The 57,671-nt window shown below is 35.8% G+C and carries 53 protein-coding genes (2 of these 53 cut by a window edge); 38 read left to right on the top strand and 15 right to left on the bottom strand.

Going from position 1 to position 57,671, the window contains the following annotated elements; genetic code table 11:
• Positions 1-551 carry the 5' end (the start) of a glutamyl-tRNA reductase gene (gene hemA / locus V7S76_RS04430; RefSeq protein ID WP_459508842.1) on the bottom strand. The gene continues 736 nt to the left of window position 1, outside the view, so the window shows 551 of its 1,287 coding nt (coding positions 1-551); the start codon lies at positions 549-551; its stop codon lies off the left edge, out of view.
• Between the two features lie 109 nt (positions 552-660).
• On the opposite strand from hemA, the gene V7S76_RS04425 reads away from it, so the two are divergent.
• From V7S76_RS04425 to V7S76_RS04395, 7 genes are read left to right on the top strand one after another with little or no spacing between them, the layout of a single operon-like run.
• Positions 661-1,485 (top strand): SDR family oxidoreductase, encoded by an 825-nt coding sequence (locus V7S76_RS04425; RefSeq protein ID WP_459508841.1) that lies wholly within the window; start codon positions 661-663, stop codon positions 1,483-1,485.
• A 5-nt stretch (positions 1,486-1,490) separates the two neighbouring features.
• Complete coding sequence (locus tag V7S76_RS04420; protein WP_459508840.1) at positions 1,491-2,462, top strand: YheT family hydrolase; 972 nt, start codon at positions 1,491-1,493, stop codon at positions 2,460-2,462.
• 17 nt (positions 2,463-2,479) lie between these two features.
• Complete coding sequence (gene serA, locus V7S76_RS04415) at positions 2,480-4,387, top strand: phosphoglycerate dehydrogenase (protein WP_459508839.1); 1,908 nt, start codon at positions 2,480-2,482, stop codon at positions 4,385-4,387.
• Position 4,388: 1 nt separating this feature from the next.
• Positions 4,389-5,477, top strand: coding sequence for an aminotransferase class V-fold PLP-dependent enzyme (locus tag V7S76_RS04410; protein ID WP_459508838.1), 1,089 nt, complete (start codon positions 4,389-4,391; stop codon positions 5,475-5,477).
• A gap of 12 nt (positions 5,478-5,489) precedes the next feature.
• Complete coding sequence (locus V7S76_RS04405) at positions 5,490-6,482, top strand: Gfo/Idh/MocA family protein (protein WP_459508837.1); 993 nt, start codon at positions 5,490-5,492, stop codon at positions 6,480-6,482.
• A gap of 13 nt (positions 6,483-6,495) precedes the next feature.
• Positions 6,496-7,152: a GDSL-type esterase/lipase family protein gene (locus V7S76_RS04400; protein ID WP_459508836.1), complete on the top strand. Its 657-nt coding sequence runs from the start codon at positions 6,496-6,498 to the stop codon at positions 7,150-7,152.
• 2 nt (positions 7,153-7,154) lie between these two features.
• Positions 7,155-7,865, top strand: coding sequence for an NUDIX hydrolase (locus V7S76_RS04395; RefSeq protein WP_459508835.1), 711 nt, complete (start codon positions 7,155-7,157; stop codon positions 7,863-7,865).
• 86 nt (positions 7,866-7,951) lie between these two features.
• On the opposite strand, the gene V7S76_RS04390 is transcribed toward V7S76_RS04395, so the two are convergent.
• A complete protein-coding gene (locus V7S76_RS04390) occupies positions 7,952-8,668 on the bottom strand; it encodes a YebC/PmpR family DNA-binding transcriptional regulator (protein WP_459508834.1) in 717 nt (238 codons plus the stop codon).
• A 199-nt stretch (positions 8,669-8,867) separates the two neighbouring features.
• On the opposite strand from V7S76_RS04390, the gene V7S76_RS04385 reads away from it, so the two are divergent.
• The 11 genes from V7S76_RS04385 (at position 8,868) to accD (ending at position 22,620) form a co-directional block, all read left to right on the top strand.
• Positions 8,868-9,146 (top strand): helix-turn-helix domain-containing protein, encoded by a 279-nt coding sequence (locus V7S76_RS04385; protein WP_459508833.1) that lies wholly within the window; start codon positions 8,868-8,870, stop codon positions 9,144-9,146.
• Positions 9,143-10,369, top strand: a complete 1,227-nt coding sequence (locus tag V7S76_RS04380; protein ID WP_459508832.1) for a type II toxin-antitoxin system HipA family toxin — start codon at positions 9,143-9,145, stop codon at positions 10,367-10,369. Before V7S76_RS04385 ends, V7S76_RS04380 begins: the two co-directional genes overlap by 4 nt.
• A gap of 218 nt (positions 10,370-10,587) precedes the next feature.
• Positions 10,588-11,937, top strand: coding sequence for a hypothetical protein (locus tag V7S76_RS04375; protein WP_459508831.1), 1,350 nt, complete (start codon positions 10,588-10,590; stop codon positions 11,935-11,937).
• 200 nt (positions 11,938-12,137) lie between these two features.
• Positions 12,138-13,433: a LamG-like jellyroll fold domain-containing protein gene (locus V7S76_RS04370; RefSeq protein WP_459508830.1), complete on the top strand. Its 1,296-nt coding sequence runs from the start codon at positions 12,138-12,140 to the stop codon at positions 13,431-13,433.
• An 870-nt stretch (positions 13,434-14,303) separates the two neighbouring features.
• The gene (locus V7S76_RS04365) at positions 14,304-16,550 is read left to right on the top strand and encodes a DUF5916 domain-containing protein (protein ID WP_459508828.1); all 2,247 of its coding nucleotides are present in this window, start codon (positions 14,304-14,306) and stop codon (positions 16,548-16,550) included.
• Between the two features lie 24 nt (positions 16,551-16,574).
• The gene (locus V7S76_RS04360; protein WP_459508827.1) at positions 16,575-17,090 is read left to right on the top strand and encodes a DUF2911 domain-containing protein; all 516 of its coding nucleotides are present in this window, start codon (positions 16,575-16,577) and stop codon (positions 17,088-17,090) included.
• A 139-nt stretch (positions 17,091-17,229) separates the two neighbouring features.
• The gene (locus tag V7S76_RS04355; protein ID WP_459508826.1) at positions 17,230-17,598 is read left to right on the top strand and encodes a response regulator; all 369 of its coding nucleotides are present in this window, start codon (positions 17,230-17,232) and stop codon (positions 17,596-17,598) included.
• Between the two features lie 13 nt (positions 17,599-17,611).
• The gene (locus tag V7S76_RS04350; RefSeq protein ID WP_459508825.1) at positions 17,612-18,373 is read left to right on the top strand and encodes an MBL fold metallo-hydrolase; all 762 of its coding nucleotides are present in this window, start codon (positions 17,612-17,614) and stop codon (positions 18,371-18,373) included.
• Complete coding sequence (locus V7S76_RS04345) at positions 18,370-19,029, top strand: HAD family hydrolase (RefSeq protein WP_459508824.1); 660 nt, start codon at positions 18,370-18,372, stop codon at positions 19,027-19,029. The genes V7S76_RS04350 and V7S76_RS04345 overlap by 4 nt, the downstream gene beginning before the upstream one ends.
• A gap of 15 nt (positions 19,030-19,044) precedes the next feature.
• Complete coding sequence (locus tag V7S76_RS04340; protein ID WP_459508823.1) at positions 19,045-21,693, top strand: T9SS type A sorting domain-containing protein; 2,649 nt, start codon at positions 19,045-19,047, stop codon at positions 21,691-21,693.
• Between the two features lie 84 nt (positions 21,694-21,777).
• Positions 21,778-22,620: an acetyl-CoA carboxylase, carboxyltransferase subunit beta gene (gene accD / locus V7S76_RS04335; RefSeq protein WP_459508822.1), complete on the top strand. Its 843-nt coding sequence runs from the start codon at positions 21,778-21,780 to the stop codon at positions 22,618-22,620.
• A 277-nt stretch (positions 22,621-22,897) separates the two neighbouring features.
• Here the strand turns inward: accD and V7S76_RS04330 are convergent, their stop codons facing one another.
• Positions 22,898-23,731: a zinc ribbon domain-containing protein gene (locus V7S76_RS04330; RefSeq protein ID WP_459508821.1), complete on the bottom strand. Its 834-nt coding sequence runs from the start codon at positions 23,729-23,731 to the stop codon at positions 22,898-22,900.
• A 40-nt stretch (positions 23,732-23,771) separates the two neighbouring features.
• Positions 23,772-24,866, bottom strand: coding sequence for a Nif3-like dinuclear metal center hexameric protein (locus tag V7S76_RS04325; protein ID WP_459508820.1), 1,095 nt, complete (start codon positions 24,864-24,866; stop codon positions 23,772-23,774).
• A 127-nt stretch (positions 24,867-24,993) separates the two neighbouring features.
• Here V7S76_RS04325 and V7S76_RS04320 point away from each other — a divergent pair, with 127 nt between their 5' ends.
• On the top strand, positions 24,994-25,434 hold the full coding sequence (locus tag V7S76_RS04320; RefSeq protein WP_459508819.1) for an NUDIX domain-containing protein: 441 nt from the start codon (positions 24,994-24,996) through the stop codon (positions 25,432-25,434).
• Positions 25,435-25,944: 510 nt separating this feature from the next.
• On the opposite strand, the gene V7S76_RS04315 is transcribed toward V7S76_RS04320, so the two are convergent.
• The gene (locus V7S76_RS04315) at positions 25,945-27,321 is read right to left on the bottom strand and encodes a high affinity choline transporter 1 (RefSeq protein ID WP_459508818.1); all 1,377 of its coding nucleotides are present in this window, start codon (positions 27,319-27,321) and stop codon (positions 25,945-25,947) included.
• A gap of 77 nt (positions 27,322-27,398) precedes the next feature.
• Between V7S76_RS04315 and V7S76_RS04310 the strand changes: the two genes are divergently transcribed.
• The gene (locus tag V7S76_RS04310; RefSeq protein WP_459508817.1) at positions 27,399-28,667 is read left to right on the top strand and encodes a D-alanyl-D-alanine carboxypeptidase; all 1,269 of its coding nucleotides are present in this window, start codon (positions 27,399-27,401) and stop codon (positions 28,665-28,667) included.
• 714 nt (positions 28,668-29,381) lie between these two features.
• On the opposite strand, the gene V7S76_RS04305 is transcribed toward V7S76_RS04310, so the two are convergent.
• Both V7S76_RS04305 and V7S76_RS04300 read right to left on the bottom strand, forming a co-directional pair.
• Positions 29,382-30,692, bottom strand: coding sequence for an APC family permease (locus V7S76_RS04305; RefSeq protein ID WP_459508815.1), 1,311 nt, complete (start codon positions 30,690-30,692; stop codon positions 29,382-29,384).
• 15 nt (positions 30,693-30,707) lie between these two features.
• The gene (locus tag V7S76_RS04300) at positions 30,708-31,823 is read right to left on the bottom strand and encodes an endonuclease/exonuclease/phosphatase family protein (protein WP_459508814.1); all 1,116 of its coding nucleotides are present in this window, start codon (positions 31,821-31,823) and stop codon (positions 30,708-30,710) included.
• 194 nt (positions 31,824-32,017) lie between these two features.
• Between V7S76_RS04300 and rpmB the strand changes: the two genes are divergently transcribed.
• Together rpmB and V7S76_RS04290 are read left to right on the top strand one after the other, a co-directional pair.
• Positions 32,018-32,257, top strand: a complete 240-nt coding sequence (gene rpmB, locus V7S76_RS04295; RefSeq protein ID WP_459508813.1) for a 50S ribosomal protein L28 — start codon at positions 32,018-32,020, stop codon at positions 32,255-32,257.
• 29 nt (positions 32,258-32,286) lie between these two features.
• Positions 32,287-33,423 (top strand): ThiF family adenylyltransferase, encoded by a 1,137-nt coding sequence (locus tag V7S76_RS04290; protein WP_459508812.1) that lies wholly within the window; start codon positions 32,287-32,289, stop codon positions 33,421-33,423.
• Positions 33,424-33,507: 84 nt separating this feature from the next.
• Here V7S76_RS04290 and rimO read toward each other — a convergent pair whose 3' ends face one another.
• Complete coding sequence (rimO, locus tag V7S76_RS04285) at positions 33,508-34,830, bottom strand: 30S ribosomal protein S12 methylthiotransferase RimO (RefSeq protein ID WP_459508811.1); 1,323 nt, start codon at positions 34,828-34,830, stop codon at positions 33,508-33,510.
• A gap of 165 nt (positions 34,831-34,995) precedes the next feature.
• On the opposite strand from rimO, the gene V7S76_RS04280 reads away from it, so the two are divergent.
• Positions 34,996-35,703, top strand: a complete 708-nt coding sequence (locus tag V7S76_RS04280; protein ID WP_459508810.1) for a 3-keto-disaccharide hydrolase — start codon at positions 34,996-34,998, stop codon at positions 35,701-35,703.
• Positions 35,704-36,021: 318 nt separating this feature from the next.
• On the opposite strand, the gene V7S76_RS04275 is transcribed toward V7S76_RS04280, so the two are convergent.
• From V7S76_RS04275 to V7S76_RS04265, 3 genes are read right to left on the bottom strand one after another with little or no spacing between them, the layout of a single operon-like run.
• Positions 36,022-37,059, bottom strand: coding sequence for an SMP-30/gluconolactonase/LRE family protein (locus tag V7S76_RS04275; RefSeq protein WP_459508809.1), 1,038 nt, complete (start codon positions 37,057-37,059; stop codon positions 36,022-36,024).
• A gap of 45 nt (positions 37,060-37,104) precedes the next feature.
• Positions 37,105-38,817 carry a GMC oxidoreductase gene (locus tag V7S76_RS04270; protein ID WP_459508808.1) on the bottom strand — a complete coding sequence of 571 codons (1,713 nt, stop codon included), beginning with the start codon at positions 38,815-38,817 and terminating at the stop codon, positions 37,105-37,107.
• A gap of 18 nt (positions 38,818-38,835) precedes the next feature.
• Positions 38,836-39,405: a gluconate 2-dehydrogenase subunit 3 family protein gene (locus tag V7S76_RS04265; RefSeq protein ID WP_459508807.1), complete on the bottom strand. Its 570-nt coding sequence runs from the start codon at positions 39,403-39,405 to the stop codon at positions 38,836-38,838.
• Between the two features lie 160 nt (positions 39,406-39,565).
• Between V7S76_RS04265 and prmC the strand changes: the two genes are divergently transcribed.
• Positions 39,566-40,414: a peptide chain release factor N(5)-glutamine methyltransferase gene (gene prmC, locus V7S76_RS04260; RefSeq protein ID WP_459508806.1), complete on the top strand. Its 849-nt coding sequence runs from the start codon at positions 39,566-39,568 to the stop codon at positions 40,412-40,414.
• A 7-nt stretch (positions 40,415-40,421) separates the two neighbouring features.
• Here prmC and V7S76_RS04255 read toward each other — a convergent pair whose 3' ends face one another.
• The 4 genes from V7S76_RS04255 to recN are packed head-to-tail and all read right to left on the bottom strand — an operon-like array spanning position 40,422 to position 43,504.
• Entirely contained in the window at positions 40,422-40,835 is a 414-nt protein-coding gene (locus V7S76_RS04255) for a c-type cytochrome (RefSeq protein WP_459508805.1), read from the bottom strand.
• Positions 40,836-41,378, bottom strand: a complete 543-nt coding sequence (locus tag V7S76_RS04250) for an SCO family protein (protein ID WP_459508804.1) — start codon at positions 41,376-41,378, stop codon at positions 40,836-40,838.
• A 55-nt stretch (positions 41,379-41,433) separates the two neighbouring features.
• Positions 41,434-41,835 (bottom strand): hypothetical protein, encoded by a 402-nt coding sequence (locus tag V7S76_RS04245; RefSeq protein WP_459508803.1) that lies wholly within the window; start codon positions 41,833-41,835, stop codon positions 41,434-41,436.
• Between the two features lies 1 nt (position 41,836).
• Entirely contained in the window at positions 41,837-43,504 is a 1,668-nt protein-coding gene (recN, locus tag V7S76_RS04240) for a DNA repair protein RecN (protein ID WP_459508802.1), read from the bottom strand.
• A 147-nt stretch (positions 43,505-43,651) separates the two neighbouring features.
• Between recN and sucD the strand changes: the two genes are divergently transcribed.
• From sucD to V7S76_RS04170, 14 genes are all read left to right on the top strand, one after another.
• The gene (gene sucD / locus V7S76_RS04235) at positions 43,652-44,530 is read left to right on the top strand and encodes a succinate--CoA ligase subunit alpha (protein ID WP_459508801.1); all 879 of its coding nucleotides are present in this window, start codon (positions 43,652-43,654) and stop codon (positions 44,528-44,530) included.
• Between the two features lie 241 nt (positions 44,531-44,771).
• On the top strand, positions 44,772-45,731 hold the full coding sequence (locus V7S76_RS04230; protein ID WP_459508800.1) for a hypothetical protein: 960 nt from the start codon (positions 44,772-44,774) through the stop codon (positions 45,729-45,731).
• A 91-nt stretch (positions 45,732-45,822) separates the two neighbouring features.
• The gene (locus tag V7S76_RS04225; protein WP_459508799.1) at positions 45,823-46,611 is read left to right on the top strand and encodes a uroporphyrinogen-III synthase; all 789 of its coding nucleotides are present in this window, start codon (positions 45,823-45,825) and stop codon (positions 46,609-46,611) included.
• A gap of 109 nt (positions 46,612-46,720) precedes the next feature.
• Positions 46,721-47,713, top strand: coding sequence for a PorP/SprF family type IX secretion system membrane protein (locus tag V7S76_RS04220; protein ID WP_459508798.1), 993 nt, complete (start codon positions 46,721-46,723; stop codon positions 47,711-47,713).
• A 155-nt stretch (positions 47,714-47,868) separates the two neighbouring features.
• A complete protein-coding gene (gene porK / locus V7S76_RS04215; protein ID WP_459508797.1) occupies positions 47,869-48,990 on the top strand; it encodes a T9SS ring complex lipoprotein PorK/GldK in 1,122 nt (373 codons plus the stop codon).
• Positions 48,991-49,016: 26 nt separating this feature from the next.
• Complete coding sequence (gene porL / locus V7S76_RS04210; RefSeq protein ID WP_459508796.1) at positions 49,017-49,769, top strand: type IX secretion system motor protein PorL/GldL; 753 nt, start codon at positions 49,017-49,019, stop codon at positions 49,767-49,769.
• Between the two features lie 28 nt (positions 49,770-49,797).
• Positions 49,798-51,387: a type IX secretion system motor protein PorM/GldM gene (porM, locus tag V7S76_RS04205; protein WP_459508795.1), complete on the top strand. Its 1,590-nt coding sequence runs from the start codon at positions 49,798-49,800 to the stop codon at positions 51,385-51,387.
• Positions 51,388-51,407: 20 nt separating this feature from the next.
• On the top strand, positions 51,408-52,319 hold the full coding sequence (gene porN / locus V7S76_RS04200; protein ID WP_459508794.1) for a type IX secretion system ring subunit PorN/GldN: 912 nt from the start codon (positions 51,408-51,410) through the stop codon (positions 52,317-52,319).
• Between the two features lie 207 nt (positions 52,320-52,526).
• A complete protein-coding gene (gene pyk / locus V7S76_RS04195) occupies positions 52,527-54,002 on the top strand; it encodes a pyruvate kinase (RefSeq protein WP_459508793.1) in 1,476 nt (491 codons plus the stop codon).
• Between the two features lie 30 nt (positions 54,003-54,032).
• Positions 54,033-54,800: a lysophospholipid acyltransferase family protein gene (locus V7S76_RS04190; RefSeq protein ID WP_459508792.1), complete on the top strand. Its 768-nt coding sequence runs from the start codon at positions 54,033-54,035 to the stop codon at positions 54,798-54,800.
• Positions 54,801-54,814: 14 nt separating this feature from the next.
• Positions 54,815-55,405: a gliding motility lipoprotein GldD gene (gldD, locus tag V7S76_RS04185; protein WP_459508791.1), complete on the top strand. Its 591-nt coding sequence runs from the start codon at positions 54,815-54,817 to the stop codon at positions 55,403-55,405.
• An 83-nt stretch (positions 55,406-55,488) separates the two neighbouring features.
• Entirely contained in the window at positions 55,489-56,400 is a 912-nt protein-coding gene (locus V7S76_RS04180) for a glycosyltransferase family 2 protein (protein WP_459508790.1), read from the top strand.
• A 6-nt stretch (positions 56,401-56,406) separates the two neighbouring features.
• Complete coding sequence (locus tag V7S76_RS04175; protein WP_459508789.1) at positions 56,407-57,567, top strand: glycosyltransferase; 1,161 nt, start codon at positions 56,407-56,409, stop codon at positions 57,565-57,567.
• A gap of 82 nt (positions 57,568-57,649) precedes the next feature.
• Positions 57,650-57,671 carry the 5' end (the start) of an SGNH/GDSL hydrolase family protein gene (locus V7S76_RS04170; protein ID WP_459508788.1) on the top strand. Its footprint extends 797 nt past the window's final position, so the window shows 22 of its 819 coding nt (coding positions 1-22); its start codon is at positions 57,650-57,652; its stop codon lies off the right edge, out of view.

The following is a 57,671-nucleotide window of genomic DNA, read 5'->3' as shown; positions in this document are numbered from 1 at the left end:
GCCGCAATCGATTGAGATAATTCTTCAGCTAAGGCTACAGTTGCATAAGAAACAGATGCAGCTCCATCTCTGAAAGATGTTTCTTGGGCTACACGTTTGTTGGCATAAAAAATGGTATGCATCAAACGATGTAAATAAGGGCCTGCTAAATTTAAATCGGCCGATTGTTGGTAGGCCTTTTTAATTTGATTAGGGATTTGTAAATCACCTACTACTTTGGATTGCAAGCCGGTTGCTACTTCAAATAAATGTTGCAAAGATTCATCAGTTTCATTGGCTACATGGAAATGATCCGCGTATTCCGTTTGATCGGAAAGGCCTTTTTCCTGTAACAAATGGTTGACTAAATCCTTGGAAACATCCTTATGAGAGGTATAATACATTTCTGTCCGATTACATGTGGATATAATCAATAATTCGTTCAAGCCGAATCGCTCTCTACATTTTAACGCGAAAACTTTGCTTTCTTCCTCATTCAACGCTACCTGCTCACGAATGGTGAGTGGGGCAGTGCGATGGGAAATACTGACAGATTTTAACGGAATGCTCATTCTTTTTTTTTCGACAGAAAATAATTCACAAAAGTACTACGCAATTCTTTATTTTTACACTGTCTTGAAAAGAAAATCGTAATTTAGACCAAGTTTAAATTGAATAGTTATGCAGTTTCAGAATAAAACAATATTTATCAGCGGTGGATCCCGTGGAATCGGTTTAGAAATCGCTAAAAAATTAGCCTCTCAAGGTGCTAATATCGTTATTGCAGCGAAAACTGCAGAGCCACATCCAAAATTACCTGGGACTGTTTACACAGCTGCAGCAGAGATAGAAGCTTTGGGCGGAAAAGCCTTGGCTTGTGTGGTGGATATTCGTGATGAGGAACAAGTGAAATCGGCCGTTCAATTGGCTGTTGAAAAATTTGGTGGAATAGACGTTTTGATTAACAATGCTTCGGCTATTCAATTGACGGGAACTTTAGAAACTTCCATGAAAAAGTATGATTTAATGAATCAAGTCAATGTTCGAGGAACGTATTTGTGTTCTCAGGCTTGTTTGCCTTATTTATTGAAATCTGAAAATCCACATGTATTAACACTTTCTCCTCCGCTGAATTTTGAATCAAGATGGTTCAAAAATCATACAGCTTATTCCATTGCTAAATTTGGGATGTCATTATGTACCTTGGGAATGGCTGCGGAATTCAAAGGGAAAGTAGCATTCAATTCATTATGGCCCAAAACCATTATCGCTACCTCAGCCATTGAATTTGCGATTGGTAGTGCAGAGATATTTAATCAAGCCAGAAATGCTAAAATTATGGCAGATGCGGCATTTGAAATTTTGTCAGAAGATCATCGGGAAGTGACAGGTCATTATTTTATTGATGAAGTTGTCTTGAGAGAAAAGGGTTATACGGATTTTGAGATCTATAAAATGAATCCTGCAACGAAAGATGAAGAATTAATTCCCGACTTTTTTATCTAACATCTGTGCCTGTACTTTCAAATATAAATACGATTCAATCGCCATTTTGGTTAAAAGGCGCACATGCTCAAAGTATATTTCCAGCACTTTTTCGAAAAGTGGAATTATATGCTCCATCGGAGGAGCGTGTCATCTTGCCTGATGGAGATTTTTTGGATTTGGACTGGTATCAAGAAGGCAATTCATTGGAGCAAAAGCCTTTACTTATTGTTTCGCATGGATTGGAAGGCAATAGTAAAAGACAATATGTGACTGGTTTAGTGAAGGCATTTGTTCATCAAGGAGGAAATGCCATGGCTTGGAACTATCGATCTTGTTCAGGAGAACCCAATAAAGCCTTGCGATTCTATCATTCGGGTGCTACGGATGATTTGGATTTTGTTATTCAACACGCCATTCAAAAGGGTGCAAAAGAAATTTATTTGGCAGGTTTCAGCTTGGGAGGCAACATGACCTTGAAATGGCTCGGAGAAAAAGGACAAAATCCTCCCATTTCTATTCGAAAAGCTGTGGCATTTTCCGTACCTTTGCATCTTTCTAGCAGTAGCCGAACGTTGGCTCGCTGGGATAATGGAATTTATACCTCACGTTTTTTAAAAACACTCATCGAAAAAGTTAAAGAAAAGTCTGCAAGATATCCTCAAGATATTACGCCGACTATGATTAACGGTATTCGAACTTTGTTTGATTTTGATAACGTGATAACTGGTCCATTGCATGGGTTCAAGGATGCCGAAGATTATTATCAGCAATCGAGTTCTTTGTATTTTTTAGATAAAATTCAAATTCCTACCCTCATAATAAACGCTAAAAACGATCCGTTTTTGTCGCCAGAATGTTTTCCTGTGGATCTCGTGTCTACACTGAAACATGTTTTTCTGGAAATTCCGGAAGAAGGTGGACATTGTGGATTTTATCCTCGTTCCTATCAAGGACAATTGTGGTCGGAAATGCGTGCTCTAAATTGGTTGATGTAAGTATTGAATAGAAGATTATGCCTAATAAAACAGAAATTTTGAATATCGTCATTGATTTTGACAGTACCTTCACGAAAGTGGAAGGTTTAGATGAATTAGCTAGAATTGCCCTTCAAGGAAGTCCTAAACAAGCGGAAATTGTAGGAAAAATTCATGATATCACAGAAAAAGGAATGGCAGGCTCCATTTCATTTGCCGATTCTTTGAAGGAAAGAGTTGCCTTACTTTCAGCCAATAAAGCCCATGTGGAAGAGTTGGTGGTTTTTTTAAAGGGGAAAATTTCTGATTCCTTCAATAGAAATAAAGAGTTTATTCAAGAACATGCTGACCAAATTTACATCGTGTCTAGCGGTTTCAAAGATTTTATCGTACCTGTCGTAAATGAATTAGGCATTTCTGCTGAAAATGTATTCGCCAATACGTTTATTTATGATGCAGACGGAAATATTACAGGTTATGATCAGGATAATTTATTGTCGAAAGACAAAGGGAAAGTAAGTTTGTTGCAATCGCTTTCTTTGGAAGGGGAAATATTTGTGATCGGTGATGGCTATACGGATTATGAACTGCGCGAAGCGGGTTTAGCCAATAAATTTTTTGCCTTTACAGAAAATGTCTCTAGGAAATCCGTAACTGATAAAGCAGATTTTATTGTGCCTTCTTTGGATGAGTTTTTATATATCAATGGTTTGAGTCGTGCTCAATCCTATCCCAAATCCAGAATCAAGGTTTTATTATTGGAAAACGTTCATCCAAATGCGGTGAATGCTTTCAAAAAAGAAGGGTTTCAAGTAGAATTATTGAAAGGTGCATTGGATGAGGCAGAATTGATTGAGAAAATCAAAGATGTGTCTATTCTAGGATTGCGTTCCAAAACGAATTTGACGAAAAAAGTGTTAGAGCATCCCAACGCTTCTCGTTTGATGTGCGTGGGTGCGTTTTGCATAGGTACCAACCAAGTCGATTTAGGTGAATGTGAGAAAAGAGGTATCGCCGTTTTCAATGCCCCTTATTCCAATACCCGAAGTGTGGTAGAACTTTCCATCGGTTTAATGGTGATGTTGACCCGTGATATTTTTGAGAAATCGAATAAAATGCATGCGGGAGTTTGGGACAAATCGGCTACGAATTCCTACGAAATTCGTGGGAAGAAATTGGGATTAGTGGGTTATGGAAGTATTGGTACTCAGATTTCTGTTATCGCAGAAGCTTTGGGGATGGAAGTATATTTCTATGATTCAGTGGATAAATTGGCTTTGGGGAATGCCAAAAAATGCAATACCTTGAAAGAATTATTGTCCATCGCTGATTTTGTTAGTTTGCATGTGGATGGACGTAAAGTCAATACGAATATTATAGGCAAAGAACAGTTTTCTTGGATGAAAGACAATGTGATTTTCTTGAATTTATCAAGAGGCCATGTGGTTGAAATTCCTGCTTTGGTGGAGGCTTTGAAATCTGGTAAAGTGTGGGGCGCAGCGGTGGATGTGTTTCCATATGAACCCAAAACGAATGATGAGGAATTCATTAATGAGTTAAGAGGATTAAAAAATGTCATTTTAACACCTCATATTGGTGGATCAACCGAAGAAGCTCAAGCAAATATTGGGGAATATGTTCCATCTAAATTATTGCAATTTATGAATAACGGAAGCACCTATGGTTCGGTTAATTTCCCTGAATTGCAATTGCCACCTTTGGAAGATGCTCACCGTTTATTGCACATTCATCAAAATATGCCTGGAATTTTGGCACAAATCAACAATGTTTTTGCTAAATACCAAGTCAATATCATTGGCCAATATTTGAAAACAACGGAAAAGACAGGTTATGTTATTACGGATGTTGCCAAAGAATATTCGGAAGAAATAATCAATGAGTTAAAATTGATTGATAATACCATCAAATTCAGAATGTTATATTAATATGAATTCAAAAGCGCCTGTTTTTTTTACTCCGGGTCCTGCTGCTTTATACCCAACTGTTCAAGGGCATTATGAAGAGGCATTTCGCCAGCATTTAGGATCGATATCTCACCGCTCTGCGGCTTTTCGTAAAATTTATCAGCATACGGATGAGCAATTACGTGAGTTATTCAAATTACCAAAAGAACATGCGATATTATTTACCGGCTCTGCGACGGAGGTTTGGGAGCGAGTAATTATGAACACAGTGGAGCATGAAAGTTTTCATTTGGTGAATGGTTCGTTTTCGAGTAAATTTTTCAGTTTTGCCCAAGAATTACACAAGTTTGCACATTCCCTTCAAAAGCCCTTTGGAGAAGGATTTGATGCAGCTGAAATTCAAGTACCGGAATACGCAGAATTGATTTGTTGCACCACCAATGAAACAAGCTCAGGCGTACAAATGCCAGCCAAAGAAATTCATAAATTAAAAAAAGCGAATAAAGATAAATTGGTGGTGGTTGATATGGTGTCATCTGCACCTTACACCAATTTGGATTATAATTTAGTTGATTCTGCCTTTTTCTCTGTCCAAAAAGCCTTTGGTATGCCTGCTGGTTTAGGTTGTTGGATGGCCAATGAAGCCATGTTGGAGAAATCGGAAAGAATGAAAAAGCATGAAGGAGTAATTGGAACTTATCATTCATTACCTAGCCTTTGGCAGAATTATAAGAATTTCGAAACGCCAGAAACCCCGAATGTGATGGGAATTTATGTGCTTGGGAAAGTGGCAGAAGATTTCAACAAAATAGGAGTGGATGTGATTCGAAAAGAGACAGATAAAAAGGCAAAGGCATTGTATGATTTTGCTCAAAAATCTTCTCAATATGATATATTTGTTGAAAATGAATCACATCGTTCAGCGACAGTAGTAGTGTTGAATTGTAAAGAGGCAGCAAGTACGGTGATCCAAAAAGTGAAAGAGAAATCGGGAATGGTAATTGGTTCAGGTTATGGGAAAATGAAAGAATCGCAGATTCGGATTGCCAATTTTCCTGCGGTTAATTTTGAACAAGTTCAACAATTGATAAACGAGTTAAACACTATTTAAATATAAAAACCTATGGAAATGACTTCTCCTATTCGTTGGGGTATTTTGGCATGCGGTGGAATTGCCCGCAAATTTGCTGATGATTTAGCATTTGTAAAAGATGGATATTTAGCTGCGGTTTCTTCGCGTGATTTAGGTCGTGCTAAGGAATTTGCTTCCCATTATGGAGAAGATGTGAAAGCGTATGGTTCTTATGAAGAAATGTTGGCTAGTGGGGAAATCGACGTAGTCTATATTGCTTCACCTCATGGGTTACACCATGAACACACTCTGATGTGCTTAGAAGTTGGACTTCCTGTTTTATGTGAAAAGGCTTTTGCGATTAATTCCAAACAAGTTCGCGAGATGGTGGAAATGGCACAAGCAAAAAAAATCTATCTAATGGAGGCGCTTTGGACCAGATTTCATCCATCGATTGCTAAGGTATTAGACATTTTACAAAGTGGTGTCATTGGTGATGTGGTTCATTTGGTGGCTGATTTTGGTTTTAAAGCGGATTATAATCCGGAAGCTAGATGGTTTAGTCCTGAGTTAACGGGTGGATCTTTGTTAGATATAGGAATCTATCCTTTATTTATTTCCAAATTAGTATTGGGATTACCTCAAGAATTGAAAGCAACAGGTGTTTTTGCGCCGACAGGAGTGGACATGAATTGTTCAATTTCGGCCAAATATGCGTCGGGTGCTACATCCAGTTTGTTCTCAACATTTGCTACTCAAACCGATACAACTTGTACCATTTATGGCACACTAGGAAAAATCTTCATGCATTCTCGCTTTCATGAAACCAAAGGCTTGACTTTAGAGGTATATGGACAAGAGCCTGTCGTGATGGAAACAGAGCGATTGGGATGGGGTTATAGCTATGAGGCGGAGGCTGTTCAGGCCGATTTGCGTGCTGGAAAATTACAAAACGACTGGATTTCGCATCAATACAGTTTAGAAATGATGGGGCTTTTAGATGAAATTAGAAGTCAAATTGGTTTAATTTATCCAAACGAATAAACGAGTAAAAACGATGAAAAATGTTCTATTGATTGCCTTATTGTTTTTGGGTCAAATAGCCTTGGCTCAAAATAAATTTGAAGCGGAAATCAAGGCTTATGAAAAGCAAGATTCCGTTGCGATGCCCAAAACTAAGCAAATATTATTTTTGGGAAGTTCAAGTTTTCGTTTGTGGAAAACCTTTGATCAAGATTTAAAAGGATTACCTGTTTTTAATCGAGGATTTGGTGGATCCACTTTGGAGGATGCGTTGTATTATTTTGATCGGATGGTGGTGAAATATCAACCTTCTTGGATTTTCCTTTATGAAGGTGATAATGATTTGGCTAAGGGTCAAAGTCCGGAATTTATCGAAAAGGAATTTGTAGAGTTTTCGGAAAGATTATCTAAGAAATTGCCTAAAACTAAGTTGGTTTTTGTGGCAGCTAGACCTAGTTTGGCTCGAGTGGGCATGGTGGACAATCAAAAAGACTTAAATAAACGGATTGAACAATTGGTTAGTGGAAAGAAGAATTTATATTATTTGGATATGCATTCTCCCTTTTATTTGGCTGATGGAACATTGATGCAAGACATTTTTGTAGCTGATAAATTACATTTGAACGAAAAAGGATATCAAATTTTTGCTTCCAAGATACGTACATTTATCGAAACGATAATTATAAAATAGAGATGTCAAAAAGCTCACATTCATATGCTCATTGTTTACCCAACATATCTGTGGATGGTGTAATATTTGGTTTTCAACAAAATCAATTGAAAGTATTGTTGTTGAAATTTAAGAATACGAATGTGTGGAGTCTTTCTGGTGGATTTGTTGGGGAAAATGAAAATTTAGATAATGCGGCAGAACGAATTCTCAAAGAGCGGACAGGTTTAGATGACCTCTACTTGGAGCAGTTTTATGTCTTTGGTGATGTCAAAAGGAGTGATGGGGCCTTAAAGGAACATTCTGTGGTCAATCAGGCATTGGGCAAGAGTCAAGAGGATTTAGATTTTTTATCCAAACGCTATTTAACTGTTGGCTATTTTGCTTTGGTGTATATTTGCCAAGTAAATGTGACTCCAGGTGAAATGTCGGATGAAGCTAGATGGTTTGATATTCATGAAATCCCTGCCTTGTTTTTGGATCATAATAGCATCATTCAAAAAGCTTTAGAAAGATTAAGGGCCACACTAGATGATAAATTGTTGGCTTTTAATCTATTGGCGGAAACATTCACAATGTCTGAATTACAAGTCGTTTATGAAACTATATTGGATAAAAAATTGGTTCGGACCAATTTTCAGCGAAAAATATTGAGTCTAGATATTCTGGATCGTTTGGAGAAAAAATATTCAGGTGGCGCACATAAAGCACCGTATGTTTATCGGTTGAAATAGGAATTTACCTATTACCTAATACCTTTTACCAATTACCTATTACCTTTTACCTAATACCTTTTACCTAATACCTATTACCTAAACAATCACCCCATATTATGGTAAACATTCTGCACATCGTCGTCTTCTTCTAGGCGTTCGATTAATTTTTCTACATCGGCTGCTTGTTCTTCGCTTAATTCTTTAGTTTCATCTGGAATTCTTTCGAAATCTGCTCCTAAAAGCTCAAAACCCTTTTCTTCCAAGAATTTTTGGATTCCTCCGAAAGCCGTAAATTCACCATAGATGTTGATTTGATTGGTTTCTTCATCCAAAAAAACTTCATCCACACCTAAGTCTATTAATTCAAATTCCAATTCTTCTAAATCGATTTCTGGTTTTGCTGCGATTTTAAAAACAGATTTGCGGGTGAAAATAAAATCCAACATTCCTTGCGTACCTAAACTACCACCGCATTTGTTAAATGCAAGACGTATATTGGCAACCGTTCTGTTGATGTTATCTGTTGTTGTTTCTACCAAAATGGCGATACCATGTTGTGCGTATCCTTCGTAAACGATTTCTTTGTAATCTTCTTGATCTTTGGAAACTGCTCTTTTAATGGCTCTTTCCACGTTTTCTTTTGGCATGTTAACTGCCTTGGCATTCTGAATAATGGCACGTAAGCGAGAATTACCTACGGGATCAGAACCACCAGCTTTCACAGCAATGACAATATCTTTTCCGATTTTGGTAAATGTTTTAGCCATTTGGCCCCAACGCTTAAACTTTCTTGCTTTTCTAAATTCAAATGCTCTTCCCATATGTTAATTGGATAATATTTTAGACTGCAAAAATAAAACAAGCAAATGACATTTCTATAAAAATGTTTCGAGGATGTATCAGGAATAGTTGATGGCCGAGGTTCTCGAATCCATAGATTTCTTTTTTATTTTATAAAAGGCTAATATATTAACCATAATAATTTATATTTTGTATATTTGTTTAATATATTAGCTATTTATGAGGTTATATAGTATAGATAAAACATTTAATGATGTTTTATTGGAGACTGCTGGCAAAGTTAAAAGCCTTCGCAAGCAATCACATTTCACACAAAAGGAATTTGCAGAGCGTTCAGGAGTTTCCCTGGGAAGTCTAAAGCGTTTTGAAAATACCGGGCAAATTTCATTTGAATCACTTTTAAAATTAGTCAATGTGCTTCACCGATTGGAGGATTTTGATAACATTTTAAATATGAACCAAGATCTTAAACGATTGGAAAAAATGTTTAGCAAATGATTTCAACTATTCAAAAGTTACAAGTTTCAATTGATTTTGGAACTAAGCTAATAGACCTTGGAGAATTGATTTTGGACAACAAAAAGATTTATTTCAAGTATTTCGACCGTTTTTTGGATGAAAAATTAAATATTTCGCCTTTTAAATTACAGTTAAATAATTCCATACAAAGTTGCGAAACAAGCATTTTTGATGGGCTCTTTGGAGTTTTTGGCGATTCCTTACCAGATGGTTGGGGTCGACTTTTAGTTGACCGAAAATTAATAAATTCGGGAATTAATCCCTACAATTCCAATGCACTAGACAGACTAGCATTAGTTGGTAGAAATGGACCAGGGGCATTAATTTATCAACCAGTTATGGAGGACGAAATAACAATGACTGAAAACAGTATTTCAGGATTGGACGAAATTTCACTGGAGATCAGTAATATCCTCAATGACGAATCAACAAGAATTTTGGATGAATTATTTTTATTAGGGGGTAGTAGTGGTGGGGCAAGACCAAAGGTGAACTTATTTTACCATCCCAAAAACGAAAAGTTTTCCTTTTCAGGAATTTTACAACCTGATTTTGAACATTGGATTGTGAAATTCCCTTCAAGCTATGACCCAAAGGATATTGCTAATATCGAATATGCATATTATCTGATGGCGATTGATGCTGGGATAAAAATGAGTGATTCTAAATTATTTAAAACACCTGCGGGTAATTATTACTTCGGAACAAAACGTTTTGACCGAAATGTTAATGAGCGATTCCATCTTCATTCTGCGGCAGGTATGTTACATGATAATTTCCGACTGAGTAATCTTGATTATGGTCATTTAATGGATTGTGCCTTTAAATTAGAAAGCAATGTATCGGCTTATGAAAACATACTAAAGCTAGCTGCATTTAATGTTTTTTCTCACAACAAAGACGATCATAGCAAGAATGTTTCTTTTATCATGAATTCAGATGGAAATTGGGCTTTAGCTCCAGCCTACGATTTAACATTTTCTACTTCTTCGCATGGGTACCATAGTACTTCCATAGCAGGAGAAGGTCAAAATCCAGGAGTTACTCATTTGAACAAACTGGCCGAAACATTTGGGATGAAGAATGCCTTTCAAATAATAGAGCAAGTTCAATCTTCCATATGTAAATGGGAATACTTTGCTGATGAGGCTAAGGTTACAAAAGCCAGCAAGCAAATGATCGCCAAAATGATTCATAGATAATTTCCTGTCGGCACCGCAGCTTACTTGCATTTAGATGAAATAAATTCCTAGGAAAATATGTTAATCATTGATTAAACGGTAATCGCTACTAATAAGACTAAAAAAGTATTTTATGTAAAAAAATAGCACTATTAATCGCGTGTATATTTTTTAAAGTTGCTGAAATTTGCTAGATAATCAAATAGTGTTCGATACAAAATCATTTTCCACTTTAAATTTTGAATAAGATACTTCTAATTATTTTTTTATTGTTGTCAAAAGTGACTTTTAGCTTTTGCCAATCTCCTCTGGAATGGTTTGATATTGAAAAAAAACTAATTGAGCGGATAGATATAAAAAATGAAAAATATGAAACCATCTATCCAAACACATCCAATTCAAACAAAATATCTAAAAAGCTGAAATTTATTGGAATTAAAAAAGAGGATATTCCAACTAATTTTGTTGTAAATGCCTTTAATTTATCTTCAAAAAAAATATTAACCATTCCTGGTACTGGTCAAGTGTATTCACTTGATATCAATAATGATTCGTTTATTCGTTTAGATAAGACGTTTTATAGGGGATATAATTTTAAAGCAATTCAATTCATCCATAACGATACCTTATTTAGTTTAGGCGGAACTGGTTTCTGGCAATATAATAATATTTTAAGTTATTATGATCCGAATTTTTCTGAATGGGAAGCAATTGATACTCACGGAGAAAGACCTCAAGGTATCTACCTTAACTCTAGCGGAGCAAGTCTTGGAAAGGTTTTCGCCATTGATAAATTAAGAGAATTAGATAGCAAAGACATAAAAAAGAAATCACAAATATTTGAACTTGATATTAAATCAAAAACATGGCAACATTTGGGGGAATTGAACATTCCAATGTTAACTGAATATGAAATTAATGGTACAGATTTTCAGTGGTCCTCAAATCATGTATTTTTTCTCCATTCCAAAGAGCCAGTTTTTGCTGATGTATTAAATAATAAAGTTTATCAGTACAATGCTTCTCGGAATGGAATTTTGAGTAGTAAAGGAAAAATATTTATATCTAAAGGCTGGGTATATACGTATAGCAATGATCCTAAATACAACACATTAGATTCGATTACTTATGCTGAACTGATTAGGAATTCCAAGTATTTAGGGCAACTTTATTTTAGTAGTAAAAATGCTGATAGAATTAATTCAACGTATATTGTTTTTTTGTTAATTATCCTTTTTATTGGGTTTTTGTTTGTTTATCTCAAGAATAAAAAATCGAAAAAGGTGGAAATAGAAATTTCAGAATTACCCATGTATTTGGATAATTTTCTGGAAGAATTTAAGATAAATGGGCCCGAGCATTTAATATCCACTGACGAAATTTCAAAAATTATCGAATGCGAATCCATGGCATTTGATACTCAAAGACAATATCGATCCAAATTCATTCATTCAGTAAATACATTCGCTGAAAATAAGTACGGTATAACCGACGCTATATTTAGAATAAATGATACGAGCGACAAACGATTTATTAAATATGGATTGAAAAAGGAACTTTTCGCTCTAATCGATACGATCCTGGTCTAGGATATGTGTATTAATATGTATTATTCTTGAAAGTTAAACTCACAGCAGTCTAAATCTTGCTTCATTTGCATCATCATTCAAATTAGTTGAAATGTAAAAATCGTACATAATTAATGACATTTACTGCTACCAGAAGGATTTTAAAAGAAATTTTAAGTCTTAAAAAAAGTAGTGTATAAAATTTAAAAAATAAAACAACTATGAAAAAAATACTCACTAGTGTATTCTTATTATTTATCATCACTTTAGGCTGCACCAACCGAGAATCAGAAATTATCGAGTTAATAAATTCTGTAAAAAAACAGAATGATGATTTAAAAGCGCAAATCACGAGCCTAAAAAAGACTACAGACTCTGCTATGCTTGCCATAACAAAAGTAACAGTTTCACAAGCCATAACCGATAAAAAATTAGATGCTATACAAGCTGACTTGAAGAATGTATTATCTCAAATTTCGTCTTTAAGTATTCAAATGACTGCCGCCAATGCTGATTTGGTAAGTATAAAAGCGAAATTAGATATTTTACAGCTTCAGTGTGCTGATTTAATTTCACAAATTGCGACGCTTAATTCAAATCTGAATGAAACCTTAGCTGGATTAAAAAAACAGGTTGCAGCTTTAAAAAACACATCCGATTCGTCATTAATAGTCATTTCAAAATTAAATGTTGCACAATTAGTCAATGATAAAAATTTATCCGTTACAATTGCCCAATTAAGGACTATTTCAGGTCAAATAGCACAAATAAACGCTGGTTTAATTATAAATGATGTTAATGTGGAAAGTTTAAAACAGAGTATTAGTGTTTTACAATCAAAAATGAATGATTTATTAAAACAATTAGATCCTTCGAATCCAATGTTTACACTAATGAATGGCATGATTAGCTATTATCCATTTGATGGGTCTTGGTATGATATGAGTGGAAATAATAATAATTTAGGTAATTATAATGTTTCAAATACAACCGATCGTTTCGGAATTAATAATCTATCGGCAGTAGAATTTAATGGTAGAAACTCGTATTTCGAAGGGCCCGTATTAAGTGATGTTAAAAATCAACTTACTGTAAGTTTTTGGATCAAAAATAAACGGGGAACCACTCCAACTGGATTTAGAGGAATTGTTACAACTCAAAATACTAATTCTCAAGGGTTTTTAATTCAGGATCATGAAAGTCTTAAATATGATTTTACTTTTGCTTTAAAAGCGGGGAATGGTTATGTAGATACTTGGTCTACAAATCGAGCTAGTATTGATAAGTGGGAATATATGACGTTTGTTTATGATGGGAAATCAGCAAAAATATACCGTAATGGTGCTTTAGAAAATGAATCAGTGATAAACGCAGTATCATTGGCATCGACGGGTAAATTATATGTAGGTTCCAGATATAATAATGAATTTTTTATAGGTGTTTTAGATAATCTTGGAATATGGAATAGAGCATTATCGGTTGAAGAAATCAAGTATTTATACACTTATGGGTATTAGTGAATAATGAAAAAAGTGGTTTGCCCCTTGATTCTATTGTTTTTGGATTTTGAGTTGTACCAACCGAGAAGGAGAAATTATTGATTTAATAAATTCCATAAAAAAACTGAATGATGATTTGAGCCTTCAAATCATCATTCTAAAAAAGACAACTGATTCTGCTATTCAAGCTATTGCAAATAGACGAACATAACTGATTATGAATTATGGATTATGAAGTATGAATTAAGAATGCAGAATCATGAAATCTTCGACTAAGCAATCGGGTTATTGGAAATTTCAACCCTTTCTTCGCATTATTAGTGTTTAGTTATTAGTGTTTAGTGATTAGTATTTAGTTTTTATTTACCTATTACCTTTTACCTTTTACCTAATACCTATTACCTAAAAATGCCATTTATTGGTTAATTTATTATCCATGGCATTTCTTTTTTTTAGAAAAAAAGAAACAAAAAAACTTATTACTGCTAGTTAATCCAAGACGAATCCGCAAGCGGCGCGATTTTCGCTACGCTTTCGGCTATTTTCTTTGACCCTGACGCACATCGCCCATGCGCCCTGTCAAAGCTCCGCCTACCTCTTCGCTCAAATCTTTCGTCGGATTAACCGCAAATTCCTTTATAAGTTCTAAAATAGAATTAATAGATTTTTCTTAGCTCGGTTCCTGAGCTTGTCACAGGAAATTTCAACCCTTAATTCGCATTATTACCTATTAACTATTACTTTTTACCTAATAACTAATACTTATTACCTAAAACCTATTACCTCTTACCCATTACCTATTACTTAATACCTATCCTGCTTCATTAATCCCAACAAAGTGTAAGATTCATTTTTTTCTTTCCTATTTTTGTATTCATTTGATACAATATGAAAAGAAACCTATTTATCCTATTTCTACTTCTCTTTGGCTTTTCCCTTCAAGCACAGAATCAAAAGAAAAATGAGAATTTCAAAATGTACATCAAGAAGGTGAATGAGCCCATCAAAATAGATGGATTGTTGGATGATAATGCTTGGAAAGAAGCAGCTCAGGTAAGTGATTTCGCGATGTGTACTCCCTTTGATACACTTTGTTCTCCTCTCAGAACGGATGTTCGGATGGCCTACGATGATAAATACATCTATATTTTTGCCGAATGTTTTATTCAGGCACAAAAAAGCTTTGTGGTGGAATCCTTAAAACGCGATTTCAATTTTGGTAACAATGATAATTTCTTGGTGTTCATCGATACTTTTGACGACAAAACAACCGGATTTTCTTTCGGTGCCAATGCAGCAGGTGCTCAATGGGACGGACAAATGTCGGAAGGGGCTAAAATGAATTTGAATTGGGACAATAAATGGGAATCTGCTACAACTTATAACAAAACCTCTTGGACTTTTGAAGCGGCCATACCGTTTAAATCGATTCGCTATAAAAGTAATTCCACCCGCTGGGGGATTAATTTTAGTCGCCTAGACACAAGAGCCAAAGAAAAATCGGCTTGGGCTCCTGTTCCGCGACAATTTCCAACTGCCTCTTTAGCATACGCTGGAGTGTTACAATGGGATGCTCCGCCACCAACACCTAAAACCAATGTGTCCATTATTCCATATGTATTATCTGGTGTTTCAAGCAATTATGAAAATGCTTCACCGGTGGCGTATCAAAATCGAATTGGTGGTGATATCAAGGTGGCAGTTAGTTCCAGTTTAAATTTAGACATGACGATTAATCCCGATTTTTCCCAAGTGGATGTGGATCGTCAACAAACGAATCTAGATCGTTTTGAGTTGTTTTATCCTGAAAAACGCCAATTTTTTATTGAAAACTCCGATTTATTTGATGGTTTTGGAATGGATAATCTAAGACCCTTTTTCTCTCGAAGAATTGGTTTGGCTTTGAATACCAAAACAGGTATTTATGAGCAAACTCCCATTACCTACGGAGCTCGATTAAGTGGAAAATTAACCAATGATTGGAGAATAGGTGTTTTAAATGTGCAGTCGGACCGAATTGATGTCAAAGGAGTTCCAACGCAAAATTATTCCATGGTTGCTTTGCAAAGAAAATTATTTGCTCGTTCAAATTTGGGCGTTTTTATGATCAATAAACAATCTTTTATTGATACCGATTTACAAAAGCAAAATGGTTTCTTGGATTACAATCGAAACATTGGAATCGAATATAATCTAGCTTCCGCCAATAATTTCTGGACAGGTAAGATTTTCTATTACAATGGTTTTGGGCCTGCCAATAAAAGCAACGACTTTGCACATGCTGCTGCTCTTGCGTACCGTGATAATAATTGGATTTTGAGTTGGAAACACCAATGGGTAGGAGAAAATTACAATCCAGAGGTAGGCTATGTGCCCCGTATGAATTATTTTCAAGCGACACCCGAAATCGGAAAAATATTCTATCCCAAAAACAAAGCCAGTAATTTGTTTTATACCCAGGTCCGATTGAACAGTTTGAACTATTGGAATAACAGTGGTGGAAGAACGGATAATACTACTTATTTAGCCTTTGAGGGTTATATGAAAGACCGAGCCAGTTTTTCTGCCTTTTTAGCCTACGATTATGTTAAATTATTGTACGATTTTGATGCAACCCGTATGGGAAATTCCCCTTTGAAAAAAGGGACTGAACATTCGTGGAACTCCTTGAATGTTTTGTATCAATCCTCTCCAATTAAACTATTTACCTATACTGGATCTGCGAGATTCGGAGGTTATTATGGTGATGGTAGTCGATTTGGATTTACAGGTGAATTGGGTTATCGTTTTCAACCCATTGTTAGTATGTCAGTAGCCTTGGATTACAATGATATCAGGGATGTTCAAGTACCCATTTTGCAAGCGGATAAAACCATCAAAAATACCATTGCGCAGGCACAATTTTGGATTATTCGTCCCAAAATTGATTTCACTTTTACCAATAAATTATTTTTTACTACATTTTTCCAAATTAATCAACAAACCAAAAACATTAACCTAAATTCTAGGTTACAATGGAGATACAAGCCTGCTTCGGATTTGTTTATTGTTTATACGGATAATTATTTCCCGGAAAATTTTCAAATAAGAAACCGAGCGATAGTGTTGAAATTAAATTATTGGCTTAATTTGTAAACTAATTTTAAAATAAAATATACCATGAAAAAGTTATTATTAATTCTAACAACGTTATTGAGTTTTTCAGCTTTGGCGCAACAAAAGCCCGTAGCTTCTCCTCCTGCAGTCGTGAAACAAAAAGTAGGTGATGTAGAGGTGATGATTAAATACGCTCAACCTTCTGTAAAAGGACGTTTAGTGTTTGGTACAAAAGAACAAAAAGCCTTGGTTCCTTACGGTGAAGTTTGGAGAACAGGTGCCAATGAAGCTACTACGATCGAATTTTCAAAAGACGTAACCATCCAAGGCAAATCTTTAGCCAAAGGTGTTTATTCTTTGTTAAGCATTCCGGGTACATCTGATTGGACGATCATTTTCAACAATGATTCAAAAATGTGGGGAGCTTATACGTATGCAGCAGCGAAGGATGCTTTACGTGTGAATGCAAAAGCAAGTTCTGAATCGGCTTCTACTGAAATGATGACGATTAGTGTATCTCCTTCAGGTCAAGTAAAAATTGCTTGGGATAAAACTTCTACTTCTTTTTATGTAAAATAATTAGAATTGACTAAATCAAAAGCGACTCAGAAATGGGTCGCTTTTTTTTATTCTAAAAATTCATTTGAAATGCTCAAACCTTTGGCTATTTTTACTTTGTTTTGCAAATTGGAAAGATTAATCTCAAATAATAAGGTATATGAAAAAAGTATTGATAGCAGAGGATAGTTCAGTTATCCAAAATTTGGCCAAGAAAATTTTAGAATTTCAAAATTTTGAAATTCATGCTGTTAAGAACGGACAACAAGTATTAGATGAATTAGCGAAAGCTGATTTTGATATTATTTTGTTGGATATTAACATGCCGGTCATGGATGGTATGGAATGTGCAAGAGCGGTAAGAGCATTATCCGATACACAAAAAGCTAAAATTCCAATGATTGCCATTACGGGCAATGCAAGAAATTATTCAATGGAAGATTTCAAAGCGGCAGGTTTTGATGATTTTTTAGCGAAACCATTGAATTTTGACGCTTTAGTTACTCAAGTAAAAGCATTAACAGAATAATCGCATGCATCCGATGAAAGTCAACTTTCTCGGAACTGGGACCTCTCAAGGGATTCCCATGATTGCTTGTGATTGTGAAGTCTGTTTATCTAAAGATACCCGTGATCAGCGATTGCGGGTATCTTTGCATATAGAGACTCAGGGAAAAAGTTTTATCATCGACACCGGTCCAGATTTTCGCCAACAAGTGTTAAGGGCAGGGATAAAGCAAGTAGATGCTATTGTCTATACCCATGAACATAAAGATCACACCGCTGGAATGGATGATGTACGTGGATTTAATTATGCACAAAAATCTTCGATTCCTTTGTACGCGCAAAAAAATGTGATTGATCAGTTGAAGCGTGAATTTGCCTATGCCTTTGATGAAAATAAATATCCAGGAGTTCCTGAAATAGACGTTTTTGAGATTGAGAATGCTCGTTTTGAAATTGAAGGTGTACAGTGGGATCCAATTCTCGTGAAACATTATTTTTTAGATGTTTTTGGTTATCGAATCGGCGATTTTACCTACATCACGGATGCGAATGCTATCGCTGATGTGGAACTAGAAAAAATAAAGGGTTCCAAAGTATTGGTCATCAATGCCTTGCGCAAAACAAATCATGTTTCGCATTTTACATTGGAGGAAGCCTTGGAAATTATTCAAATAATTCAACCAGATCAAGCCTATATTACTCACATTAGTCACCAAATGGGTCTTCACGCCGAAGTCCAACTCGAACTGCCTGCCAACGTATTTTTAGCTTACGATGGTTTAGAAATCCAATTATGACAAAGAATTTTAAAGCCGTATTGTTTGATATGGATGGGGTGATTGTCGACAATCTACCTTATCATGTTGATGCTTGGTTGTTGTTTTGTGAAAGAAAAAAGATCCCCTTGACTCGTGAATTGTTTTATCAGGAATTAAATGGGATGAATTCCAAAGATACCTTTGAATATTTTTACCAAAGAGAAATGTCTAAGGAAGAATTATTCGAATTAGAAGAGGAAAAGGAACATATTTACCGTGATTTTTATCAAAATTTCAGAAAGCCAGCGGATGGGTTAATCACTTTTTTAGAGGAATTAAAAGCGGCAGGCATACATTGTGCTTTGGCTACTTCGGCTGGACAAGGAAATATCGATTTCATAGTGGATGGATTAGGAATTAGAGATTATTTTCAGACCATTGTAGGTGGAGGGGAAGTGAAAAAAGGAAAACCTGATCCTGAAATTTATTTAAAAGCCGCGGACCAATTGGGCGTTAATTATGCCGATTGTTGGGTCATTGAAGATTCGATGCAAGGAATCAAATCGGGGCACTCAGCTGGTATGAAAGTCGTTGGAATTACCACTTCGCATACGACGGAGGAATTAACACATACTGAAATTCAATCGCCTAATTTTGTGGGTTTAATGGCTAAATTAAAAGAATACAGTCACTAGAAATTTAGAATGATCATGAGAAATTTGGTTTATCTCTTTTTGTTTTTGGGCTTATCATTTGGACTTAATGCTCAAATGAAACCCAAATTTGAGATGATTCCAGGTAAAATGATTGTGGATTACGCGCCTAGTCATTATGTAGGAGAAGAACGGTTGATTCCCACTGGCTATCGTCAAAAAATCGAATTAGAGCTCAAGGAACAATTGAAAAAAGCAACTAATTCGAAAGAAAGTACTTCGGCGAAATCGCAGTTTATTGTCACATTTGAAACGCCTCCTCCTGCCAATGTTAAAGCTATTTTTGAACGTGCAGCAGAAACATGGTCCAATGTAATTAGTTCCGATATCCCTATTCGATTGTATGTTCAATGGGCTCCTTTAGGAAAAAATATATTAGGTAGGGCGGGTGCCACCGCTCATGTCAGAAACTTCGTAGGAGCGACTCGGTTAAATACGTATTATCCCATCGCATTGGCTGAAAAAATGGCGCATGCTAATTTGAATGGCGATGTTCCAGATATTGTTGCCACTTTTAGCAAAGATTATCCTTCTTGGTATATTGGGACAGGTTTGCCCAAAGAACCCTCTACTCCAACCGCAACTGATGGTGAAATCGATTTGTACTCGGTTATTTTACATGAAATTGGACATGGCTTAGGTTTCATAGGTCAAATTGATTTGGATGCTGCAGGAACCAATGGTGAGTATGGTGTTGCGGAGATTTTTGACCAATTTATTGTGAATGCTAAAGGGACTAATATAACAGACACGACAACCTTTAAAAATCCATCCACTGCCCTAAAAACTCAACTTACGACGAATCAAAATCTATTTTTGAGTTCCCCGGTGATTAACAAAAATGTACCTCAAAAGGCCATTTTGTATTCACCCAGTAAATTTGAATCGGGTTCTAGTATTTACCATGTTGATCAATATACCTATGGTGTGAATGATCCCAATGCCTTAATGACCCCTTTTATTGCCCAAGGAGAAATTACCCATAAGATTGGTCCCATTGTGACTTCGGCTTTTGCTGATTTTGGTTGGAAATCGACCAATATTGTCACGGAGGATTACAAGGATACGGAGGAAATTAATAAAGATTTTGTTTTTGAAGCGAAATTGTATTCGGATACTTTGGTAGATGAATCTTCGCTGAAATTAATGGTAGCCGTTAACACATCAATCACGAATGCGGTTGCTTATACGCCTAAAAAAGGAGTTGGAAATTCTTATACCGTTACTTTGCCAAAAACTAATTTCTCGAAAAAAGTTAATTATTATTGGACGGTAAACGATATAACAGGTAAAAAATTCACCAGTCCAGCGGAAGCACCAATCATTTCAGGAACTCAATGGGGAAGTTTCTATGAAGTTAATATTGTTGAAAAGGATACTGTAAAACCCCAAATTATTTATGGTAATCCAATTAAATACATCTTCTCCTCTCAGCTGGATCTTCCTCTGCCGACACTTTATGCAATAGATAACATTGGCATAGACACCGTTTACATGGAATATTCGATTAATAATGGGACTGTTATTCGTCAAGGCTGGAATAAGTCTAGTGTTGAATTGGATGCTTTTACGAATGCATTTAAGTTTAACCAAGGACAGTTAAAAGCTGGAGATGTTATTCGTTATCGGGTTGTGGTAAAAGACAAAGCAAAAATATCCAATGTATTAAATAGTCCAAGCACAGGGTATTATGAATTTGTTGTCTTGAATTTACAAGCGCCCATCAAAGAATATGCGACTACTTTTGATAATTTGCCTACTTCTGATTTTTACTTAAAAGGCTTTACCATTTCGCAAGCCTCAGGATTGAATTCTATCAGTTTGAATTCTGCACATCCATATGCGGATGGAAATGAAGATTTTGAAAATGGCACTGCTGGAGAGGACAAATTCACCAACAATGATGCAGTATTTTTGAAACCAATCACGGTCCGTTCAGATACGTCTAAAATCTATTTTGATGAAATTGCCTTGATAGAACCTGGCGACACAGGAGAGAATTTTTTGAATGAAGATGGAACAATCAATCGGTATTTTTTCGATTATGTGATTGTTCAAGCAAGTAAAGATTTGGGTAAAACGTGGGTTAATTTAACCGATGGTTGGGATGCTAGAAAAGAATCGACCTGGTTAAGTACTTGGAACAAAACCTTTGATAAAAATGGTAATTCAACCGCTAAACCAAGCAATGATTTGTACAAATCGCATGAAATTGATATCCGATCAAGTGGATATTTTAAAAGTGGAGATCAAATTTTATTGCGTTTTAGATTGCATGCCGATGTGGGGGCTTTTGGTTGGGGGTGGACTGTTGAAAACTTAAATATTCAAGGGCCTAAAAAAAATATCAGTAATGTGGTGTTGGGCATCAATGAAGAAACCCAAAATCCTTCTTTTGATGTTTATCCAAATCCAAACGAAGGTAAATTCAAATTCATATTGACCTCCCAAGATGCGTCTTTAAAAGAATTATCCATCTTTATTCGAGATATTCAAGGTCGAGAAATGATGAGAGAAAGCCTGTCTTTTTCTAGTCAAAAGTTAGAAAAGGATTATTCCTTTAACCATTTAGGGTCAGGTTTGTATTTTGTAGAAGTAATTTTGAATGGAGAGCATTTTGTGAAGCGAATGTTGATTGTCAAATAAAGAGATTGCTGTAAGAATTTTTCAAGCAATTGATTTTACTTATCTTTGTAACCCATTCTTTTTTAAAAGAAAAAATATACGATTATGTCTTGGTACACAAGAAAAGATAAAGGGATTCAAACCCCTACAGAGTTTAAAAGAGAAGCGCCAGATGGTCTATGGTACCAGTGTCCTTCTTGCAAAAAAGCCTTACACACTCGAGAGCACCGCTTATTTTCCTACACTTGTTCAAATTGTAATTACCATGAGAAAATTGGTTCTCAGGAGTATTTTGAATTATTATTTGATCAAACGTTGTACACGGAAATAGCTCCGATGATGAGTTCTGGTGATCCATTGGAGTTTGTTGACACAAAAAAATATACAGATCGAGTTAGAGCGACCGAAATGAAAACGGGCTTGAAAGATGCCGTACGTTCAGCTTATGGTCAAATGAATGGCATGCCGATTACCATTGCTGCCATGGATTTCTCTTATATTGGCGGTTCCATGGGTTCGGTAGTAGGAGAGAAGATATCTCGAGCTATTGATTATTCCTTGGAGCATAAGCAACCCTTTTTGATGATTTCACGATCGGGAGGAGCACGTATGATGGAAGCCGGTTTCTCTTTGATGCAAATGGCGAAAACATCTGCACGTTTGGCTTTGTTGGCGGAGGCAAAAATCCCTTATATTTCCTTATTAACAGATCCTACAACGGGTGGCGTGACTGCTTCATTTGCTATGTTGGGGGATTTCAATATCGCTGAACCAGGAGCCTTGATAGGTTTTGCTGGCCCACGCGTTATAAAAGAAACCATCGGGAAAGATTTACCAAAAGGCTTCCAAAGCGCTGATTTTGTTTTAGAACACGGCTTTTTAGATTTTATCGTTGATCGAAAAGACTTAAAAGATAAATTAACTTCTTTGTTGGGAATGTTGAAATAGGAAGTTAGTTATTATTTTTTAGTTCGAAATAAGGGTTTAAATCCCCAATTTTCAATTTTTTATAGCTTTTTAGAACTAATAAATGTCCTTGCGGTTAATCCGACGAAAAAAGTACCTGAATGATGAGTGTTTTTTTATTCATCATTCATAACTCATCATTTATCCATATTTTGTTGTGAATGAAATTGCATCAGAGAGGTTATTCTATCTCTGCATAAAGCAAAAAAAAGCCATCCGTCTGTTGACCGATGGCTTTTTTTAGGTCGAATAGTTTGACTTATTCTGCGATAGGTGCAGCAGCAGCAAGAGCAGCAGCAGCGGCCGCTAAAGATGCTTTTGTTGTGCGTGTCTTTTTCTCTTTTTCTGGAGGAGGAATAACATCTTCCACACCTGCAAAAATACGACCGCAATGTTCGCAAACTAATAATTTCTTTTTGTCTTTGATGTCTGTTTGACGTTGTGGAGGTACGGAGCTAAAACATCCGCCACATGCACCACGCTTAACCATCACTACTGCTAAGCCATTTCTTGCATTACCACGTAGTTTGTCGTATGATTTTAATAATCGAGCATCAACCGATTTCAATGCTTTCTCACGATCTTTCAAAGATTTTTGTTCATCTTCCTCGCTTTCCGCGATGATCACTTCTAATTCTTTTTTCTTTAATTCTAAATCTTTAGAACGCTCAAATAAGTTAGATTCTACTCCAGCGATTTCATCATTTTTGTTCAAAATTTTAAAATCGATTTCTTTGATTCTCTTGTCTGCAATTTCCATTTCAAGTCCTTGAAGTTCAATTTCTTTCGAAATCGCCTCAAACTCACGGTTATTGCGAACATTCATTTGTTGTTCTTTGTACTTAGCAATTAATTTCTCAGAATCTTTCTTCGAATTACGATAGTTGGAAATTTGAGTTTCAAAGTTGTCAACTTCTGATTGGAATTTTGCCAATCGAGTTTGTAAGCCTTCAATTTCATCTTCCAAATCACGTACCTCTTCAGGTAAATCTCCTCGTACTTTCTTGATATTATCTAAGGCTGAATCTATTGTTTGAAGCTTTAATAATGCTTCTAACTTTTGGGCAATCGTAGTTTCGGTAGCTGTAGCCATTATTATTGTTACGTTTGGAAAGTGTTAACCTCTCTAATTCTTAAGCATATCCAACTGGATTGGTTGGGGTCTTGCTTTTCAGAACTGCAAAAGTACTAAAAATATTTGATAAATAATTATGAATCGCATCCTTTATCATAACTTCTGATTCATAATGTCCAATATCACAAATCATGCATCCATTTTCGCCATCAAAAAATTCATGATATTTGATGTCAGCACTGACATAGGCATCGGCTTTTTGACGGATGGCATCGGAAATAAGAAAGCTTCCGGCACCTCCACATACTGCGACAGTTTTGATTTTTTCTTTGTTGGAATGCGTAAATCGCATCATGGTCAAATTTAATTGCTTTTTAAGAAGCTCAATGAATTCTTGTTTGCTAAGTGACTCAGCTAACTCACCAATGTAGCCAGAGCCAACTTCCTGCCAGGCGTTGTCTAATGAAATAATGGAATAGGCCACTTCTTCATAGGGATGTACCGATTTGAGCGTAGAAATGATGGTTGATTCTAAGTGTTTGGGATAAATCATTTCTACTCTGGATTCAATCACTTCTTCATTTTTATCAATCTTTCCAATGGTCGGGTTTGCTTGACCGGTTGGTGTAAATCGGCCAAGACCTTCTACTTGAAAACTACAAGATTGGTAATCTCCAATATTTCCTGCACCTACTTGATGTAAAGCCAATCGAACTTGTTCTTCTTGTGCTTTTGGCACGTAATAAATCAAATTTTTCAAGGCTTGCTGAAAAGGTCTCAATACTCGTCCTTTTTGAAGCCCTATTTTTTGTGCCAAATGATAACTGACACCTTTTGGAGCATGATCTAAATTGGTATGAGATGCGTATATGGCAATATTATGTTGAATGGCTTTGATGACGGTTCGTTCGACATAATTTTTGCCAGTAAAACTTTTTAAGCCTTTGAAAACAATCGGGTGATGTGCCACGATTAAATTACAACCTAATTGAATTGCTTCCTCTACTACCTCTTCGGTACAATCAAGTGTAATCAAAACACCTGTAATTTCCTCATTCCAATTTCCAACGATGAGTCCAGCATTGTCGTATGACTCCTGCCATTGAAGGGGAGCCCATTTTTCCATGCTTTCACACACATTTTTTATGGTCATATTTTCCTAAATTTTGACACAAAGGTAAAATTCTTTCGGATGCTTCTGAAATAATTGTATATTTAAATGTATCATTTCAATATTTTTCCTATTTATTTTTTAAACCATTGATTTTAAGATTATTAGTATGAGATGTAGGCCTGCTGTTCTGATTGTCGAAAATGACCATGTATTATTGATGAAATATTTTTACGGTTCAGAAACCATTTATAATTTACCAGGAGGTAATCCAGATTCAGGAGAATTATTTCCCACAACGATCGCAAGAGAATGTCAGGAAGAATTAGCCATAGAAGTAGAAGTGGGTCCCATGTTATTGGTGGGTGAAATGCCAGAAATTGCCGAAAGACCTTCTTCTTTGCACCTTGTGTTTCAAGGAAAAATCATTTCCGGTTTACCTATTTTACAAGTCAATGAAACGACTGCGAAAGAAGTTGTTTGGATGCCAATAGATCAAATTTCTCAAATATTGATGTATCCCAATGTGGGAGAAGAATTGCAGGATTTATTGTTTCTTCAAAAATCCGGTAAATACATGGGTGAAATTCACCAACCTTGGATTGGGTAATATTTTCTATTTAATAAGGTTCTTATATTTTTCTAATACAATGGACACAAAGATGCCAATTACCTCCTTCAGAATTATCTCAACTTCCGATATCGCATTGCTATTTATTGGCTACTTCTTTTTCCATGGCATTTCTTTTTTATAGAAAAAAGAAACAAAAAAACTTATATTCTGCCAGTTAATCCAAGACGAATCAATTTAATTATGAAGTATGAATTATGAGCGTTTTTTTAAAATTCATAACTCATAATTTCTTTCGTCGGTTTAACCGCAAATTCATTTATAAGATCTAAAAATAAATAACGTTCGTTGATCTCGGTTACTGAGCTTTCCGAAGTATCGAAGCCAAAAGCAGTAAAGTAGAGATTAATAATTGGATATTTCAACCCTTAATTCGCATTATTAGTTATTAGTGTTTAGTTATTAGGTAATAGGAAACTTTCACTAAACACTAATACCTAATAACTAAACACTTTTACCTATTACCTATTACCTTTTACCTAATACCTATTACCTCTTCCCTCTATCCATCCAATTTCCAACGAATAATCCCAATGCACTTGCCGTTAATCCCAACCAAATAGCAGGAATTTCGATAGGATGGAAAAAATGGAAATATATCCAGACAAATAAGCCTAATATCATACTCAAGTGACTACCTAAAGCTTTGGCATTTTTCCAAAAAAGGCCAGCATTCAAAGGAATAAATAGAGAAACCAGACTAAAAGCAGAAGCTTCTCCCACCAATTCGAAAATATTTTGTCGGGAAATAGCCAATAATATACAGGCTGTTGTTACCAATACAACCGAGATTCGAATGGTTTTTAATACATTTAAATCATTGGGGTTTTTCAATAATGGTTTTATTAGATTTTCTCCTAATACACTGGCCGGTGCCAAAATAGCGCCACTAGTTGTACTCAGCAAGGCCGAAAGTAAGGCGCCTAAAAACAAAACCTGCATGGCGTAGGGAGTGAATTTTAAGACTAAATTTGGAATCAATAAGCTACCTTCATTCATTAAATTGGGGTATAATCGGACAGCCATTAGACTGATGATTAGAGGCAACATGGCGACGGAGACATACATGATTCCCGCCAAAATACTCGCACGAATAGCCACTTGTTGGTTTTTGGCAGCCATCACTCGTTGAAAAATATCTTGCCCTGGTATGGATCCAAATCCAATGGTAATCCAAGCACCCAAATAAGTCAGCCAATCAATGAAATGATTGTTTTTGGGTGTGAATTGGAAAAAGCCTTTCGGTTGACTTTCCAAGAAGTCTTTAAAATTAGGAATCTTGTTGTTCAGTAAATAGAAGAGAAAAATGAGTCCTGCAATTAATAAAATATTGTGAAGAAAATCCGTGATGGTAACTGACCACATTCCACCTAATAAGGTATAAGTCATGACTAATAATGCTCCAATAATAATACCTGTTTCGTTCGATATAGGCAATAATAAATGGAGGGTTAATCCTAATGCGACCAATTGTGCAGCAATCCATCCAAAATAGGAGGGAACCATGATCAAGGCTGAAAGACGTTCTGAAAAGATACCAAAGCGCTGACTAAAAAAATCGCTAAAGGTTAAAACTTTTAAAGGATAAAGTTTTCGAGCATAAATGGTGCCGACCAATATTAAACTCAGCGCTGCACCGAAAGGCTCTTCAATGACTCCCAAGACGCCGTGATGTACGAATTCCATTGGTGCACCTAACATTGTTTCCGAACCAAACCACGTTGCAAAGGTGACCATCACAGCCAGGCTTAAAGGCAATGAACGACCTGCCAAGACGAAATCCTGAGTGGAATGAACTTTTTTACTTGCCCACCAACCCACAGCCAAGTTGAGTAATAAATATAGGACGACAAAGGTTATCAGCATCTTGATAAAATTGAGTCCGAAAATACATAAATTACAATTAAATTTTACCTTTACGCTTTATTAAAGATATTTTAAGAATGAATCATTCGCGTTCCCTGATTTTTGTTCTATTCACCTTGTTCTTGTCTTCCTGTGCTCGGCAACATTTGCTAACAAAAATGAATGAAGCTGGCCTATCCAATGCTTACACGGGTGTAGTTATTCAAGATTTGACATCTGGCAAAGTGGTGTTGCAGCAAAACGCGAATCAATATTTTATGCCCGCTTCCAATGTAAAATTGTTAACATTTCTTTTAGCTAAACGCATTTTGCCCGACTCCATTCCATATATACGAGTAAGAGAAACCAATGATTCTTTGTATTTTTGGGGAACAGGTGATCCTACTTTTTTGAGAGATGGATTTGGAAATCGAAGTATATTGGATTATTTATCCAAACAAACAAAGGTTTTGGTTTATGCGGATAAGGAAGGTTGGTCAAAACCATTGGGAGAAGGTTGGTCTTGGGATGATTACAACGATTATTATTCCGCTGAAATAAGCAATTTGCCCATCTATGGGAATTTGATGACAGTGAATAAAATTAAAAATTTATGGAATATTCAACCCAATTCATTCGCTAAGGATACGATTTCTAGTGCGATTAAAGGATTCGTGTTTCGTAAAAGGAATTCAAATACTTTAGAGCTTCCTTCCAAATTAATCAATGAAAAAGAACAGCAAATTCCTTTTATCACTAGTCCGATTTTAAGCGCTCAATTATTATCAGATACTTTGCATAAACCCATAATTTGGCAATCTAGAGATTTTGATGCTCAATCGAATTTATTGTATGCTAACCATTTGGATAGTTTATTAATACCCATGTTGTATGAAAGTGATAATCATATTGCCGAGCAAGTATTGTATTTGATTGCCGCTCAAAAATATTGGACAGGACCAACGGATAAAATTATTGCCAATTTGAAAAAAGATTTCGGGGAGGATTTTTTACCATCGATCAAATGGGTAGATGGCTCGGGATTATCTAGATATAATTTGTTTAGGCCAAAGGATCTCATTCAGATACTTCAAAATTTGTATCAGGAAGTAGGTTTAGAAAAATTAAAGATTTTATTGCCCGAATCAGGAACCAGCGGAACCATGAAAAACGTGGTTTTTTCGAATAAAAAAAGTAAAATTTGGGCCAAATCAGGCTCCTTTTCAAACACCTATAACATGTCTGGCTTTTACCAAAATGCCAAAGGTAAAGTCTTCCTTTTTAGTTTTTTAACCAATTTGGCCAATCAACCAGTGAGTAAAAGCAAAAAGTCGGTGATTACGTTTTTGGAAAAAACACTGGAATAGGGAAGTGAGAAAACTGGAAGAGAGGAGAGAGAAAACTGGAAAAGAGAAAAGAGAAGTTAGAAAATCCTATTACCTATTAATGCGAATTAAGGGTTGAAATTTCCAATGATTAATCTCTTCCTTTACCGCTTTTGATTTCGATACTTTGGCAATGCGATATTGGAAGTTGAGATAATAAGGAAGGAGGTAATTGGCACCTTTGAGTTAAAGAAGGGATTTGTTTTTTACACAAAAGACACAAAGATTATTCAACCCGACTATTAAGGATGTTTCATTTTAAGCGCGCACAGCCATCGTTAGTAATCACGAAAACATTTTTCAGAAATTAAATAATCTCGAGATGTACGGTTAATCCGACGAAAGATTTGAACGAAGCGGTAGGCGGAGCTTTGACAATGCGCATGAGCGATGTGCGTCAGGGTCAAAGAAAATAGCCGAAAGCGTAGTGAAAATCGAGCCGCTTGCGGATTCGTCTTGGATTAACTGGCAATATTTAAGTTTTTTTGTTTCTTTTTTTCTAAAAAAAAGAAATACCATGGAAAAGGAATTAGCCAATAAATGGCAATGCTATATGGAATTTTGAGGTATTAATGAATATTTCAACTCTTAATTCGCATTATTTAATACCTTTTACCTATTACCTATTACCTATTACCTTTTACCTATTACCTCTTACCTCTTACCTCTTACCTCTTACCTCTTACCTCTTACCTCTTACCTCTTACCTATCTTAAACACCCCATAGCTCAATATGATAAATCCCGCCACATAAATTCCACTTTCAGGATTTTGTAGTATGGTACCTATTAAAAAGCCAAGCGAAATAATGAATAAAGCTATCGGTACAAAAGGGTAGGCCCACACTTTATAGGGTCTTTCTAAATGGGGTTCTTTTCTTCTTAATTGAATTAAAGCGGCAAATCCAGAAAGATAACTCGCTACAAAGAAAAAAGTAGCTATGTCCGAAAGCTTTTCATTGATTTCTTTTCCAGCAAGCAAAAATAAACAAGCTAATCCAATCGTTAAATGTGTCGCAAAGTGAGGGCTTCCCGCTTTATTCACATGACTAGCTTTTTCAAAAAATAACCCATCACGACTCATCGAGAAAATTACTCGTGGAGCAAACATGGATTGCGTATTTAGAATTCCTAAGATGCTCAGCATTAAAAAAATGGTAATGTATCTTCCATAATCAGCGCCGAATAAATAGCTGATCGTATCAGCTGCGGCCAACTTACTGTGTCGTAATTCTTCTAAGGGAAGGCTATACATGATCACCACGTTGATCAATAGGTAAATAATGCTGACGGAAATAACACCGATGTACATCGACTTAGGCATTGTTTTCACGGGGTCAGTATTCTCTTCTGTGAAGTAGGCGGCAGTATGCCAACCATCAAACGCATAAAAAATGGAGAGTAAAGCGGACATAATTCCCGGCCATAAAGGTAAATGTTGGGGGGTGGTAGGGTTTTCCAACCAAACACCTCCTTGTCCTTTCCATCCACAAAATAATATAAATAAAATGAGCGCTACGGCTTTCAATCCACTTAACCACTCCTGTGATTTCCCTGCAAAAACGACTCCCATTTGATGGAATAGCCACAACAACACAAGTATGCCTATCGCGAAAATGCTAATATAATTGCCAACAAACGGAAAAATAATGGCCAAATATTCGCTGAAAGTGTACGCACCAAACCCGAGTGCGGTAACCGTTCCAAGCCAAGAGGTGATCCCAACTAAAAATCCGATGTATTTCCCAAATGCTCTTTCAGCGTACACATACCAGGCCCCTGCTTTTGGGATGGATAAACTTAATTCCAACACACAACTTACTCCGAATAAAGCATAAATGCCTACCAATAACCACAAAGATGAAATCAAAAGCGGACTTTGGAGCTGATCAGCAATGGGTCCTGGTTTACGTAAAATACCCGTACCGACGGTTCCACCTAAGGTAACAGCGATGCCAAATCCCAAACCAAGAACTTTCCATAATTGCTTGTTGGTTTGTTTGCTCATGGTGATATTGTTGAATTATTTTTTCAATTGATAATCGGCCACGATAGGGAAGTGGTCAGAATATTTTACTTTGGTAAGTGTTTGGAAATGAATTATTTCCCAATCGTTGGAAAAAAATTGATTGTCGATTCGGACAAAATACGGACTTCTATTCAAGGTAAAACCTAAACCTTTGCCAGCTTCTTCAAATGCATTTTTCAATCTTTCACGAATAGTTCCATAGGCCCAGCCATAAGGGGTTTCATTTAAATCTCCGACAACTATGATGGGGTATGGACTTTGTTGAATCAAACGATTGATTTGATCCATTTCTTTTTTATGATGTATAAATCCTTTTTTCAAAGATGACAAAATCCCTCTTCCTTCTTTTTTGGCATCTTCGTAGTCTTGGTCTCTAATTTTTCCTGTCACCTTGCTTACTCGGATCCCCATGGACCATAATTGTAAATTAATCACTCGAATTGTATCCTCTTTTAAGGCAATATCTGTCATTAAATAACCATTTGACGTATTATCAAATTGTTTTCCCTCTTTATGGATGATTGGATATTTGGAAAAAATGGCAATTCCCATTTTTTCGTTTTTATCAAAATCCTCCTCTTTTAAAGGAATGAATGCGTAATGAGGGTATTCCTCCTCCATGAAGTCTACTGTTTTAAATGGTTTTCTTCCAGGATTTGAGTAGAATTCTTGGAAACACTTAATATCTGCGTTATAATCTCTCATGAACTTTTTCAAATCCGATAAATTTTCTTCATTTCCTTCATAAGAGTTGGAAAACATCCCATAAACATTATAATCTAATACTTTGATGCTGCTCTTTAAGTTCGCTTTTGGTGTATTGAATGCAACGCTTCGTTGAATAAAACTATAACCTAAAACTAAAACGATGAGTGGCAGCAAGGCTCTTTTAGCACGTTGAAAAACCCAATAAATCAAAGAGATAAAGCATAATATTTGGGCATAAGGCATCGTCATCATGATGAAACCTGCCACCCAATGATCTATGATGAGCGAGTAACTTAATAGATAAGTTAATAAGGTATACAGGCATAAGGGAAGGGTTCCTAGCCAAATCAAAGAGGAAATGACTTTTTTTACAATCGATTTTTCGGAATTCTTTTTAGCCATTTTCAAAGATACTATTTTTGCTAAAAAAAAAATGCTTAAGCTGTCTTGTGTTTATTTAAAAGAAAAACATTTTACATATTTCCATTTTCTATTTTAAATTCTACTTGCATCTTTCCTGAAAAAATTCTACTTTTGCAATCCGATTTTATAACAAATATAATTCAAAGGCGTTAAGCCAATTAAATGTAGATATTATGGCAAAGGTTTGTCAATTAACAGGAAGAAAGACACAAGTAGGAAACAATGTTTCTCACGCAAATAACAAAACAAAACGTAAGTTTTATCCAAACTTGCAGACTAAGAAATTTTTCTTAGAATCTGAAGGTGTTTGGGTTCGTATGAAGGTTTCTGCGAAAGCAATTCGTACAATCAACAAAAACGGTTTTGAAAAAACATTAATTCAAGCAGCTCGTAAAGGTACGTTAACTGTTTAGATTCAAATTTTTTTACGAAATTAGCCTCTTTGAAATCCAAAGAGGCTTTTTTTGTTTCTAATATGCTTCAACCAGACGAATTAATTCGATATCAAAAACAGCTTAAACTACCAGATTGGGGTTTAGAAAAGCAGTTATTGCTTAAAAATGCCAAGGTTTTGGTGGTTGGGGCAGGTGGTTTAGCTAGTTCCGCATTGATGTATTTGGCCGCTGCGGGTGTTGGACATATCCATATTCTAGATGGTGATCAAATTGAATTATCGAATTTAGCTCGACAAGTCCTGTTTTTGGATCAAGATATTGATCAATCAAAAGTGGATGTCGCTGTAAGTCGACTCGCTCAACAAAATCCAACGATACAAATTAGCGGAACCAAGGAATTTTTAACCCTTGAAAATGCTTCCAAATACATTCAAGATGTCGACCTTGTGATGGATTGTACGGATAGTTTTGAGGCAAGGTACTTAATCAATGATTTTTGTGTATCCTTAAATAAACCTTTTGTTTATGCAGCCATACATTCTTGGGAAGGATTAATTTGTTTGTGCAATGCCAAAAATCAAGCGGGTATTTTAGGCCCGACTTACCGTTGTTTATTTCCTGAAGAGCCTGGTAAAATGGAAATTCCGACGTGTGATGAGGTAGGAGTAATGGGTTACCTTCCAGGAATGATGGGGTTATTTCAAGCCAAGGAAGCCATTTTTTATTTAGCAGGATTAGATTCACGTGTCAACGGATCCTTGATGCGTTGGGATTCCAGAGACATGACCTTTCATTTTTTTAAAGTGCAAAGGACTCAAAATGCGGAAATGACTATTTTCCCAAAGAAATTTCTAGCCCATGAAATTCGAGAAATTTCGGTAGTTGATTTGCAAGAAAAATGGGAAAGACAAGAAATAACAATTGTGTTGGATGTTCGGGAGGATTACGAATGGGAGAGTGCTCATCTTACAGGTGCGCTTCATATTCCAATGGGAAAGATTCCTCAATACATTTCTCATTTAAGTAAAACTCAGGCCATCGCAGTGATGTGTCACCATGGCATGCGCTCTGCCAGCGTAATTCGCTACCTCCAAGAAGAATATCAATTTAAAAACCTCTACAATGTCGCTGGTGGCATAGATGCCTGGTCAAGGGATGTGGATGAGGCAGTTGGGAGATATTAGTCTTTAGTTATTAGTGTTTAGTGAAAGTTTCCTATTACCTATTACCTATTACCTATTACCTTTTACCTATTACCTTTTACCTATTTAAACAATCTTTCCATACAAATCAAACTCCTCTGCTTTATCAATTTTAACCTGAACAAAATCGCCTAAACGTGCATATTGTTCCGCTGAAATCAAGACCTCATTGTCCACTTCTGGCGAGTCAAATTCGGTTCTTCCCACGAAGTATCCACTTTCTTTTCGGTCGACCATGACTTTGAAAGTCTTACCTACTTTTTCTTGATTCAATTCTTCGGAAATCCCTTGCTGCAAGGCCATGATTTCATCCGATCTTTCTTGTTTGGTTTCCTCAGGTACATCATCTTCCACTAAATAGGCATGCGTATTCTCTTCATGGGAGTAATTGAAAATACCTAATCGGTCAAATCGCATGCGCTCAACAAATGAATACGTTTCTTCAAAATCCTGCTCTGTTTCTCCGGGGTATCCAGAAATCAAGGTTGTTCTCAAGGCAATTCCGGGAACGGTTTCACGGATGGTATGGATTAATTCCTCGGTTTTTTGACGAGTAATTCCTCTTCGCATTCTTTTTAAAACACCATCAGATCCACTTTGAAGTGGCATATCTAAGTATTTGCAAATATTGTCTCTTTCTGCCATGGTAGAAAGAATTTCCGTAGGAAAACCTGCCGGATAGGCATACTGTAACCTAATCCATTCGATTCCATTCACATCTGACAAACGCTCTAATAATTCTTTCAACTGACGACCACTACTTCCTCCGCTTTGTTTAAAATCTAGTCCATAGAAAGTTAAATCTTGGGCAATCAAAATCAATTCTTTCGTTCCTTTTTTGGCTAAAGATCCTGCTTCTTTGACCAATTCTTCCATGGGTCTAGAAACGTGCTTTCCTCTCATGATGGGTATCGCACAAAAACTACATGGGCGATCACATCCTTCGGCAATTTTTAAATAGGCATAATGGGCAGGCGTGGTTAATAAACGTTCTCCCACCAATTCTTGTTTATAATCAGCTTTTAAGGCTTTCAATAATCGAGGTAATTCATTCGTGCCAAAAAAGGAATCTACCAAAGGGATTTCTCTTTCCAAATCGTCTTTGTAACGATGGGATAAGCAACCTGTAACATATAATTTGTCAATTTTACCTGCTTCTTTGGCATCCGCATATCGTAAAATGGTGTCTATCGATTCTTGCTTCGCATTATCAATAAAACCGCAGGTGTTAATGACCACAATATTCGCCTTGTCTTTTTTTGCTTCGTGGGTAACTTCTAATCCATTTCCTTTTAATTGAGTAAAAAGAACTTCAGAATCCACTAGATTTTTGGAACAACCTAAGGTGATAATATTGATAGAAGGCTTTGGTGCGACTTTGGTTTTCATGCGAAAAATTAAATGAATTGCAATTTACGATTTTTAATTCAATTTGCCCTTTTATTCCAGGTTCATACAAAGAACGAAATGGGAGGGTAAAGTTTTTTTTTGTTCGTGATAAATAAAATGAATACTTTTAGTAGTATTGTAAAATCAAAAATGTAAACTAAATCTATGAAAAAAATTATTCTAACAAGTGCCATTGTCGCGATGGCTTTTACATCATTTTCTCAAGCAATCAATAGCTTAACAAAACAAGAAAAGAAAGACGGCTATCAATTATTATTTGATGGAAAAACGTTTGCTGGCTGGCACACCTATGGAAAACCAGGTAAAATTGGTGCCTCGTGGTCGGTAGAAGATGGAGCTTTCGCCTTTGATGTCATGAAAAAAGAGGGTGGTGATTTGGTAACAGATGGGGAATTTGACAATTATGATTTTTCGGTTGATTGGAAAATTTCACCCAACGGTAATTCAGGTATAATTTTTAACGTTACCGAAGATGCTGCAAAATACCACAGTACTTACAATACAGGACCTGAAATGCAGGTATTGGATGATGCAGGCCATCCGGATGGTAAAATTAATAAACACAATTCTGGTGATTTATACGACTTGATTAAATCTTCTCAAAGAACCGTTAAACCAGTAGGAGAGTGGAATACTGCTCGAATTGTTAATAATCGCGGTTTGTTACAGTTGTATTTAAATGGCGTTAAAGTTGTAGAAACACGTTATGATGATGAGAATTGGAAAACAATGATTGCCAATTCAAAATTCAAAGTGATGCCAGGATTTGGTGTTAATATGAAAGGTCATATCGCTCTTCAAGACCATGGTAATCCAGTATGGTACAGAAATATTAAGATTAAGAAATTGTAAATCTCATTTTTTGGATATCCTTGTTTAGGCAGTGATATTTCCTTTTTAGAAAAAATAAAAAGGCTTGCAATTGCAAGCCTTTCGTTATTTAAAGGGATTTGATTTAAAAACGAATTCCTAAACCAAACAGATTGATGATTTCAACAGAATGTTTTAAGGATTTGCAAAAATGTATGTAAAATACCGCATTCGAATTTAGTATTTAGAAATACATATTTGCGGTTAGGTAGTGAAAGACTTAACAACTAGTTACACTAATCATTCGACTTTGCTGATACAAATGTCGTGGATTCATTTTGAAAAAAAAATATTTACACATTATTTTTTTTCAAATCCGTGTCCTACCGTTTTTGTTTTAACACGTAATAAATTCATGTCTGAGGTAATAAAAAGCGTTTTACCATCCTCTCCAAAGGCAACATTTGAATTGGCATTATCGGTAATAATTCTACCTAATAATTTTCCTTTGGAATTAATAATTAATACGCCCCCTGGTCCAGTTGTCCAAATATTTCCTTCTTGGTCAATTTTCATTCCATCTGCTGAGCCGTTCAAACCACTCTTATGCATCTGATTTCCATCAAAAAAGATGGTTGGTTCTCCTAAATTGCCTTTTTTGTCCACTGGGTAAGCATTCCAAATTAAGGCGTTCGGGTCCGATTGAGCCACATATAAAATACTTTCATCTAAGTTAAATGCAAGCCCATTTGGACGAGTCATCACTTTGGATTGTAGACTTAAATTTCCTTTTGTATCAATTTTATAAACACCTTGGTAATCTAATTCTTTGGCTGGTTCAGCTTTACCACGTCCGGGTAGTCCATATGGAGGATCTGTAAAATAATAGGCTCCAGAACTATGTTGAACCAAATCATTCGGGCTGTTTAATTTTTTCCCTTCAAAGATATGCGCTAATGTCTTTTTTTGATCGGGGTGATGAATGGGCATTTCAGCAATACGTCTATCGCCATGTTCACAACTTACTAAATTTCCTTTTTGATTGATAATTAAGCCGTTGGCACCTGGCTCCTCTGAGTAGTGTTCTTTTCCAGTGTACCCAGCAGGTTTTAAAAATGTTTCTAAGCCTTTAGATTCGGTCCACTTATGAATAATGTTTTCAGGAACATCTGTGAATAACAAGAAATTTTCTTTTTTTACCCATACAGGTCCTTCGGACCAAGTAAAACCTTTGGCGATGATTTCAATTTTTGAATTAACATCCAATAAATGATCTAATTCAGGATCTATTCGTTCAATTCGACCAATGGTAGGATAAGTAGTTTGGGCATTCATAGAAATTATGGTACTTGCGAAAAGCAGTGTCGTAGAAGCAAAAATCTTAAGGTATGTTTTCATGCGAAAAAAAAGGCGTGCATTTTCATACACGCCTCAATGCGTAGATTATAAATTTAATTTTTTCAATTCCTTCACTGCGAAATCTGCCGCACGTGCGGTTAAAGCCATATAAGTTAAGGATGGATTCACGCATGAGGTGGAAGTCATGGCAGAACCATCTGTTACGAATACGTTTTTGCAGGCATGAGTTTGATTATGAGCATTCAATACCGATGTTTTCGGATCTCTACCCATTCTAGCTGTTCCCATTTCGTGAATAGCCATACCTAAATAAGAACCATTGTCATGAGTTTTAACATTTTTCAAACCTGCGCTTTCCAACATTTCTCTTGCATCCTCCATCATATCCTTGCGCATTTTCATTTCGTTTTCTTTCAAACCTGCATCAAACACCACTACTGGTAATCCCCATTTGTCTTTGGTAGTAGGATCCAAATACATTTTATTTTCATGGTACGGCAAGGTCTCCCCAAAACCACCTAAATTCATTGTCCATGGACCTGGCTTAGTTAAGGACTCCTTGTAATCACCTCCGAAACTTAAATCGCCAATGCCACGGTTCCAACTTTGTCTAGATCCACCACCTTGGTAACCAAAGCCGCGTAAGTAATCACGCTTATCGTTACCAATGTTTCGGTATCTTGGAATGTAAATACCATTCGCTCTTCTACCAATGTAATATTTATCTTCATCACCTTCCCAAACTCCACTTGCACCTGTTCTAAAGTGATGATCCATTAAATTATGCCCTAATTCACCTGAATCATTTCCAAATCCATTCGGGAAACGTCCTGATTTTGAATTCAACAATAAAGCGGTTGAGCTCACAGTTGATCCACACACAAAAATAACTTTGGCATAGTATTCTTTCACTTCGTGTGTAACCGTATCGATGACACGAACACCTTTCGCTTTGTTCTTTTTCTCATCATAAATGATCTCAGAAACCAAAGAATCTGGTCTTAATGTTAATAAACCAGTTTTTGCTGCAGGTGGAAGTGTACAAGATTGTGAACTAAAATATGCACCATAAGGACAACCCAAGCGACATTTATTGCGATACTGACAAGCAGAACGACCGATGCCCAACTGTGCTTGTTTTGCTTCCGATAAGTTCGCCACACGACCAATAGTCATATTTCTTCCCGGAAAATTCTTTTCAATTCTTTTACGAACCTCTTTTTCTACACAATACATGTCCATCGGTTTCAAAAACTCGGAATCCGGTAATTGTGGAAGTCCCAATGCTTCTCCAGAAATACCTACATGTTTTTCCACGTACGAATACCAAGGAGCAATATCTTTGTAACGGATAGGCCAATCAACCGCAACGCCATCTTTTAGATTAGCTTCAAAGTCGATATCCGATAAACGGTAAGTTTGACGGCCCCACATGATGGATTTCCCTCCAACGATGTTTGGACGAAACCAATCGAATCGTTGTACTTCTTTGTACATAGAATCCGAATCGTTGAACCAATAATCTTGGGTCATTTCATTGTAGGGATAATCCCTTGCCAATTTTGGATGACTCGCTTTTTGCTCTTGGGTTAATAAACCATTGTACTTAAAATCCCAAGGATCTTTATAGGTAGGAGCATATCCCGTGATATGTTCCATTTGTTTTCCTCTATCCAATACCAAAGTTCTAAGGCCTTTTTCAGTTAACTCTTTGGCCGCGAATCCACCTGATACTCCTGAGCCTACGACAATCGCATCATACGTTTGTCCTTTTATTGCGTCTATGTTTAAATTCATTGTTTTTCGGTTTTAAGATTAAATTGCCCAAGTTTTTTGACCAGCAGTCAAAGGCATACAACCATCAAATTTTCCTGGAATTGATAAATATTCCAATGCTTTTGTAGCTCCAATTTCAGAAGTGAAATAACCTGTAGTAGTTAATTCTTTGATCATAAAAAAGAAAGTTGCTTGTCCTTTCACTTTTTTGCGAGCTAAATCGGCTTCCAACATACTGGTCGTTAAGGCATCTTTTTTCTGAGTTGTAGAAGCTGATGCAAAACCTGTTCCAAATTTTGTTTTACAGTCGGAATCTAATTTGGATAATCCTGCATAGAAGATTTCCTGATCAGCTTTGGTATAACAATCTCTTACAACACGAACGATGAATTGTTCTACTTTGGCAGCTTTAGCACCTGGAGTACTGGTTGTAGGGATGATTACATCTGCCACTTCGGCAATCAATGATTCTTGTTCAGCAGTAAATGTGACAAATGAACCGTTGTTGGTTTTTTTGCCCATAATTCCTGCCATTGCTGGTGCTGAAATTACGCCACCCATTAAAAATGCTACTCGCTGAATAGCATCTCTTCTGTCGATTTTTTTCATATTAATATCGGTTTTTTCGATTCGAGGTCCTCTTTTGATGGAATAAGACTATTTCATCTCAAAGAATTTCAAATATATGCAATTATTGCAAAAAAACTAATCCATATTGGGTGCTTTCTAGAGAATATTTCTTCTATTTTTACAGAAAGTTTTACAATTTATGTCCTTAGTACCTGCATCAACTCTGATTTCCGAACTTTTTTCAACGCTTCAAGAGAATTTTGATGAATTAGAATCTCATGCGATCGCTTATCGAATTTTAGATTTGGAATTTGATTGTTCTAAATTGGATATTTATATGGGAAGAGAAATTTCCCTTCCTGAGAATTGGGAATCGATACTTTCTAGGTTACAATCAGGAGAACCTTTTCAATATGTTTTTGGGAAAGCATTTTTTCGTTCTGAAAGATTTGAAGTTAATTCTTCCACCTTAATACCTCGACCTGAAACGGCTGAATTGGTCGATTTGGTTTTGGATAAAATACCTACTTGGAAGACCAATCCAACGATTTTGGACGTGGGAACTGGCTCAGGTTGTATTCCTATTTCGATTAAATTAGAATGTCCGAATGTGCAAATTTCTGCATGGGACATCTCCTCCGAAGCATTAGAAGTTGCTAAACGAAATGCCAATCATCTAGAAGCTGAAGTTCAATTTCATCAAAAAGATGTCTTCAAATGGGCTGAAACAACGGAATTTTGGGATATCATTGTTTCCAATCCGCCTTATGTGTTAGAGAATGAAGCAAAAGAAATGGAAAAACATGTTCTTGATTTTGAACCGCATTTGGCTTTATTTGTTCCCAATGAGGATCCTTTGAAATTTTACCGAGTAATAGCAGATTTTGCTGCCAATAGTTTGCATACAAATGGTTGGCTCTTTTTTGAAATTAACCGGGCATTTGGACAAGCCACGATTGATATGCTCAGGCAGAAGGATTTCTCGGAAATCAGTTTAATCGATGATTTTAAAGGAAATCCAAGATTTGTAAGAGCGATGAAAAAATAAGAATCAATTAGTTATTTCCCAATGCTTTCCTAGCGCTGTCCAATGGGTAAATCGTTTGTATGCCATTTTTTTCACGGAGGTAGGTGATTATTTCGGCGAAATCCAATGCTTCTAATTTATTATTGCCGGGCATAAATCCGTCATAGGTTTTTCCATTCACTTGGATGGAACCCTTTTGGCCATATTTTAAAATATGGATGATTTCTTTTTCGTTCATTCTTTTGAACAAATCCGTTTGGAATACAGGAGGGTAAAGATCTTTTAATCCTTTTCCGTCTTTTTGGTGGCAATTTTCACAATTCGTTTGATAGGCATTCATGCCCTCGAAGGAATATTGTTGACGCAAGATTTCTTCCTCACTTTGACAAGACAAAATAGTGCCAATTACTAGAAATACGAGTATAAATCTTTTATTTTTCACCTATTTTTCATTTAATAAGATTTCCATATCTTGAATCAGATGATCCACTTCCTCTGCTTTTGTTCCATCATAAATACCCCGAACATGTTTATTTTTATCTACCAAAATAAACGCCCCGCTGTGAACAAATCCTCCTGCTTCATTGGGGTCTTCTTGGGTGGTGACCATGTAAGATTTTTCACCTAATGTATAGATTGATTTTTTGTCACCCGTTAATAAATTCCACTTTGGAGCCTTGATTTGCAATCTTTTTGCATAGGCTTTTAGTACATTTGGCCGATCAAATTCTGGGTCAATGCTATAGGAAACAAGAGCCACATCATTGTTCTTCTCGTAACGTTCATATAATCGTAACATTTGAGTTTTCATTTTAGGACAAATGGTAGGGCATGAAGTGAAGAAAAAATCGGCTACATAAATTTTTTGATCCAAACTTTGTTGGTTGACCCAAACGGAATCTTGATTCAAGTATTCAAAAGCAGGAATTTTATGGTAAATGGTATCTATCTTCCCATTAACAGTTTGGGTCGTTTTGGGGCCCAAATAGGGTAAAATTTTCTTTTCTGTGCAAGAAAAAAGAATGAAAAAGAAGATAAAACTACTTAGAAATATATTTTTTGGCGGCATTTAGGGTAGAATCAGTAATGTTTTCAACGTTTTTTAATTGGTTAAATTGAGATTTTAGATATAGAACTTGGTTTTTTACCTCCATTTTATCTAGGCTATCGATCGAAAAATGATGCATCCAATTCATCATTTCATTTTCTGCTTTGCTTAAAGATGTAATTAAATTTTTAACGTGGGTCGAATCTTTGCCGGTTGATAAACTATCCAATTGACTTTTTAATTGAATAATTTCTTCTGTTTGAGGCATCAATTTATCATGCAAACTCATTACTTGCTCGTTTAGAGCCTCTTTGGCTTTTTGCTCGGCTTCTTGACATGCATTACTGCCGACTAAAATAATAGACAACAGTATGAATAGGATATTTTTCTTCATTTTAATTAACTCGATTGTCAGCAATTAGTTTTTTAACATTTTCTCTTAAATCCAAATATCCATTTTGACCTCCAATCATTTTGGCAATTTCATCGATCCTTTCTTCTTCGGATAAGTGTTTAATAGCTGAAACTGTTTTTTCACCCGAATGGTTTTTGTAAACGAATAAATGTTTTTGTCCAGCGGAGGCAATTTGTGGTAAATGGGTAATGGCTATTAATTGGTGATTTCGACTCATTTGACCTAGCATTTGACCAATTTTGATGGCAATTTCCCCAGATACACCCGTGTCGATTTCATCCAAAATTAAGGTGGGTAAAGACCTTTTTTCTGCCAATAAATGTTTGATCGATAACATTAATCGACTCATTTCGCCTCCAGATGCAATTAATTTAAAAGCTTTCGGGGCAAGTCCCTTATTGGCTGAAAATAATAATTGGATTTTATCCAAACCAGAATGTCCAAGCTCTTTTTCTTGGATTTCCCAATCCAAAGTAGCGTTTGGAATTCCTAATTGTTGCAATGAATTCAATAGTTGTTTAATTATTGAATCAAGTACATTTAATCGACTTGCTTGAAGCTTTTTACCTTTTTCCTTGACCATTTCAAGAATTATAAGGACGTTTTTTTCCGCTTTTAATAAGTTTTCCTCTACATTTTCGACAAGAATTAATTCATTATCTATTTTTTCATGCGTTTCAATTAATTCTTCCAATGAGGACGCTTGGTATTTTTGTAACAAACGATTGAGTAAATCGAGCCTTTTTTGCAGATTTTCTAAATCGATGGGTTCTGATAGGCTTGATTCAGCCTCTGATTCTATTTCTAAACTTAAATCCTTTAGTTCAATCCAGATGGATTCCAATCTGTTTTTCCAATTCTCAAAATCAGTCCCCCATTTGCTCAAGGCTTGACTTTGCTGCAAGGCAAGGCGTGTTTGTTGAAGAGCGGAATAATCAGAAATGCTCAAAAGATTACTAAGGTTAGCTAATTTTTCCCGAATTTGTTCGGTGTTTTGTAAACGTTCCACTTGACTTTTCAAGCTCTCGTATTCATCCTTTTTTAATTGGGCTTTATCCAATTCGTCTCTTTGGAATTGTAAAAATGCTAGATTTTGTTGACCTGTCTCTGCTTTGGATTTTAAATTTTTGTAATCGGTCAATGCCTGTACATATGCTTTATAATCAACCGAATAGGCTTGTTTAATTTCCTGATTTTGGGCAAAACTATCTACTAAATCCAAAGAAAAATCGGGATGATACATCCAACTATTATCTTGCTGCGAATGAATATCGACCAATTCTTGTCCGATTTTTTTCAAGGCATCCAAATTAACTGGACTGTCATTGATAAAACTTCTTGATTTTCCTTGCGGGTTTATTTCTCTACGAATGATGCAGTTTTCTTCTAAATCGATGTCTTCATCTACGAATATTTCTTGTAGACTAGGATAGTTTTCAATGTCAAAAACGCCTTCAATGATGCATTTTTTATTTGGATCAAACAGCGTTTTTGAATCGGCTCTTTGGCCCAATAACAAAGAAATGGCTCCTAAAAGAATTGATTTTCCAGCTCCCGTTTCACCTGTAATGACTACTAAACCCTTGTCTAGATCTAAGTCGAGGGTTTCAATCAGTGCATAATTTTGAATATGTAGATGTTTGAGCATGGATCAAATTGTCTTCAAACCCTGAAATTACACAATTTCTTTGTTTGAATTTTTATTTCGAGAAAGAAGAAAAGCTTTTTGATAAAATTTATCAATAATTTGTACCTTTGGGAAAAATTTTCGCCTAGTTAAATTAACACCAACGAAATGAGCGTTTTAGTCAATAAAAATTCAAAAATAATAGTTCAAGGTTTTACCGGAACTGAGGGTACTTTTCATGCGGAGCAAATGATTGCTTATGGCACTCAAGTAGTAGGAGGGGTAACACCTGGAAAAGGAGGAGCGTCTCATTTGGATCGCCCTATTTTTAATACAGTTCAAGAAGCTGTTTCAACTACAGGAGCTGACACATCCATTATATTTGTACCACCCGCTTTCGCTGCAGATGCTATTATGGAAGCAGCTGATGCTGGAATCAAGGTAATCATCTGTATTACGGAAGGTATTCCTACCAAAGACATGATTATTGCTAAAGAATATATCAGCAACAAAGAATGTCGTTTGATTGGACCTAATTGTCCTGGAGTAATGACTGCAGAAGAATGTAAAGTAGGTATCATGCCAGGATTTATTTTCTCTAAAGGTAAAGTAGGTATTGTTTCAAAATCTGGAACCTTAACTTATGAAGCGGTAGATCAATTGACAAAAGCAGGTTTAGGTCAAACAACTGCCATTGGTATTGGTGGTGACCCAATCATTGGTACAACAACCAAAGAAGCGGTTGAATTATTGATGAACGATCCTGAAACGGAAGGTATTGTCATGATTGGAGAGATTGGTGGTGGAATGGAAGCTGAGGCGGCAAGATGGATCAAGGCTGATGGTAATAGAAAACCAGTGGTTGGATTTATTGCTGGACAAACTGCACCAAAGGGTCGTCGTATGGGACATGCGGGTGCGATTATTGGTGGAGCTGATGATACAGCAGAAGCTAAAATGAAAATTATGCAAGAATGCGGAATTCACGTAGTTTACTCACCTGCAGACATTGGTGAAACTATGTTGAAGGCATTATCTTCTAAGTAATAATTCACAAAGGATGACTCCTTTTATGTTTAAATCTGCTTCTTTTAAGTCTTTTTGGCCAATTAGAAGCAGATTTTTTTGTATCCTAGCTTTTCTGATTTTTTCTTTTTTTGCAAGTTTTTCCCAATTAAAAGAAGTTCATTCCTTTGAAAAAGAATGGTTGATCTATCAATCCAATTGGAAAGCGTTTTTACCTTATATATCAAATAAGCATTTTTCCTACCACTCGAAATCTTTATTATTGGATTTTAAATCTCAAAAAGCTACCTATATCCGGATTCAACCCATTGATGATTATTATTTATTTATCAACGGAGCCTATCGAACTGCATTAGAGAAAGATTCCGTCTACGTATATTCTTTAGATAGTCTTTCCAAGAATTATCCTGGGCAATCAAGCCTTTTGTTGACATTTTTCAAAGAAAATTTGTCAGGTTTACCTGGTAAAATTTCCTTAGTTCGGAAAATATCTCTGGTTAATCAAGCTAATACCAAGGAATATGCCAGTTTAGAAAGATTGAGCAAATTGAAATCCGATTTCATAGGTATTAGTCTGTTTGCTATTTTAATTTTATTGGCCATTATTCATTATTATTTCCCCAAGTATTTCTATTCTTATTTTCAATATACCGATTGGATTCATTGGCGATTTAAAGATAATGTGATTCAAAACTCTCCATTTTCTTTTCCTAATCTATTGGTTTTATTGACGCTTAGTTTTTTAACGGCATTCATTGGATTTTTAAATTTAAGCTCGAATCCGAATTATTTATTGTCCCAACTTGATGCTATAGAAGATGGCTCGCCAGCTATTTGGGTTCTGTCGCGTACGTTTTTCGCCTTTGTTTTATTTTCAGGTCGATTTTTTGTGTACGAGATTTTTACGAGTTTATTTAAAATTGAGTTTTTGTCCAAGCCTCATTTTTATAAATCCATTCAAACCAATATGCAATTTTTCTCCTTGTTTTTTTTGGTTTTGGTTTTATTAAGCTTGTACTATGGCCCTTCTTTCCAACCCAATTTGCCATTGTTTAAGGCATTAGTGTTTGGCTACTTCTTTATTCGTATCATTTATTTCTTTCAGTTATTCAGAGGACGCTTTACGATTAACGTATTTACTTTAGCGGCTTATTTAATCATTATTGAAGGCCAGGTAATCTTATTTGGGATCAATCAAATTCTTTTTCCGGAAATGAGTTAAAAGGATTTAAAAATATCTTGAAAAATTCTTATATTTGCACCGAATATGGGATAGTACATCCTAAACTATAGAGTTTTCTTTCCAATTGTTTATGAGTGAAATTACAAATGTTGCCCAAACTGATACTGCAAGGCTAAAAACAGTTAAAAGTATTTTAGTTACACAAGCAGCACCAACGGACGCGAAATCACCTTATTTTGAAATTGAAAAAAAATACGATGTAAAGGTTGATTTTCGACCATTCATTGAGGTTCAAGGTATTGCTTTTAAAGAATTTCGCAAGCAAAAAATTACTATTTTAGATCATACGGCTATTATTTTCACAAGTCGTAATGCCATAGATCACTTTTTTCGTATCTGTAAAGAAGCCAAAATAGAGGTTCCTGCCGATATGAAATATTTTTGTATTACTGAACAAACAGCTAATTATCTTCAAAAGTATATTGTTATCCGTAAACGAAAAGTATTTACAGGTACAAAAACTGCTTTGGACTTATTGGAAGTAATCAAAAAACACAAATCTGAAAAATTCCTTTTCCCTTGTTCAAATAAGCGTCAAAAGGATTTACCTGATTACATGGGGACCAACGATTATCAATTGACCGAGGCGATTATGTATGAAACAGTTTCAGCTGATTTATCGGATTTGGAAGATGTATTTTATGATATCATTGCTTTTTATAGTCCATCAGGTATAACTTCATTATTCGAAAACTTTCCAGATTTCAAACAAAATAATACTCGTATTGCTGCCTTTGGGCCAACTACTGCTCAAGCTGTAACCAATGCTGATTTGATTATCGATATACAAGCGCCTATGCCCAATGCTCCTTCCATGACGGGGGCTTTGGAATATTACATCAAGCTTGCCAATAAATAATTGATAGCCCCAATCTTTTGGGGCTTTTTTATTTATTTTCTTGGAATATCTTTTCCAAACGAAATATTGTTTATTTTTAGCCGTCAAATTCATTAGAAATATAATTAGAATGCCTAACGAGCGAAATCTATTCAAGAAGTCTATTTTGAGCCTTTTATCGGGCTTATTCATTTTGATGTATTCCTTGGTTAGCTATGGGCAACAGGATCCCGGTTTAAGTATGTATTCTTTTAATACATTACATTTAAATCCAGCATTTGCGGGTTTACAAGGCGAATCATTTGCTCAAGTGCATTATCGAAATCAATGGACTCAGTATCAATCCACCTATGATGGTTCCGGAAATTTAGGTACTCAAATGGCAGGGGTTAGTTTGCCACTTTCCAAAATCAATGGTGGAGTTTCATTAGCATATATGTCGGACAACACACCTTCCGGTGTAGGTCAACAATTTATACAGCTACAATTTGCTAAGCATTTTCAAATGGGATCTGGTACAATTTCTGGTGGCATACGCTTGGGATTGCATTCAAAATCCTTTGATGGAAGAGTTTATAAACCGAGAGATTCCAATGATCCTATTATTGATCCTTTATTGGGAAAGGCTATAAGCCAGTCCTTGCCTAATGTAGGAATTGGCTTACTTTATTCTTTGGATAATTTTCGAGTTGGGATCAATGCAGACCATTTAAATAGTCCCAATTTTACTTTTCAAAGCTCAGCGAGTAACGTTTTGAGGCCCGTATTTACTTTGCACACGAGTATGAATGTCTATTTTTCATCCTTTGTTGAACTTGAACCATTTGCCCAAGTGAGGTATTATTCTTCCAGTTTTTTACCTGAAATGGGAGCTAGAGTAAAGTTGTTTGATGCATTTTGGGTGGGAGGAAGTTATCGTTTGAATGATGCCGTGATTGGAATGTTGGGCGTTTCAGTGTTCAAGCAAAAATTAGATATTGGCTATTCTTTGGATAATACTTTGGTGAATGCGACCGTGAAGGCGCCGCTTTCACATGAAATATTTATTAAATTTAATTTACCTAGCTTCAAAGGCTCAAGCAAAGGAATACCGATAAAAACACCAAGATTTAAGATTTTATAATTATTCAAAGTTTAAAAAATCTATTTTTTTGAATAATTATTGATATAAAACCCTTAATTTTGAGGAATTTGAATCAATCTTGTTTAAGTTTGGTTTTTAAAATGCAATTTATTGTGTTCAGTTACGTTAGAGACTAGAATTTATTATACTTGAATATGAATTTTCAACATGTTGGTAAGAGTTTTATAAAAGTCCTTTCTATTATTTTGGTAGCCTCAACGCTATTTAGTTGTGGTTTATTTAAATCAAAAGAAGGTGGCGGTAAAACATTAAGCAGTAAAAAAGGAAGCTCCAAATCCAAAGGTGGACTTTTAGGATTAAAAAAAGGTATCAAGGAAACCGTTGGTATTGAAAATGGAGAAATTGTTGCCTCGGCGCGTCGCGGCTGGAGTCAACCTACCCCTTATGGAATGGTTTTAGTTCCTTCTGGTAGCTTCATGATGGGTCAAGCTGATGAAGATATTTCTCATACGGGTGTCAACTTCAATAAACGTGTATCAGTATCTCCATTTTTCATGGATGATACGGAAATAACCAATCACGAGTATCGTCAATTCACCAATTCATTATTAAAAGATTCACTTTCCGTTTTAGGGGAAGATAAAATAATGAACGAATATTTTCCAGATACGACAGTTTGGAAACGTGATTTTACTTATCACAACGGTGATCCCATGGTAGAATACTATTTTTCTAGTCCAGCTTTCGATTTATATCCGGTTGTTGGAGTTAGTTGGACTGCTAGTAAATATTTTTGCGAGTGGAGAAGCAAGATGATGAATAATTATCGTAGAAAAGAAGGTATGTACATCTTGCCTCGTTTCGAATTGCCTTCTGAGGCAGAGTGGGAATGGGCAGCAAGAGGAGGAAAGGCATCTGCTAAATACCCGTGGGGCAATCCATATATTTCGAATGCGAAAGGTTGTTTATTAGCCAATTTCAAACCTCATAGAGGAAACTTTGATTCAGATGGTTATTCTTATACAGCACCGGCCAATGCTTATAATCCAAACGAATATGGTTTGTACAATATGTCAGGTAATGTTGCTGAGTGGTGTGAAGATGCTTATGCGGATAATTCTGTCGCTTTAACGTGGGATTTAAATACCGTTAATAAAAATGCTGATGAGCCACGAAAAGTAACTCGAGGTGGTTCATGGAAAGATATCGCTTATTATTTGGAAACAGGTACCCGAGCGTATGAATTAGAGAACAATAAACGATCCTATATTGGTTTCCGTTGTGCCATGAGGTACTTAGGTAAACCTAGTAAATAATTGAACATATTAACAATTGAAATAAAATGAACGGATTAGAAAAAATCATTAATGTTGTTGCTAGTTTTGGTGCAGCAGTTGTCATCGTAGGAGCATTATTTAAAATTGTCCATTGGACAGGAGCCAACGAAATGTTAATCGTAGGTATGTTCACAGAGGCAGCTATTTTCATTTTGTTTGGTGTGTTGTATTTACAACAAAAGCCGGAAAAGTCTTACGAATGGGAAAAGGTTTATCCTGAACTTGTTGATGGTGCCCCTGCCATTAAGCGTTCGGCTGATTTATCTGGTTTAAGTCAAAATGGAATTAGTCCAGAGGTAGTAGAGAACTTAACAAACTCATTGAAAGGTTTAGCTGCCACTGCCAATAGTTTACAAGAAATTACGAAAGCAACAGGAGCAACTCAAGAATTTGTTCAATCGTTGAATTCTTCATCACAATCGTTAGGTGCTTTGAACAAGTCAGTTTCTGATGCATCCAATTCTTTATCTTCTATTTCAACTTCTTCTTTAGAAGCGGCCAAATATGCTAATCAATATGCGAAGGCTGGGGATCAATTAACTACATTGAACTCGATTTATGAAAATGAAATTCAAGAGGCGTCTAAGCATTTAAAAGCGATCAACGGTTTTTACGGAAACGTGAATGCATCCGTGGAGCAAATTGCTTCTTCACAGAAGGATGCAGAGCTTTTCAAATCTGAATTAGCAAAATTGAATGCGAATATTCAGTCATTGAATCAGGTTTACGGAAGTATGTTAACAGCTATGAAAGGCTAATTTATCCACAATAGCTTTACAATAAGATATGGCAGCGTTAAAGGAAACCCCTCGGCAGAAAATGATCGGGATGATGTATTTGGTATTAACTGCTTTGCTTGCATTGCAAGTAAGTGATGCGTTACTCCAAAAATTCACCCTTTTAAATAACAGTTTAGAAGTGGCGAATCAATCTTCTACCACGAAAAATAAAGGCATGGTTCAAGGTATAGAGCAAAGGATTCAGGATTTACCTAATCCAGCAGCTTATGCAGATATTTTAAAAAGAGCCACAGAAGTTCGTCGTATTTCTGATGAATTAATTAATCATTTGGACGGAATAAAGACGAAAGTTATAGAAGTAGGAGGAGGGATAGATCCAGAGACAGGAAATATTGCCAATCCGAAAGAAGAAGAAAAAGTATATGAATTAATGGTTGGCTCTAACAAAGGTGGAGAAGCCTATAAGTTGATACCACTTTTTGATCAATATTTGAAAAATTTAGAGAAACTGGCGGATAAGGGTACCAAATTTTCACCTTTGGCTTTAGATGCCAAAGATGATCCTATTGTTAGTAGAGATTGGAATCAATCCAATAAAGATTTTGCCGAATTGAATTTTGAACAAACGCCAATTCCCGCTGCCTTGGCGACTTTAAGCCAGAAACAAGCAGAAATTAGACGTTATGAAAGTGAAGTTTTGAATCAATTGGCTTCCAAAGTCGGTGCCAAAGAGATCAAATTTGATAAAGTTTTCGCACAGGTTTCTGCTAATGCCAATACGGTTGTTGCTGGAATGGAGTATCAAGCTGAAGTATTTATTGCAGCAACTTCCAGTGGATTTACACCAAGAATGAGTTTTAATGGTTCTGCCATTCCTGTTTCAGATGGCCGAGGACAAATTAAATTTAAAACGGCTGGTGGAAATTATGACGCCAATGGATTATCTAGAAAAAGCTATACAGCAACGGTTTCGTATATGAGTCCAGCGGGACCTAAAACAGAATCCGTTACCAAAGAATATTTTGTATTGAAACCTACTTATAACATTGAAACTGCTACTTTACCTGCTTTGTATTTAGGCTGTGCCAATCGATTAAGTGTGGCTAGTCCGGGTTTGGGTGCTTTATGGAACCCACAATTTTCAGCAGATGGTGGCGAAACCATTGCTGGCCAAACTCGTGGAAAAGTTACTATTGTGCCAACATCTGCTAATGTAACTTTGAACGTTGCTAATTCGGGTACTTTATTGGGAAAAGAAACGTTTAGAGTTCGTCGTGTACCAAGACCAGAAGTGAAGTTCTTTGGAAACGGTGGCGAATTGGATGAGAAGAGAGGTATCAGTGCATCATCTTTACGTACAATTGATGCTCGTGCTTTGGCAGATGAATCCTTTAAGTCAACCAATCCTGACGATGCTAATTTTAGAGTGTCAGAATTGTATGTGGCTTTAGCTAGAGGTCAACGAAAAATTGACGACATCACTTTACCTGGAAGCGGTTCATTGGCTAAATTGGCAGCACAGGCTCAAGCAGGGGATAGATATTACATTGAGGTAAAAGGAGTGCAACGTAAAAATTTCAAAGGTACTGTTGAGTCCATTCCTTATTCTTTGTCTAAAAATATTCCTTTATATTAATTAGAGAAAAACATTGTGTTATGAAATTATTCTTAAGTATTAGTGTCGTATTGCTTTCTTTTTTGAGCTTTCAATCGATGGCCCAAGAAAAGCCATTGAATACCGCTGCACAAAATTCAGTTAGACCCATTGATGATGCTAATGTGCATTTCAAAGTTAGACTTTGGCGTCGATTAGACTTAAATGAAAAAATTAATCAACCCCTATTTTCTTACAACAATGAAATTTCTAAATTTTTAGTTGAATGGGTAGAAGCAGGTATTTTGACGGCTTATACAAATGATTCATTGACGACAAAATTGACTACCGCTCAATTTAAAGAAAATTTAAAAATAGAAGAAGGTGTCGTTGATGGCGAGCTATCTGAGGCAGAAAAATCAGCTGGATTTGGAGGCGAATCAAAAACGACTGCCACTGCAGGAACAGATGATGGTTGGGGTGGAAAAACTACTGCGGCGACAGATAAAACTAAAACGGCTGATAATTCTTTTGCTGAAAAGCCTAGCTCTACAACAGCTGCTTATTACTTCCCAAAAGAATTAACCATTATTGAAATAAAAGAAGATGCTATCATTGATCGTCAGAGATCAAGAATGTATTTTGATATACAATCCTTTACTTTAATTATTCCTGCGGCTAAGACTAAGGCAGGATTTGATAAACCAATTGCCTCTTTTAGATACAAGGATGTGTATAAATTATTTAGAAATACACCAAACTGTATTTGGTATAATTCTCAAAACGAAATTCAACATAAAAATATGGCAGATGCCTTTGATTTACGGATGTTCCAAGCTCGTATTGTGAAGAAAGGTAATTCGAGAAATCAGTATTTGACAGATATTAACAATAGTGAGGTAGATGGTTTGAATCGATCGCAATTATTGGAATATGAATTATTAGAAATGGAACACGATATGTGGGAAAATTAGTTTTTTGGCATTTTATTAAGAGGGAGATTTATCTCCCTTTTTTATTGCCGTTATTGGAGCAATCCAAATTGTAATATTTAAGTATTATACATCTTTTAATAAGGAAAATCTAAAATTTACATCATTTTAAAGGACTTAATGCTTTAATTATTCCTTTTTTTGAAGACTTAGATGTAAATTGCAGGGTAATTTGAATAAAAATTAAATATGTCGTATCAACGCAAGACAAAAATTGTTGCAACCGTAGGACCAACGTCTGAGTCCAGAGAATCTTTAATTCAATTAGCTAAGGCTGGAGTGAATGTGTTCCGTTTAAATTTTTCTCATGGTACTCATGAGGATCATTTAGAAAGACTAAAGACCATTCGTTCCATTAGTCAGGAATACAATTTAAATTTAAGTATTCTTCAAGATTTACAAGGCCCAAAAATTCGTACTCAATTAGTAGAAGGTAGTGGAGTTTTATTAGAATCAGGTAAGCAATTGATTTTCGCCATGGATGAAAATTTATTGGGAACTGCTGAAAAAGTTGGAACAACTTACACATCTATGTATTTGGATGTTAATGTAGGAGAACGTATTTTGATGGATGACGGAAACTTAGAGGTTAAAGTTATTTCCATAGATAAGGTAAAAAAAGAAGTTATTACTGAAGTAGTTTATGGTGGTATATTGAAATCTAAAAAAGGTATCAATTTACCAGGAACCAAGGTTTCTTTGCCTTGTTTGACACCAAAAGATGAAAAGGATTTGTATTTTGGTTTAGATAATGGCGTGGATTGGATTGCTTTATCGTTTGTTCGTAAGGCGTCAGATATCTGGGATATTAAAGAAAAAATCAAGGCTTACGGTAAGAACACACGTGTTATTGCTAAAATTGAAAAGCCGGAAGCGATTGATAATTTAGATGAAATTATCGCTGCTACAGATGCTATCATGGTGGCTCGTGGTGATTTAGGTGTTGAAATGGATGGGGCTGTTGTTCCTTATTTACAAAAAGTAATGGTTGAGAAGTGTACAGCTGCAGGTAAACCTGTTATTGTGGCTACTCAAATGTTGGAATCAATGATCTCCAATCCTGTGCCAACGCGTGCGGAAACTTCAGACGTGGCGAATGCCGTGTTACAAGGTGCTTCTGCGACGATGTTAAGTGGCGAGTCTGCTTCTGGAGCCTATCCAATTAAAGCGGTTGAAACAATGGCTCATATTCATGAAGTCGTTGAACAACAACAAAATCAAATTGAAATTGTAAAAGGTGATGAAGCTGCGATTTATTTTAAAAATCACGCTTTATCCAATCATGGTAGCGCCGAAATTACCCTAAATGATCGATTGATTGCTGGAGCATGTCGTCTAGCTCGTGATGCAAAAGCTAAAGCTATTTTGTGTATCACCAATTCTGGGTATACTGCTTTCCGTTTATCTGCTCACCGTCCAAAAGCCGACTTATTTGTGTTTACCTCAAATAAAGAATTAATGTCGACCATGGGTTTATTGTGGGGAGTGAAAGTGTTTTTCTATGACCCATCTGCTGAAAGTGCTGAAAAAACCGTTGCGGCAATGGTTGATCAGTTGAAAAAAGCTGAATTATTGAAAGTGGGAGATGTTTTTGTAACAACTTTGTCCATCCCTGCCCATACTGATAAAAAAACCAATACAGTACAATTAGGTATTGTAGAATAATATTTCCTAAAGGCAGTCCTTTTCTAGCGTATGAAAAAGCAAGTTTCTTGGTTAACTAAGTCATTTACCTTTTTATACACTATTTGGGCTGCTTTTTGGTTTATTTCATTTTTCCTCCTTCTTTATCCGGTTATTTTTGTTCTCATTCATCGTAAAAGTTGGAAGCGATATGCTTTGCAATTGATTCATATTTGGGGTCAATTGTTTTTCTTATTTTCATTTATCCGATTTGATATTACGTATCATTTTAAGCCCAAAAAAGATCAGATTTATGTCTTTTGCGCCAATCATTTTTCTTATTTAGATATTCCTGTCTTAGTCGTATTAATCAAAAATCATTTTTCTTTCATTGGTAAAAGTTCGATTAAAAAGGTACCATTGTTTGGTTATATGTATGCCAAATTACATGTGTTGGTTGATCGGGGAAGTAAATCGAGTCGGGCTAGTTCATTGATTTTATCGGTTAGAGCACTTCAAAATAGAAGTTTAGCTATTTTTCCAGAAGGTGGGATTACTTCAAAAAAATTCCCCTTCATGTCTACTCCACTGAAAGATGGGGCATTTCAAATGGCTATTCAGCAAAAAGTACCGATTGTACCCATTAGTTTATTCAATAATCATTTGTTGCTAAATGATGATAATTTTTTACTTCGTCCGGGTGTGATTAAGGTACACGTGCATGAGCCTTTGGTTACCACAGGTTTAACCATGGAAGATTTACCTATTGTTAGAGAAAAAATATATCAGGCTATACAAAAGCCTATTTTAGCTCATTATTCCTTGGATTTACCCAATTAATCCAATTTCAATTGATGAATGTAAAGACGATAATTTATGCTTGTTTAATTGCTCTAATGACTTCCTGTGGGGAATCCAATGAACAAAGCTCGGATTTGCCTCGTCCTAAAGGATACAATAAAATTGTACTGCCTAAGCCTTCCTATATGCCTTTAGAAAAAGGACATCCTTTTAGTTTTGAGGTTTCCCGCTACGCGACTGTCTTACCTGATACCGTTTCTTGGGCAGAACCCCATTGGTTATATGTTTATTACCCCAAGTGGCAAGCTTTTATTCAGTTGACCTATAAACCCTTGAACGGAGATAAGAAAAAATTATTCGAACACATTAATGATGCATATACTTTAGTGGCTAAACATAACATGAAGTCCAGTGGAAATAAGGAATTACAAATGCGTTTGCCAAGTGGGAAAATAGTTACTCTGATTGAGTTAAGTGGAGAGGTTGCCACCTCCATGCAATTTTTCACTACTGACAGTACCAAGCATTTTTTACGGGGAGCCGTCTATGTAAAGACTGCCACACAAAATGATTCCCTTGCACCCATCATTGATTTCATTAAAAGGGATGCTTTGCATTTAGTCAAAACCTTAGAATGGAAATGATTTACAATTAAATGATTTAATTTGCATAAATTAAAATCTGTTTTTAAAAGGAATCTCTGATATTAACGTGTAATTAACCTTTTATGTCGACCATAACGGCTATCATTCTGACTTATAATGAAGAAATGCACATTGAAAGGTGCATCAAAAGTTTGCAAAGCTTTTGTACGCGGATTTGTGTCATTGATTCTTATTCGACTGATAGAACCGTAGAAATGGTAAGAAGTTTAGGTGCGGAGGTTTTTCAACATACATGGGAGAATAATTATGCCAAGCAGCTGAATTGGGGAATTCAGAATTGTCAAATATCGACAGATTGGACTTTGAGAATTGATGCCGATGAATATTTCCCGATTGAATTACAGAAGGAAATTTCTTCAAAAATGGACAATTTGAAACCAAGTGTGTTTGGAGTTCAATTAAACAGAAGGGTGATTTTCAAAAATCATCTCATTCGTTTTGGTGGTTTTAAGGAGTTCCAATTGCTTCGTATATGGAGGACAGGTCATGGCGTTTGTGAACAGCGTTTGATGGATGAACACATTATTTTAGATGGTGGTGAGGTCGTTTCATTTCAACATTATTTAGTGGATGAAAATTTGAATTCCATGCATTGGTGGGTACAAAAGCATAATAATTATGCAAGACGCGAGGCGGCTGATGCATTAAATTTGGCTTATCATTTGATGGAGACGACAGATTTATCTGAAAAAGCAGGAGTTAAACAAGCGAAATTTCATCGGTTTCTAAAAAACCAGGTATATCAAAAATTGCCTTTGGGGATTCGGCCCGTTCTATACTTTTTGTACCGTTTTATTTTTCGATTGGGATTTTTGGATCATCCCAAAGTTTGGATTTTCCATTTTATGCAAGGACTTTGGTATCGTCTTTTAGTGGATATAACGATCAATGAGGTGGAAAAACGGACCCAAGGAGATGTTGAGCAAATACGAAATATCATATTAAATGAGTGGAACATTCGTTTCGAGGATTAGTAATTCATGGGAAAGAAGCTCAAAATTTTAAATTTATGTAACTATACTTGGGAAACGGGTGGTCCATCGAGTGTGATTTTTAATCATGCCCGATTTCAGTTAAAGCAAAATTTTGATGTTTCAGTGGCCAGTTCTACCAAAAGTCATCATCATTTGTATACCTTAGAGCCCGGAATGAAGCTTTTTGTTTTTCCACAAAGTTTCTTCGCCAGATTTTTATCTGAATTTTCTTTTCCATTGATTTTCTGGTTTTACCGAAATAGGAATAAATTTGATCTTATCCATATTCATGGATTGTGGTATTTTGGTGCAGTTTTACCTTTCATCATTCCGAATCGAGCAAAAAAAATTATTACGATCCATGGATTTTTGGATAGTTATACTCGAAAGGATTCCAAATGGAAAAAAGGACTATTTTGGAAATTATTTCAAAAAAGATTCATTGATTCATGCGATATCATTCATGCCATCAATAGAGATGAGGAACGAATATTAAAAAAATTGTTTCCAAGAAAAAATGTGATTTATATCCCGAATGCCTTGGATGAACCTAATTTGGAAGAAGCAAAACCCGCAATTACTTTTCAGGAATCCATTGAATCATTTAGGGCTGATTCGCCTTGGACTTTCGTATTTATAGGTCGAATTAGTTTCAAAAAAGGATTGAATATTTTACTAAAATCGTTCCAGAATTTATCTGAAGTTTATCAAAACCAGGTGAAATTGATCATTGCTGGTCCGGATGATGATTATTCCCATGAATTATCCTTATTTCTAGAATCGTATCCATTTAATAATATTTTAAAATTAGATACGGTACGTGGGGAAGAGAAGAAATATTTGCTCACCCAACAATTTTGCTTTGTTCTACCTTCTTATTCAGAAGGATTTTCCATTGCGGCTTTGGAGGCCTTGGCACATAAAAATCCTTGTATTTTTAGTAATAAAGTGGGTTTTCGAGAAGGAATTTTGGAATATGATGCTGCTTTACTTTGTCAGCCCAATGAATGTTCACTTACGGAGGCCTTTTTGGAATACGTTCAGCATCCAGAAATTAAATCCAAATTGACTAAAAATGGATATGAATTATTTCAACAAAAATATTTGTTGGAAAATGTGGCATCTGATTTAATCATCGAAATCAATACATGTGTTAACTCACGATAGGTCATACGGGATTTCGCCAATATTACCATCTACTTGAAAGATTCACAATTTTTGTTAGATTTGTTTTTAAACCTATAAACCTATGAAAAAATGGATTCTATTTA

Source organism: Aquirufa sp. ROCK2-A2, from assembly GCF_054558485.1.
Note: the sequence above shows the minus strand (reverse complement) of the source record. Positions and strands in the feature narration are given on the sequence as shown.

Coding starts and splice junctions, on each gene's coding strand:
- V7S76_RS04425 (WP_459508841.1), top strand. CDS start 661: ATGCAGTTTCAGAATAAAACAATATTTATCAGCGGTGGATCCCGTGGA.
- serA (WP_459508839.1), top strand. CDS start 2,480: ATGCCTAATAAAACAGAAATTTTGAATATCGTCATTGATTTTGACAGT.
- V7S76_RS04410 (WP_459508838.1), top strand. CDS start 4,389: ATGAATTCAAAAGCGCCTGTTTTTTTTACTCCGGGTCCTGCTGCTTTA.
- V7S76_RS04405 (WP_459508837.1), top strand. CDS start 5,490: ATGGAAATGACTTCTCCTATTCGTTGGGGTATTTTGGCATGCGGTGGA.
- V7S76_RS04400 (WP_459508836.1), top strand. CDS start 6,496: ATGAAAAATGTTCTATTGATTGCCTTATTGTTTTTGGGTCAAATAGCC.
- V7S76_RS04395 (WP_459508835.1), top strand. CDS start 7,155: ATGTCAAAAAGCTCACATTCATATGCTCATTGTTTACCCAACATATCT.
- V7S76_RS04390 (WP_459508834.1), bottom strand. CDS start 8,668: ATGGGAAGAGCATTTGAATTTAGAAAAGCAAGAAAGTTTAAGCGTTGG.
- V7S76_RS04385 (WP_459508833.1), top strand. CDS start 8,868: ATGAGGTTATATAGTATAGATAAAACATTTAATGATGTTTTATTGGAG.
- V7S76_RS04380 (WP_459508832.1), top strand. CDS start 9,143: ATGATTTCAACTATTCAAAAGTTACAAGTTTCAATTGATTTTGGAACT.
- V7S76_RS04370 (WP_459508830.1), top strand. CDS start 12,138: ATGAAAAAAATACTCACTAGTGTATTCTTATTATTTATCATCACTTTA.
- V7S76_RS04365 (WP_459508828.1), top strand. CDS start 14,304: ATGAAAAGAAACCTATTTATCCTATTTCTACTTCTCTTTGGCTTTTCC.
- V7S76_RS04360 (WP_459508827.1), top strand. CDS start 16,575: ATGAAAAAGTTATTATTAATTCTAACAACGTTATTGAGTTTTTCAGCT.
- V7S76_RS04355 (WP_459508826.1), top strand. CDS start 17,230: ATGAAAAAAGTATTGATAGCAGAGGATAGTTCAGTTATCCAAAATTTG.
- V7S76_RS04350 (WP_459508825.1), top strand. CDS start 17,612: ATGAAAGTCAACTTTCTCGGAACTGGGACCTCTCAAGGGATTCCCATG.
- V7S76_RS04345 (WP_459508824.1), top strand. CDS start 18,370: ATGACAAAGAATTTTAAAGCCGTATTGTTTGATATGGATGGGGTGATT.
- V7S76_RS04340 (WP_459508823.1), top strand. CDS start 19,045: ATGAGAAATTTGGTTTATCTCTTTTTGTTTTTGGGCTTATCATTTGGA.
- accD (WP_459508822.1), top strand. CDS start 21,778: ATGTCTTGGTACACAAGAAAAGATAAAGGGATTCAAACCCCTACAGAG.
- V7S76_RS04330 (WP_459508821.1), bottom strand. CDS start 23,731: ATGGCTACAGCTACCGAAACTACGATTGCCCAAAAGTTAGAAGCATTA.
- V7S76_RS04325 (WP_459508820.1), bottom strand. CDS start 24,866: ATGACCATAAAAAATGTGTGTGAAAGCATGGAAAAATGGGCTCCCCTT.
- V7S76_RS04320 (WP_459508819.1), top strand. CDS start 24,994: ATGAGATGTAGGCCTGCTGTTCTGATTGTCGAAAATGACCATGTATTA.
- V7S76_RS04315 (WP_459508818.1), bottom strand. CDS start 27,321: ATGCTGATAACCTTTGTCGTCCTATATTTATTACTCAACTTGGCTGTG.
- V7S76_RS04310 (WP_459508817.1), top strand. CDS start 27,399: ATGAATCATTCGCGTTCCCTGATTTTTGTTCTATTCACCTTGTTCTTG.
- V7S76_RS04305 (WP_459508815.1), bottom strand. CDS start 30,692: ATGAGCAAACAAACCAACAAGCAATTATGGAAAGTTCTTGGTTTGGGA.
- V7S76_RS04300 (WP_459508814.1), bottom strand. CDS start 31,823: ATGGCTAAAAAGAATTCCGAAAAATCGATTGTAAAAAAAGTCATTTCC.
- rpmB (WP_459508813.1), top strand. CDS start 32,018: ATGGCAAAGGTTTGTCAATTAACAGGAAGAAAGACACAAGTAGGAAAC.
- rimO (WP_459508811.1), bottom strand. CDS start 34,830: ATGAAAACCAAAGTCGCACCAAAGCCTTCTATCAATATTATCACCTTA.
- V7S76_RS04280 (WP_459508810.1), top strand. CDS start 34,996: ATGAAAAAAATTATTCTAACAAGTGCCATTGTCGCGATGGCTTTTACA.
- V7S76_RS04275 (WP_459508809.1), bottom strand. CDS start 37,059: ATGAAAACATACCTTAAGATTTTTGCTTCTACGACACTGCTTTTCGCA.
- V7S76_RS04270 (WP_459508808.1), bottom strand. CDS start 38,817: ATGAATTTAAACATAGACGCAATAAAAGGACAAACGTATGATGCGATT.
- V7S76_RS04265 (WP_459508807.1), bottom strand. CDS start 39,405: ATGAAAAAAATCGACAGAAGAGATGCTATTCAGCGAGTAGCATTTTTA.
- prmC (WP_459508806.1), top strand. CDS start 39,566: ATGTCCTTAGTACCTGCATCAACTCTGATTTCCGAACTTTTTTCAACG.
- V7S76_RS04245 (WP_459508803.1), bottom strand. CDS start 41,835: ATGAAGAAAAATATCCTATTCATACTGTTGTCTATTATTTTAGTCGGC.
- recN (WP_459508802.1), bottom strand. CDS start 43,504: ATGCTCAAACATCTACATATTCAAAATTATGCACTGATTGAAACCCTC.
- sucD (WP_459508801.1), top strand. CDS start 43,652: ATGAGCGTTTTAGTCAATAAAAATTCAAAAATAATAGTTCAAGGTTTT.
- V7S76_RS04225 (WP_459508799.1), top strand. CDS start 45,823: ATGAGTGAAATTACAAATGTTGCCCAAACTGATACTGCAAGGCTAAAA.
- V7S76_RS04220 (WP_459508798.1), top strand. CDS start 46,721: ATGCCTAACGAGCGAAATCTATTCAAGAAGTCTATTTTGAGCCTTTTA.
- porK (WP_459508797.1), top strand. CDS start 47,869: ATGAATTTTCAACATGTTGGTAAGAGTTTTATAAAAGTCCTTTCTATT.
- porL (WP_459508796.1), top strand. CDS start 49,017: ATGAACGGATTAGAAAAAATCATTAATGTTGTTGCTAGTTTTGGTGCA.
- porM (WP_459508795.1), top strand. CDS start 49,798: ATGGCAGCGTTAAAGGAAACCCCTCGGCAGAAAATGATCGGGATGATG.
- porN (WP_459508794.1), top strand. CDS start 51,408: ATGAAATTATTCTTAAGTATTAGTGTCGTATTGCTTTCTTTTTTGAGC.
- pyk (WP_459508793.1), top strand. CDS start 52,527: ATGTCGTATCAACGCAAGACAAAAATTGTTGCAACCGTAGGACCAACG.
- V7S76_RS04190 (WP_459508792.1), top strand. CDS start 54,033: ATGAAAAAGCAAGTTTCTTGGTTAACTAAGTCATTTACCTTTTTATAC.
- gldD (WP_459508791.1), top strand. CDS start 54,815: ATGAATGTAAAGACGATAATTTATGCTTGTTTAATTGCTCTAATGACT.
- V7S76_RS04180 (WP_459508790.1), top strand. CDS start 55,489: ATGTCGACCATAACGGCTATCATTCTGACTTATAATGAAGAAATGCAC.
- V7S76_RS04175 (WP_459508789.1), top strand. CDS start 56,407: ATGGGAAAGAAGCTCAAAATTTTAAATTTATGTAACTATACTTGGGAA.